This window comes from Thermus altitudinis (assembly GCF_022760835.1).
Classification (GTDB): Bacteria; Deinococcota; Deinococci; order Deinococcales; family Thermaceae; genus Thermus; species Thermus altitudinis.
Genome location: NZ_JAKTNQ010000012.1, coordinates 1 through 54066, shown reverse-complemented (window position 1 = coordinate 54066; position 54066 = coordinate 1). Strand labels below are relative to the sequence as shown.

The window sequence follows — 54066 nt, the reverse complement described above, 5'->3', positions numbered from 1 at the left end:
TCCAGCCCCTTCCCAAGCCGCCCCTTCCGTCCTACACTTGGGGGCGGAGGTTGACCAGGATGGGTCAGCCCCGGAGGGCTAGCTTGAAGACCGCCAGGCGCTTTTCCCCCAAAGAAGCGGAGGAGATCTACCTGGTGCCCTACTGGGGAGCGGGGTTTTTCCGGGTAGGGCGGGACGGAGAGTTGGAGGTAACCCCCTTGGGCCCGGAAGGCCCTTCCGCCTCCCTTTTGGAAATCGTGGAAGCCCTTAGGGACGAGGGACGGCCTTTACCTTTGGTGCTTCGGTTTCCCCAGATCCTCGAGGCCCGGGTAAAGGAGCTGAACGAGGCCTTCCGGAAGGCCATGGAAAAGTACGGCTACCGAGGAGCGTACCGCGGGGTCTATCCCGTGAAGGTGAACCAGCGCCGCTTGGTGCTGGAAACCGTGGCCAAGGCGGGGAAGCCCTATCACTATGGCCTCGAGGCGGGGAGCAAGGCCGAGCTGGCCTTAATCCTGGCCCAGGACCTCTCCCCGGAAGCCCTCATCACCACCAATGGCTTCAAGGACGACGACTTCATCCGCCTGGCCCTGACCGGGAGGAAGCTTTCCCGGAACGTGGTCATCACCCTGGAGAAGTTCGCCGAGCTTCCCCGGGTGATCCGGATCTCCAAGGAACTTGGCGTACGCCCCCAGCTGGGCATCCGTTACAAACTAAAGGCCAAGGGAGCCGGGCAGTGGGAGGCCAGCGGGGGGGAAAACGCCAAGTTCGGCCTCACCACCCCGGAGATCGTCCGGGCGGTGGAGATCCTGAAGGAGGAAGGCCTCCTGGAGGCCCTGGTCATGGTCCATGCCCACATTGGCAGCCAGGTGACGGATATCCGCAAGATCAAGGCGGCGGTGCGGGAGGCGGCCCAGACCTATGTGCAGCTCAGGAAGCTGGGGGCCCCTCTCCAGTACCTCAACCTGGGCGGGGGCCTGGCCGTGGACTACGACGGCTCCAAGACCAACTTCTACGCTTCCGCCAACTACACCCTTCCCGAGTACGCCGAGGACCTGGTCTACGTGACCAAGGAGGTGGTGGAGGCCCAGGGGGAGCCCCACCCCATCCTGGTCACGGAGTCGGGCCGGGCGGTCACCGCGTACCATGAGGTCCTGGTCCTCGAGGTCATTGACGTGATCACCCCCCCAGGGGAGACCCGGCCCAATCCTCCCCCGGAGGAGGCCCACCCCTTGGTCAAGGAGCTGTGGGAAAGCCTAGAAACCCTTTCCCCCAAAAACTTCCGCGAGGTCTACCACGACGCCTTCGCCGACAAGGAAACCCTGCAGACCCTTTACGACCTGGGGCTGGTATCCCTAAGGGACCGCGCCCTGGCGGAGGAGATCTTTTACCACATCGCCCGGCGGGTGTACGCCATCGTGCGGGATCTGCCCTACGCTCCCGATGAGTTTGAGGACCTGGAAAAGCTCCTGGCCGACAAGCTGGTTTGTAACTTTTCCATCTTTCAAAGCCTTCCCGATGCCTGGGCCATCCACCAGCTCTTCCCCATCGTCCCCCTAAGCCGCCTCCACGAGCCCCCCACCCGCCAGGCCACCCTGGTGGATATCTCCTGCGACTCCGACGGCAAGATCGACCGCTTCATTGACCTGCACGATGTGCGCCAGAGCCTGCCCGTCCACCCCATCCGCCCGGGGGAGGACTATTACCTGGGGGTCTTCCTGGTGGGAGCCTACCAGGACGTGTTGGGCAGCAACCACAACCTCTTCGGCCAGGTGGGGGAGGCCCACGTGGTGGTGGACGAGGAAGGGTTTGCCATTGAGCGCTTCGTTCCCGGGGAGACCGCGGAGAAGGTGATCGAGAAGATGGGCTTCACCGCCCGGGAGCTCTTCCTGGGCGTGGAGCGGCTGGTACGGCAAAGCCGCCTCTCCCCCGTGGAAAAAGGGGCCTTCCTGGAACGGTATATGCGGGAGCTCCAGGGCTACACCTACCTGGAGGACTGAGGGGTCGTTAAGGGTTCGTTAAGGGGGACTAGGCCATCCTGGGGTCATGGCCCGGGTACATGTCCCCTATACTGGGGTTAGCTTGCACCCCACCCTCGAGCTCCTGGACCCCTTGCACCCTTTAAGGCGCAGAACGGCCCTATGGCTCTTGCCCATGGGGGCCCTTCTGGCCTTGGTAGCCTTTCTGGCCTCGAGGGCCGTGGGGTTGGACCCCGTGGACCGGGTCCTCCTCCCCTTTTTGGCCCTGGGGTTTTCCCTTTTGGCCCTCATCCTCTGGCGTTGGCCGCGCACCTCCCCCTGGGTCCTGGCCACAGCCCATGCCCTGGTGGCCTCCTACCTCCTGACCACCCTGGCCTACCAACTCCTTATCAGGCCCAACCCCATGGGCCTATCCCCCGCCGCTTACTGGGTGCCCTTTGTGTACTTCAGCAGCTTTCTCTTTTTTCAGACGCCGCAGGCGGTGCGCTTGGCCCTCCTCTACCTGCTCACCCTCTTTCTGCTTTCCCTCTTGGGAAGCGTTCGCGGCCATTTCCATGCGGAACACCTCAACGCCCTGGCCCAGTTCTTCGGGGCCAACCTGGCCTATGTGGGCCTTCTCTACATGCTGGTGCGGGTTAAGGAAGGGTACCTGGAGGCCCAGCTGGAAGCCTATACCGACCCCCTAACTGGGCTTAGGAACCGGCGTTATCTGGATCTGGTGCTTGAGCGGGAGCTCTTCCGCGTCCAGCGGTATAACCGACCCCTTTCCCTTATGATTTTGGACCTGGACGACTTCAAGAAGGTGAACGATACCTACGGCCACCCCGTGGGGGACCGGGTGCTCAAAACCCTAGCCCGCTGCCTGGAAGAGCACCTTCGGCAGAGTGACCGGCCCGTGCGCCTGGGCGGGGAGGAGTTCGCCATCCTCCTCGCGGAAACCCCCCTGGCCCAGGCGGTGCGCCTGGCCGGACGCCTGCGCCAGGCGGTGGCCGCCCTGAAGGTTCCGCCTGTGGCAGGGATGACCATCAGCATCGGGGTAGCCGAGGCCCGCCCTGATGACTCCCCCCTTTCCCTCCTGAAACGGGCCGACGAAGCCCTTTACCAAGCCAAACGCCGGGGGAAAAACCGGGTGGAGGTGGGCTAGCCCTTTTGCGGGGCCCCCAGGCATGGGCCAGGGTGGCCTTAGAGGCCCGCTTCCCGTCTTAGGGCCTCCACCCGGTCCGTCTCCTCCCAGGGGAAGCCCGCGCGGCCAAAGTGGCCGTAGGCGCTGGTGGGGGTGTAGATGGGCCTCAGGAGGTCCAGCTCCTCGATGATGGCCAAGGGCCGGGGATCAAAAACCCGCTTGGCGACCTCCGTGAGCTTCTCGTCCGGTAAGACCCCGGTGCCGAAGGTCTCCACCCGCAGGGAAACAGGCCGGGCTTTGCCGATGGCGTAGGCCAGCTCCACCATGGCCCGCCGGGCCAGGCCTGCCGCCACCAGGTTCTTGGCCATGTAGCGGGCGTAGTAGCTGGCGGAGCGGTCCACCTTGGTGGGGTCCTTGCCGCTGAAGGCCCCGCCCCCATGGGGCACCGCCCCCCCGTAGGTGTCCACGATAATCTTGCGCCCGGTAAGCCCGGTATCCGCATGGGGCCCCCCCAGGATGAAGCGGCCCGAGGGGTTGATGAGGTACTCCGTTTCCCCCTCCTTTAGGTACTCCGGGGGGATGGCCTGGCGCACCACCTCGCGGATCAGGTCCTCCCGGAGCTGGTCCTGCTCCACCTCGGGAGAGTGCTGGGCGGAAACCACCACCGTCTTCACGTAGAGGGGCCTATCCCCCTCGTAGACCACGGTGACCTGGGCCTTGCCGTCGGGGCGCAGGTAGGGAAGAAGACCCGTCTTGCGCACCTCCGCCAGGCGCATGGTGAGGCGGTGGGCTAAGGTGATGGGAAGGGGCATGAGCTCGGGGGTCTCATCGGTGGCGTAGCCGAACATCAGGCCCTGGTCCCCGGCGCCCACCCGGTCCAGGGGGTCGGTGGACTTGAGCACCCGCCATTCGTAGGAGAGGTTCACCCCGCCGGCGATATCCGGGGACTGCTCGTCAATGGCGGTGAGAACCGCGCAGGTGTCGGCGTCAAAGCCGTACTTGGCCCGGGTGTAGCCCACCTCCCTCACCGTCTTGCGCACCAGACCAGGAATATCCACATACCCCTCGGTGGTGATCTCCCCCGCCACGAACACCAGCCCCGTGGTAACCAGGGTTTCCGCCGCCACCCGGGCCTTCTTATCCTGGGCGATCAAAGCATCCAGGATGGCGTCGGAGATCCGGTCTGCCAGCTTATCCGGGTGCCCTTCCGTGACCGACTCGGACGTGACCAGCCTCAACTTGCGCACCTCCCTCGCCCCCCACCGGGGCAACCCTGATAGTATAGCACCCCCCTTTTCCCGTCCAGGGTATGATGGCGGCTTATGAAGGACCCTAGGCGGCCCATCGGCGTCTTTGACTCGGGGGTGGGAGGGCTTACGGTGCTTTCCGCTTTGCGCCGGGCCTTGCCCCAGGAGGATTTCCTCTACTTTGGGGACACCGCCCGGGTGCCCTACGGGAGCAAACCCCTCTCCATGGTGCGGCGCTTCGCCTGGGAGATCTCCGGGTTTTTGCTCCGCCAAGGGGTGAAGGCCATCGTGGTGGCCTGCAACACGGCGAGCTCCGCTGCCCTGCCGGACTTGGCCGAGGACCTTTCCGTACCCGTCTTTGGGGTTCTGGAACCCGTGGCCCAAGCCGCCCAAGGCTACGGCAAGGTGGGCCTCATCGGCACCCAGGCCACGGTGGAAAGCCGGGCCTACGAGCGCTACGTGGAGGTTTCCTGGGCCAAGGCCTGCCCCCTCTTCGTGCCCCTGGTGGAGGAAGGGCTTTGGGACGACCCCGTGGCCCTTTTGATAGCCCAGCACTACCTGGAGGAGGCCCCCCAGGACCTCCAGGCCCTGATCCTGGGCTGCACCCACTATCCCTTCCTCAAGGGAACCCTCTCCCAGGTGCTTCCCGGGGTGAAGCTCATAGACTCCGCCGAGGCCACGGCGGAAGAGGTGGCCAAGGCCTTAAGAGGGCAAGGGCTTTTGAACCCCATGGGCCAAGGCCGGGTGGTGCACTTCGTTACCGGGGACCCAGAAAGCTACCGCAACCTGGCGGAGCGCCTGGGGGTGAGGGTGGAGGAGCTTAAGCGGGTCAGCCTGGAGGAGCTCTGATGGCCAAGAAGCCCCTGATAGACCAGCTTCACCACGAGGACGCCTGGCGCCTTTTCCGCATCCTGGCGGAGTTCGTGGAAGGGTTTGAGACCCTTTCGGAGATAGAGGTGCCCTTGGTTTCCGTCTTCGGCTCCGCCCGCTTCGGGGAAGGCCACCCCGCCTACGCCCTGGGGTACCAGCTGGGGAGGGTCCTGGCCGAGGCGGGCTTCGGGGTGGTGACGGGCGGTGGGGGTGGGGTTATGGAAGCCGTCAACCGCGGAGCCTTTGAGGCGGGCGGGGTGAGCGTGGGCCTGAACATAGAGCTACCCCACGAGCAAAAGCCCAACCCCTACCAGACCCACGCCCTTTCCCTGCGCTATTTCTTCGTGCGCAAGGTGCTCTTTGTGCGCTACGCCCACGCCTTTGTCTTCCTGCCCGGGGGCTTCGGCACCCTGGACGAGCTTTCCGAGGTCCTGGTCCTCATCCAGACGGAAAAGGTCCACCCCTTCCCCGTCTTCGTCCTGGACCGGGGGTACTGGCACGGGCTTCTCGGCTGGCTCCGGTTCCTCCAGGAACAAGGAGCCCTAGACCCCAAGGACCTGGCCCTCATTACCCCCCTGGACTCCCCACAAGACGTGGTGCGGGCCCTGAAAGGTGTATCCTAGAAGGGATGCGGGTAGTCCTGGCCACGGGCAATCCCGGAAAGGTGCGGGAGCTTAAGGAGGGCCTAGCCCCTTTGGGCTGGACCCTTCTCTCCCTGGCCGATTTTCCCCTGCGCATGCCCAAGGAGGAGGGCACCACCTTCCTGGAAAATGCCCTCCTCAAGGCCGCTTACGTGGCCAAGACCACGGGGCTTCCCGCCCTGGCGGACGATTCGGGCCTCGAGGTGCCCGCCTTGGGGGGGGAACCCGGGGTCTACTCCGCCCGCTACGGGGGAAGGGAGACCGACCGGGAGCGGAACGTCTACCTCCTGGAAAGGATGCGCCACCTCAGGGGGGAGGAGCGCAAAGCCCGCTTCGTGGCGGTCCTGGTCCTGGCCTACCCCGACGGGCACCTGGAGGCCTACGAGGGCCAGGTGGAGGGGTATATCCTCGAGGCTCCCCGGGGGGAGGGAGGGTTTGGGTACGACCCCCTCTTCTACGTGCCGGAGGCGGGCAAGACCTTCGCGGAGATGTCCTTGGAGGAAAAGGCCCGGTACTCCCACCGGGGAAAGGCCCTAAAGGCCCTCCTTAAGGCCTATGAGCACGGACCCCCACCCCGGGAGATCTCCAAGCTGGAATGAGGCCGGATGAACCTCCTTTCGCCCCACATCGCCCTGTACCGCCTTTACGACCTAGCGGATGAGATCGACCTCTCCCGCCTGTCCACCCCTCGGCTACGCCTCTCCCGGCCTAGGCTGGGGGCGGTGCGCTTTGAAAACCCCCCGGCCCAGATAGAGCTGGGGGTGAGGAGCGTGGAGGGCATCTCGGGCCTGCTCACCGCCCGGCTTTACGAGTTCGGGGTGGCCTCTCTTTCCTTTCGCGTGCACCTGGGGGAAAAGGTGTCCTGGGAGGCTTTTCTGGCTAAGGCCCTGGCCTTGCCGGAGCTTCCTTTTTGGGAAGGATTTTTTCTGGCGGAGCTGGCGGCCCTCGAGCCCTACCTGCAAGGCGCCCTCCTGCGCCCCGAGGAAAAGCGCCTCAGCGAGGAGTTCACCGTCTACCACGCCTTGGGGATAGAGGGGGAAAAGGCCCATGCCCCCCCTGTGGACCTCACCCCCCTTTGGATGGGGGCCAAGGAGGAGTTCGCCCCCGAGGTCCGGCGGGAGATGGAGCGCTACCGCTACAGCTACTCCACCGAGGACCTGGCCCTTTTGGGCTTTGACCGGGTCCTCATCCTGGACTCGGAGGGCATCTGGGACGTGGCCGACCTGGTGGAGTTCGTGCACGCCCAGCTTCTAGAGCTTTCCTACTACGATGGGGTCCTCACCCAGGAGCTGGAAGCGGTGCCCCAGGTGCTCAGGCACCGGGGGCTTTGGGGCTATGGCAAACTCCAACGCCTAAGGCGGCACCTCATGGCCCGCCATGCGGAGATCGCCGACGTGCGGGCCAGGATGGAAGGGGCCTTGCGCATCACCGAGGACCTCTTTTACGCCAAGATCTACCGGGCGGCCCTCGAGCTTTACGGGGCCCACGAGCTGGAACGGAGCCTGGAGGAGAAGCTTAGGGTGTTAGAAGCCACCTACGAGATGGTCACCGAGGAGGTGGTCCACCTAAGAACCCAGGCGGTGGAGGTGGGCATCCTGGCCCTCATCGCCTTTGAGGTGGTGCGGGCCTTTTGGCATTAGGGGACTTGTGTCCTGGGGCCGTAGGGGTATACTGCAGCCTGCAGGGCGCGGGAAAAAACCAAGCGGAAACGCTACCAAGCGCCCGGAGGTGGGATATGAAACGAGCACTGGCAGCACTGGCCCTCGGCCTCTCCCTGGCCCTTGCCCAGGGGAAGATCACCGTCTGGACCCACTTTGGCGGTCCCGAGTTGGAGTGGCTCAAGGCCCAGGCCCAGGCCTACGAGAAGACCTCCGGCACCAAGGTGGAGGTGGTGGAGGTCCCCTTCGGGGACATCAAGCAGAAGTTCATCCTGGGAGCTCCCCAGGGGCAGGCCGCGGACCTGGTGGTCTCCATCCCCCACGACTGGCTGGGGGAGATGGCCCAGGCGGGGGTACTGGAGCCCATGGGGAAGTACGTGACGCAAAGCTACCTCTCCGACCTGCAAAGCGTGGCGGTGGAGGCCTTCACCTTCGGGGGTAAGCTCATGGGCCTTCCCGCCTTTGCGGAGAGCGTGGCCCTCATCTACAACAAAAAGTACGTGAAGGAACCCCCCAAGACCTGGGAGGAGTTCCTGGCCCTGGCCCAGAAACTCACCACCGGCTCCACCTTTGGCTTCCTCTACAACATCGGCGACCCCTACTTCAACTTCGGCTTCTTCCGGGCCTTTGGGGCGGAGAACGTCTTCGCCAAGGACGCCAAGGGCAACCTAGACCCCTCCAAACTCCTCCTGGGCGGCGAGGTAGGGGAAAAGGCCCTTTCCTTCATCAAGGATCTCCGCTTCCGCTACAACCTGGTGCCCGAGGGGGTGGATTACGGGGTAGCGGACGGGGCCTTTAAGGACGGGGCCTTGGCCATGATCATCAACGGCCCCTGGGCCCTAGGGGACTACAAGAAGGCCAAGATTGACTTCGGCATCGCCCCCTTCCCCACCCCGCCTGGAGCCAAGAACCCCTGGGGTCCCTTCCTGGGCGTGCAGGGGGTGGTGGTGAACGCCTACTCCAAGAACAAGACCGCCGCCGTCAACTTCGCCAAGACCCTGGTCACCGGCAAGAACCTGGTTTCCTTCAACCAGGCGGGTGGCCGCATCCCCGTGTCCAAGAGCGCCGCCAAGACCCTGGAAAAGGATCCGGTGGTGGCGGGCTTCTCCCGGGTGTTCGCCCTGGGCACCCCCATGCCCAACATCCCCGAGATGGGCAAGGTCTGGGGCCCCTGGGCCAACGCCATTAGCCTGGCCATCCAGCGGCCCGACTCCAACGTGAAGAAGATCGTGGAGGACATGGTGGCCGAGATCAAAAAGGCCATCGGCAGGTAATACCACCCCACCCGGGCAAAGCCCGGGTGGGGACCCCGGACCACACCCCGCAAGGAAAACATGCGCACACGTTCGGCCCCCTGCGGGAACCCCTTCCCCCGTGGGGGGCGTATCGTTAAACCATGAAACATCCTCCTGGTCTTACGGGTTTCCTCCTGGCCCTATCCCTCCTTTTGGGCCTCCTAATCCTCTCCACCGGGGTGGGCGTCCTGGGCTACCTGGTCCTGGAAGCCTACTTCGCCCCTCCGGGTTGGTCCATCCTGGTCTTGGCCCTTCTGGTGCTGGTGCCGGGAGCCATCCTGGTGGGGCGCCTTTTCCCTTGGCTCACCGACTGGTACTACTTCCTTCCTGCCCTCTCCTTCCTCCTGGTCTTCACCCTCTACCCCATCGCCCTCACCGTCTACTTGGCCTTCACCGACTACTCGGGGCGGAAAAACGGCTTCCCTGACCGCTCCACGGAAACCCGGGTGCTGAAACAGGAGGGCCCCAGGCTTACCCTGGAAGAACCCGTGCGGGAAGCCCTCCGCTGCGACCCTTGCACAGGAGAGCCCGTGGAGGTCTACAGCGAGGGGCACCGGGCCCGGGCCCGGATCCTAGAGGCCGAAGGCCCTACCCTTCTCCTGGACCGCACCCCTCCTTTCCCGGTGGAGTACGTGGCCAAGGTGAACGCCTTCCAGTTCGTGGGCTTGAAAAACTTCGGCTTTATCCTTTCCCAAGCCAGTAAGGCCCTTCTCCCCGTCTTCGCCTGGAACGTGGCCTTCGCCCTTAGCACCGTGCTTCTGAACGCCTTTTTGGGCTTGGTGCTGGGCCTCATCCTCAACAACAAAGCCTTGAAGTTACGGAACTTTTACCGCACCGTCCTCATTGTTTCCTGGGCGTTGCCGGGGGTGATCACCGTGCAGGTCTTTGTGGCCCTTCTCAACTATAACTTCGGGGCCATCAACCGCCTCCTGGGGGTCCTGGGCGTCTACCCCATCCCCTGGCTCAACGACCCCGACTGGGCCAAGGTGGCCATCCTATTGGTGAACCTGTGGCTCGGCTTCCCCTACATGATGACCGCCACCTTGGGCGCCCTTTCCACCATCCCCGATGAGCTCTATGAGGCCGCCAAGGTGGACGGGGCCACCCCCTGGCAGGCCCTTTGGGGCATCACCCTTCCCCTTTTGGAAAAGCCCATGGTCCCCATCCTGCTTTCCTCCTTCGCCTTTAACTTCAATAACTTCTACATCATCTACCTGCTCACCGGCGGGGGGCCCGCCCAGGAAGGCCGCCTGGCCACGGCCCAGGCCACGGACATCCTCATCTCCTGGGCCTACAAGACCGCCTTCAGCGCCGAGGGGCAGTCCGCCTATGGCCTGGGGGCGGCCATCAGCCTCCTCATCTTCGCCATCACCGTGGCCATCAGCCTGGTGAACTTCCGCGTCACCGGTGCCCTACGGGAGGTGAGGTAGATGCGGCGGCTTTTCGCCTTCCTCCTTTTCGGGTTCGGCCTCTATGGGGTCTACTGGTTCGCCCTAAACCGCCTCTTTGACGAGGGTTCCTACCGCAAGCAGGTGGCCTTCGGCAGCGTCTTCGTGCCCTATGGCTGGGCGTACGCCCTGGCCATCCTTCTGGGCTTGGTCCTCCTGGTCCTCCTCTACAGCCTGGTCTACACCCTGCTGGCAAACCGCCTCCAGGGGCGCAAGCGAAGCCCCTGGCCCCTTTTCTGGCAAGGGGTGACCCACCTCTTCCTCTGGGTGCTGATCCTCCTCGTCTACTACCCCGTGGTCCAGGTGGTGGCCGCCAGCTTTGATCCCACCAACAACCTCTTCAGCTTCCGCAGGCCGGACACGGGGTTTCTCCTCCTGGACGCCAAGGTAATCCCTTACGTCCCCGAGCCCTCCCTGGAAAACTACGCCAAGCTGGTGGAGGGGGTGGTCCTTTACCCCTACCAGGTGGGCCTCCTCCTGCTTTCGGGGCTAGGGCTATGGGGCGTGGCCCTGGTCGGCCTCCTAAGGCGGCTAAGGCCTGGGGAGGACTGGATGGACCTCTGGCAAGGAAGGGCTTTGCTCCTCCTGGCCCTGAGCGTATTCGCCCTGGCCCTTACCCTTTCCCCCAAGCAGTTCACCGGCCAGGGCACAGAGACCAAGTTTCTCCTCTGGGTGCGAAATACCTTTCTCATCTCGGGGCTTACGGGCCTTCTGGCCGTCTTGCTCACCGCCACCGCCGGCTACGCCTTCGCCCGCTTCCGCCACCTGCCAGGGCGGTATCCCCTCCTCCTTTTCTTCATCTTCGTGCAGATGTTCCCCGGGTTTCTGGCCCTGGTGGCCATCTACTACCTGCTTTCCCGGCTGGACCTCCTGAACACCTTCACCGGGCTTGTGCTGGCCTACTCGGGGGGCATCATCAGCTTTGGCACCTGGGTGTACAAGGGGTATTTGGAGAGCATCAGCCCGAGCCTCGAGGAGGCGGCCATGGTGGACGGGGCCACCAAGTGGCAGGTCTTCACGAGGATTCTCCTCCCCCTTTCCGCCCCCATGTTCGTCTTCATCTTCCTGCTGCAGTTCGTGGGCACCTACTCGGAGTTCGTCCTGGCCAACCTGGTCCTCACCGGGGTGGAGAGCTGGAATGTGGGCGTGGGGCTTAGGAGCTTCACCACCGGCCAGTTCCAGACCAAGTGGGGGATCTTTGCCGCCGCCAGCGTGCTGGGCTCCTTGCCCATCCTCTTCCTCTTCTATGGCTTCCAGCAGTACTTCGTCTCCGGTTATACGGCGGGGGCGGTCAAGGAGTAACGCCATGGCCCACCACCATGACCTGGAGCACCTCCATCCCCCCTTGCCGGAGCTGGGGGAGGAGGTAAGCTTTTTCCTGGAAACCGAGGCCAAAGAGGGGCTCTTCCTTTACGAGAAGGATGGGGAGATCCACAAAAAACCCATGCAACGGGCCAAAGGAGGCCTAAGGGCACGGGTTCCCGTGCACACCAGCCCTTTTCGCTACTGCTTCCTCCTGCCCCAGGGCTTCTGGGGAAGCCATGGGCTGGAAAAGAGCCTTCCCCGCTACGACCGCTTCTTCCACCTCCTGGCGGGGCCCCTTCCCCCCAGGTGGGCCCTGGGCACGGTCTACTACCAGATCTTCCCCGACCGCTTCCGCCAGGGGCGCCCAGAGCTTGCCCCCCAGGATGGGGAATGGCTCCTCATGGGCAAACCCATCCGCAAAAAGGCCTGGAACGAGCCCCCGGGTCCGGAAGGGGCCTGGGAGTTCTACGGGGGGGACCTTTGGGGTGTCCTCGAGGCCCTCCCCTACCTGGAGAACTTGGGGGTGGAAGTCCTCTACCTCACGCCCATCTTCCAAAGCAGAAGCAGCCACCGCTACGACACCGAAGACTACCTGCGGGTGGACCCCCACCTGGGAGGGGAGGAGGCCTTGGAAGCCCTTTATAGGGCCTTGGAGGAAAAGGGCATGCGTCTTTTGCTGGACGGGGTCTTCAACCACGTGGGGGCCACCCACCCCTGGTTCCAAAGGGCTTTGGAGGACCCCCAAAGCCCGGAACGGGGCATGTTCACCTTCTACCCCGATGGCTCCTACGCCGCCTTCTGGGGGTTAAAATCCATGCCCAAGCTGGACTACGCCTCCCCCCTCACCCAGGAGCGCTTGGTCTATGGCCGACGGGCCCCCATCCGCCACTGGATGCGTCTGGCCCACGGTTTCCGGCTGGACGTGGCCCACTCCCTGGGGGAAGGGGGGACCAACCGCAAAAACGCCCACTGGCTTCGCGCCCTGGCCCGGGTGGCCAAGGAGGAAAGGCCCGAGGCCCTGGTGATCGGCGAGCTTTTCTACGACGCCACCCCCACCCTGAGGGCCCATACCCTGGACGGGGCCATGCACTACGCGGGCTTCGCCCATCCGGTGATGGCGTGGCTTTCCGGTCGGGACGTGTACGGGCGGGAAGTAACCCTGAGCGCCCAGGAGGCCTGGGCGGTCCTCTGGGACCACTACCAGGCCCTGCCCCTCCAGGTTAGGCACGCAATGTACACCCTCCTCTCCTCCCACGACATCCCCCGGGCCCTTTGGCGGCTTAAAGGGGATGTGGAACGCTTTAAGCTGGCCTATGCCCTTCTCTTCGCCTTCCCGGGAAGCCCCGCCATCTACTACGGGGACGAGGTGGGCCTTTCCCAGGCTAACCCCTACAGGAGGTGGCAGGGGGACCCCTACTGCCGGGCCCCCTTCCCCTGGGAGGAGGAAAAGTGGAACCGGGAGCTCTTGGCCTTCATGCGCAGGCTGGTCCAGCTTAAGCGCACCCACCCGGTCCTGCGTTTGGGGGGGCTTTTGCCCTTGGGGGCGGGGCAGGGGGTCCTGGCCTTCAAAAGGCGCTACCAGGGCCAGGAGGTCTGGGCCTTCTTCGCCCCCGAAGGGGCCAGGCTCACCCTCCCCCGGGGGCTGGACCTGTTGACGGAAAGGGAGGTGGAAGGGGAAGTGGAGGCCTCTTACCTCCTCTTCCAACCCTTATAATGGGAAGCCATGCGGCTTAAAAGGTTCGGCCCAAAGGCGCGGCGGATGGGCAAGCCCCAGGTCCCACCCAAAGAGACTTCCCCAACTGGGAAAGACCTCCTAGTGCGGATGGAAACCCTAAAGGAGGAAGACCCCAACACTCCAGGCTTCCGTAGGCGGCTTGCCGCCTTGCTTCAGGAGGCCAAGGTCCGCTGGGAGAGCCTCACCCCAGAGGAGCGCAAGCGGCTCCTCTCCCTCCTCGCTGGGCTTCTTTCCCTCCTACCCCTTGGGCGGCTGGGCCGGGCAGGCTTCCTCCTGGAAAGGGCCCTGGGCCCGGGTGGCCAGGTGGCCCTCTCCCTCCTCCTGCGCCTCCTAAGGCGCCAGGTCTAACCGGTATACTGGGCTTTTGTGCGGGATGTCCTCGAGGTCCTGGAGTTCCCCAAAGTCCGCGGCCTCCTAGCGGAAAGGGCCAAGACCCCCTTGGGGGAGGAGCTGGCCTTAGCCCTGGCCCCCCTGCCCAAGGAGGAGGCGGAAAGGAGGCTTGCCCTCACCCAGGAGGCCTTGGCCTACCCCTACACCCTCCCCGAGGCCGGGGCCCTGAGGGAGGCTTACCGCAAGGCTCAAGAAGGGGCCAGGCTCTCCGGCCTCGAGCTTCTCCAGGCCGCCCAGGCCCTCCAGGAAGCCCTGGCCCTCAAGGGGGAACTCCTCGCCTTGCAAAACCACCTGGGCCAGGTGGCGGCGGGCATTGGGGAGCACGGGGCCTTTCTCCTTCGGGTGAAAAAGACCCTGGACGAGGAAGGGGCGGTGCGGGACGAGGCCAGCCCCAAACTCCTCGCCATCCGCCGGGAGCTTAAGCCCTTGCGCCAGCAAATCCTAGACAGGCTTTATGCCCTCTTAGACCGCCATCCCGAGGCCGTCCAGGACCGGTTCGTCACCGTGCGCCGCGAGCGCTACTGCATCCCCGTGCGGGCAGGGATGGCCCAGAAAATACCCGGTATCCTCCTGGACGAATCCGAGTCCGGGGCCACCCTCTTCATAGAACCCCTCCCGGTGGTGAAGCTGAATAACCGCCTCCAATCCCTCCGCTTCCAGGAGGAGGAGGAGGTCAACCGCATCCTAAGGGAGCTTTCGGAAGCCCTGGCCCAGGATGAAGCCCTTCCCGGCACCCTAAGGGCCCTGGCCCTGTTGGACCTCATCCAGGCCCAGGCGGCCTTGGCCCGGGACCTGGGGCTTAAAAAGCCCCAGTTTGGCGAAGGGTATGAGCTTTGGGAAGCCTTCCACCCCCTGATCCCGAACCCCGTCCCCAACTCCTTTAGCCTGGACGAGGAGAAACGCCTCATCCTCATCTCCGGCCCCAACATGGGGGGGAAGACCGCCCTCCTAAAAACCCTCGGCCTGGCGGTGCTCATGGCCCAGTCGGGGCTTTTCGTGGCCGCCAAGAGGGCCATCTTGGCCTGGCCCGATAGGGTCTTCGCCGACATCGGCGATGAGCAATCCCTTCAGGAAAACCTCTCCACCTTCGCTGGGCACCTGCAAAGGCTTAAGGAAATGCTGGAAGGGGCCACGGCCCGGAGCCTGGTCCTCATAGACGAGCTGGGAAGCGGCACCGACCCCGAGGAGGGGGCGGCCCTCTCCCAGGCCATCCTCGAGGCCCTCCTGGAAAAAGGGGTTAAGGGCCTGGTCACCACCCACCTCTCCCCCCTGAAGGCCTTCGCCCAGGGGCGAAGGGGCATCCAAAATGCCTCCATGCGCTTTGACCTGGAGGGTTTACGCCCCACCTACGAGCTGGTCCTGGGGGTGCCGGGGCGCAGCTACGCCCTGGCTATCGCCAGGAGGCTTGCCCTGCCCGAGGCGGTGCTGAAGCGGGCGGAAAGCCTCCTGCCCCAAGGAGGCAGGCTGGAGGCCCTCCTGGAGGAGCTGGAGGCGGAAAGGTTGCGCCTCGAGGAGGAGCGAAGCCGGCTCCTTTCCCATTTGGCCCAGGTGGAGGCCCTAAGGCAACGGCTGGAGGAGCGGGAAGCCCGTTTTGAGGAGGAGCGGGCGCAAAGGCTCAAGGCCCTAGAGGAGGAGGTCCGTCAGAAACTCCTCAAGGTGGAGGGGGAACTCAAGGCCCTCAAGGAAAAGGCCAGAACCCAGGGGAAAAAGGATGCCCTGCGGGAACTTCTGGCCCTGAGGGAACGGTACGCCAGGAGCACCCCCATGGGTGCCTTGGAGGTGCCTAGGGGCCTCGAGGCGGGGCAGATGGTGGAGATCCCCTCCCTGAAGCGCCAGGGAAGGCTTCTGGAGCTGAGGGGAGAGGAGGCGTTGGTCCAGGTGGGCCCGGTGAAGATGACGCTGAAGGCCAAGGAGCTCACCCCCTTAAAGGCCCAGGAAACCCCCAAGGCCATCGGCCTAAAGCCGCGAAGGGAGGTAAAGGAAGTGGACCTCCGGGGGCTTACCGTGGAGGAAGCCCTCCTGGAGGTGGACCAGGCCCTGGAGGAGGCCCGCTCCTTAGGCCTTCCCACCTTGCGCCTCCTCCACGGCAAGGGCACCGGGGCCCTTAGGCAGGCCATCCGCGAGGCCCTAAGGCGGGACAAGCGGGTGGAGACCTTCGCCGACGCCCCTCCCCACGAGGGCGGGCACGGGGTCACGGTGGTGGTGCTAAAAGGAGCGGCCCTCTAAGGCCTCTATGCGCTGGCGGATGGCCGAGGGCAAGGGAGCCGGCCTTCCCCCTTCCAGCCACACCTGGACGGTTTTGCCCCGGGCGGCTTCCTCCCCCTTGGCCAAGAGGAGGTACTCCATGTCAAAGCTGCTCCGCCCCAGGCGCACCACCCGCACCCCCACCTCCACCGGATCCTCCAGGAGGATGGGCCGCAGGAAATCCACCTCCGCCCGGGCCAGGATGAAGTGCCCCTTTTCCACCCAGTCCCTTTCCAGTCTCCCAAAATAGGCGGCGCGGGCCACCTCAAAGTAGGTGAGGAAGACGGCGTTGTTCACGTGGCCTAAGGCATCCAGGTCGCGGAAGCGCACCTGTATGGGCACGGATACGGGAAACCCCTCCATAGACCAAGAGCCTAACACAACTGACCCACGGGTCAGGTATAGTGGGGCCATGGAAACCACCTGGGACCTAACCCCCCTTTTCCCCGGTCTGGAAAGCCCCGAGTTCCAGGCGGCCTGGGATGGGGTGGGGAAGCGGATCCATCAGCTTAAGGAGCTGGTGGAAGGGGAAGCCTCCCTAGGGGAGGTCCTCGCCACCCTGGATGCCCTAACGGACGAAGCCACCCCCCTTTGGGCCTACCTCTACGCCCGCTTCAGCGCCGACACGGGCGACGAGGCCGCCTTGGCCAAGCTCTCGGAGCTGGAGGTGCTCTTCCTGGATTTTGCCCGTATAAGGCCCCGCCTCACCCGCTACCTGGCCCTACAGGACCCGGAGGAGGCCGGCCCTTACCGCATCCTGGTGGAGGAGGCCAAGGAGGAGGCCCTGCACATGATGCCCGAGGGGGAGGAGGTCCTGGCCGCGGAGCTTTCCCTTTCCGGGCGCCAGGCCTGGGCCAAACTCCACGAGAACCTCACCAGCCAGATCACCGCGGTGGTGGACGGGGAGGAGTTGCCCCTCACCAAGGTGCGCAACCTCTATTTCCGCCCCGAGGAGGAGGTGCGAAGGAAGGCCTACCAAGCGGAGCTTAAGGCCTGGGAAGCCCACCAGGTGCCCCTGGCCTACGCCCTAAACGGGGTCAAGGGGGAGGCCTCGGTGGTGAACCGCAGGCGGGGGTACCGGGAGGACCTCGAGCCCAGCCTGCACAAAAACCGCATCACCAAGAAGGCCCTTTCGGCCCTTCTCGAGGCGGTCAGGGAAAGCCTCCCCCTATTCCGCCGCTACTACCTCCTAAAGGCCAAGGCCCTGGGCAAGGAGAGGCTGGACTGGTGGGACCTCTTTGCCCCCATCGGCAAGGGCCGGCGCTGGACCCTAGAGGAGGCCCGGGACTTCATCCGGGAAAAGCTCGCTACCCTGGTCCCCCAGGCCGCCGAAGTGGCGGAGGCCGCCTTTAGGGAGCGCTGGATGGACCTCCTGCCCCGGAAGGGCAAGGTGGGCGGGGCCTACTGCATGCCAAGGGGTGGGGGAAAAAGCCTCATCCTGGCCAACTACGAGGAGAGCTTTGAATCCGTCTCCACCCTGGCCCACGAGCTGGGCCACGCCTACCACAACCTCGCCCTGGCCCAGGTGCCCGCCTCCTTAAGGGAGGTGCCCATGACCCTGGCGGAAACCGCCAGCATCATGAACGAGACCCTGGTGGTGGAGGCGGCCCTCAAGGAGGCCTCTCCCGAGGAGGGGCTTTTGATCCTGGACGCCTACCTGCAAGGGGCGGCCCAGGTGGTGGTGGACATCTATAGCCGCTTCCTCTTTGAGTCCTGGGTGTTTACCCGGCGAAAGGCCCGGGAGCTTTCCCCCAGGGAGTTCAAGGAGCTCATGCTGAAGGCCCAGCAGGAGGCCTACGGGGAGGCCCTGGCCAGCCATCATCCCTACATGTGGGCGGTGAAGGGGCACTATTACGGCGCCGACTTCTACAACTACCCCTACACCTTTGGCCTTCTCTTCGGCTTGGCCGTGTACCAGGAGGCCAAGGAGGACCCGGGCTTCGCCGAGCAGTACGGGGAGCTCCTGGCCTCCTCGGGCATGTACCGGGCCAAGGAGCTGGCAGCCCGCCATGGCTTTGACCTGGAAAGCCCCGCCTTCTGGCAGAAGGGCCTAAAGGTCCTGGCGGATAGGGTGGAGGAGTACGAGAGGAGGCTCTAACCTCACCCGGTCCCGGGCCCTCGCCTGGGCGAGTCCCTTCCGGAGCCTTGGCCTGGGGCTGGCCAAGGGCAGGGCTAGGGCCACCTGACCATTTTCTGACCGGGCAGGGTAGGCTATGGGGGATGCGCCTTCTCGTCCTATGCACCCACAACTCCGCCCGTAGCCAGATGGCGGAGGGTTGGCTCCGGCACCTGGCCCAGGAGATGGGAGTGGACCTCGAGGTCCACTCCGCCGGCACCGACAAGACCTTCGTCAAGGAGGAGGCCAAAAGGGTGATGGCCGAGGTGGGGGTTGACCTGGGGGGGCACTTTTCCAAAACCCTCCTGGAGGTGCCCAACCCCTGGGAGTTTGACCTGGTCCTCACCGTGTGCGACGCCGCACGGGAAGCCTGCCCCGCCTACCCCGCCAAGACGGAAAAGCGCCACGTCTCCTTCCCCGACCCTTCGGGAAAACCCCTGGAGGAGTGGCGCCGGGTGCGGGACGCCCTGGGGCGCATGGCCCGGTACCTGGTGGAGAACCTAAGGGCAGGGCGCATCCCCACGGATGAGGAGCTGAGGGAGGCCGCAAGGTAGCCCCACTGGGCTCACTAGGCCTCCAAGTCCCCCACGTGGATGGCCGCCACCCCCAAGGTGAGGAGCTCGTAGCGCACCCGAAAGCCCGCCTCCTCCATCATGGCCTTTAGGGCCTCTGGGGGGGGAAAGGCCTCCACGCTTTCCGGGAGGTAGCGGTAGGCCCCAAAGCTTCCCGAAACCAGCCCCCCCAGGAAGGGCAAGACCCTTTGGAAGTAGACCCGGTAGACCAGGCCAAAGGCCCCCCTTGGGGGCGGGGGAAACTCCAGGATGACCAGCCGCCCCCCAGGGGCCAGGACCCGGCGTAGCTCGAGGAGGGCCTTGCGGTAGTCGGCAAAGTTGCGGAAACCAAAGGCGATGGTGATGGCATCAAAGCTCCCTCCAGGGAAAGGAAGGGCCAGGGCATCCGCCTCCAGGAACTCCACCCCCAGGCCCTGCGCCTGGGCTTTCCTGCGGGCAAGCTCCAGCATGGGCGGGGCGAAGTCCGCCCCCACCACCTCCGCAAGGGGGGCCCTCCTCTTGAGCATCAGGGCCAGGTCCCCGGTACCCGTGGCCAGGTCCAGGATGCGCCTGGGACCCTTCTCTAGGGCCAAGGCCACCGCCCGCCTGCGCCAGCGAAGATCGGCCCCGAAGGAAAGAAGCCGGTTCAAGAAGTCGTAGCGGGGGGCGATCTCGGAAAACATGCGCCGCACCCGCTTGGCCTTTTCCTCCGGGGAAACCGCCACGGAAGGAGTCTAACACCTTCCAGGACTTTAGACCCCCGGGGCTAGGGTACAATCTTGGGCGTGTTGACGGACGAGAGGCGCCTAGGCGTCCTGGTGGCCTTGGGAGGAGGGGCTCTTTTCCTCCTCTGGTACCTGGCCCCCTGGGCGGTACCCCATCGCCTTTTTGGCGGCGAGGGCGTGCTCCTAAGCCCCTTCGGCCACCACCTGCCCCAAGGAAGCCTGCCCCCCGGCTACCAGGATGGCTGGCTCCTTGGGGTCTTCTACCCCTCCCTGGCCTGGCTGGCCCTTACCCTTGTCCTGGCCTGGACCCCCAAGCCCGCCCGGAAGCTCTACCTCCTGGGGATCCTGGGCCTAGGCCTCTTCCTCCTCACCTACCTCCTCTTCCAAGCCAGCGTGGCCCAGGTAAACGCCGGAGCCGAAAGGCCCATCCTCAGGCGGTACAGCCTGGGGCTTGGGAGCTACGCCACCTTGGCCTTTAGCCTGTACCTCCTCCTTTTGGCCCGGCTTTTTTCCCCGGGGGGCCTGGCCTTCTTGGTGCGCCTCCGGGGGGTAGTGGTGCCCCTCTTCTCCCTCCTCCTGGCCTCCTTGCTGGGCGGGGTCATCGTGGCGGTGATGAAGAAGGCCCCAGGGGAGGCCCAAAGCCTGAGGGAAGCCCTGATGCTGAAGCTGGACCTCATCACCTACACCTACCAGCTCCTCTATAGCCCCCTGGTCAACCCCTCGGGCTTCCTGCAAAGCCTCCTTCTGGCCACCCCCTTGATCTTCACCGGGCTGGCCGTGGCCTTGGGCTTCCGCGGGGGGCTTTTCAACATCGGGGCCCCGGGGCAGCTCATCCTGGGGGCCATCGCCGCCATGCTGGTGGGGGTGTACCTGCCCGGTCCCAGGTGGCTGGTCTTGCCCCTGGCCATCCTGGCCGCCGCCCTGGCCGGGGGGCTTTGGGGCGCCCTTCCGGGATGGCTTAAGGCCCGCTTTGGGGCCCACGAGGTGATCAACACCATCATGCTGAACTACATCGCCGCAAGCCTTTTCCTCTTCCTTATCTCCGCCAACGAGTACAAGTTCTTTGGGCGCACCCTGTATTTGCCCTTCAAGTACCCGGGCTACGAGGCCCGGAGCCACGAGATCCGCCCTGAGGCCCGCATCCCCCACTGGACCGAGCTGGTGGCCCCGGGCGGGGAGCTTTCCTTCGCCCTACCCTTGGCCCTCCTCTTGGGCCTCCTGGGCTACTTCCTTACCCGGAAGAGCCTAGGCCATCGGGTGCTCCTGGGCCTCCTTGGGGGTGCGGTGGGCTACGTGATGGGGGGCCTTTTGCCTGGACCCGCGGTGAGCTTTGGCCCCGACCTCACCTCGGTGCGGCTTAACGGGGCCTTCCTCCTCGCCCTTTTGGCCCTTTTCTTCTTCCACTTCTACGTCTTCCGCACCGTGGGGGGGTATGAGCTCAGGGCCATGGGCCTAGCCCCCAAGGCCGCGGAGTACGGGGGGGTGCTGGCCGGGCGGAAGCTGGTGCTCATCATGTTCCTGGCCGGGGCTTTGGCGGGCCTGGCCGCCACCCACTACGTGCTGGGGGGAGGGATTGACGAGTACCGCCTGAAGCAAGCCCTTCCCTACTCTGTGGGTTTTGACGGCATCGCCGTGGCCCTCATGGGCCAGAACACCCCCTTGGGGGTAGGCCTGGCCGCTTGGCTCTTCGGCATCCTCCTCACCGGGGGCTTGCAGGTGAACCTACAGCTGGGCATCAGCCGGGAACTGGTGGCGGTGCTTCAGGCCTTGATCGTGCTCTTCATCGCCGCCGGGGGTTTCCTGCCCCGCTACTTCACCGATCCCCTGAGGGCAGCGGAGGTGGAGGTTAGGGAAGAGGCCCGCAAACGGGAGGAAAGGGGGGAGGCCCGATGAACCTGGACACGGCCTTTTGGATCGCCCTCTTCTTCTCCACCCTGCGCCAGACCACCCCCCTTTTGCTCACCGCCTTGGGAGGGATGTTCTCCGAAAGGAGCGGGGTGGTGAACATCGCCCTCGAGGGCATCATCCTCTTCGGGGCCCTCACCGCAGCGGTGGTGGTGGAAAGGCTGGAGTACGCCCTAGGCCCCGGACCCCATCCTTGGCTTCCCTGGGTGGGGGTCTTGAGCGCCATGGCCGTGGGTGGGCTGGTGGCCTGGGTGCACGCCGTGGTTTCCCTCAAGTACCGGGCAGACCAGATCATCAGCGCCACCGCCATCAACCTCCTGGCCCTGGGAGCCCCCAGCCTGGTGCTTACCTACTTCTACGGCAACGCCACCAACTCCAAGGAGGTGGTGAACCGCCTCCCCCTCATAGGCCCCGAAGGCTTTGCCCTTTCCCCCCTGGTCTACCTGGCCTTTCTCCTGGTGCCCCTATCCTGGTGGGTCCTCTTCAAGACCCCCTTTGGCCTTAGGCTTCGGGCCGTAGGCGAGCACCCCGAGGCCGCCGACACCTTGGGGGTGAACGTGTACCGCATGCGCTACATCGGGGTGGTTCTCTCCGGGATCCTGGCGGGCCTCGCTGGGGCCTACCTGGCCATCGGCTTCCTCAACCAGTTTGTGCGGGGCATGTCGGCGGGCATGGGCTTCATCTCCCTGGCGGCCATGATCTTCGGCAAATGGCACCCCTTGGGCATCCTCTTCTCCACCCTGCTATTCGGCTTCGCCAGCGCCTTGGCCATTCAGCTTCAGGGTACGGAGATCCTGCCCGCGGTCTTGGTGCAGGCCTTCCCCTACGTGGTCACCGTCTTGGTCTTGGCAGGCTTCATGGGCAAAAGCCGCCCTCCGGCAGCAGTGGGCAAGCCCTACGAGAAGTAGGGTTACGGGGTCCAGGTTTTGGCCAGCCGCCCAAAGCGGCGGCCTAGGGTGAGGGTACTACCGTCTTGGAAGCGAAGGACCACCTGCCCCCTGCCCAGGGTGAAGTCCACCACCTCCTCCCCGGCCAGGCCCTGGACAAAGTGGGCGAAGCCATCCGAGCGCAGGTAAAGAAAACCCTCCCCCAAAGGGGTTCGCAGAAAGACCTGGGCCTCGGTGCCCTGGCGGTTCAAGGCCATCCGGCTCACCCAAAGGGCAAAAACCTGGGCTCGGCTCATCCCCGTTAGGCCAGCTCCTCTTTGGTTACCTCCAGCGTCTTCCCCTCTTCCAGCAAAACCTCCACCGTCCCCTTCAAGGGATTCACCTTCTGCACCTTCCCGCAGACCCCGGCCTTGGTGCAGACCCGGGCGTTTTTGCGGGGAAGTTCCGCCAGAAGCTCCTGGTATACCGGGTGCTCATAGGCCAGGCAGCAAAGGAGCCGGCCGCAGGGGCCAGAGATCTTCTCCGGGCTTAGGGGAAGCCCCTGGTCGCGGGCCAGCTTGATGGACACCTGGGCAAAGCCCTGGAGCCAGGTGGAGCAGCAACTCTCCATCCCACAAGCCCCCAAGGTTCCCAAATAGGCGGCCTCCTCCCGGGGGCCCTCCGCCAGGAACTCCACCCGGGCCCCAAAGCGTTCGGCAAGCTCCCGGGTAAAGCGCCGGAGGTTGACCCGCTCCTCCGCAGCGTAGTGCACGGAAAGGTGGCGGCCATCCAGGGTGAAGTCGCACCCCAGCACCTTAGCCCTCACCCCCTCTTCCTGAAGACGGGCCCGCAGGTAAAAGGCCGCCTCCTCCGCCTTGGCCCGGAGCCTTGAGGCCAGGTCCAGATCCTCCTTGGTGGCCAGGCGCACCACCTCCCCCGCCTCCTTTTCCTTGCGGGGCGGGGTGCGCACCTTTCCCACCTCCAAGCCCCGGCTGGTGCGCACCACCACATACGCCTCCAGGGGAGGGGGCTCCCCCTGGAAGCGAAAGTAGCGCAGGACAGGGGTGCGGGCTTTGCGCAGATCGGCGTGCAAGCGAACGCCCACGGTCATGTTTCCAAGTCTAAGGCCAAGCGGGCCAGGACCAGGTCCGGGCTCACATAGCGCTCCAAGGCTTCCCGAGCAGCCTCCAGGGCCAAAAGCGCCCCGGGCGAGTGGCGAAAAGCGGCGTAGAGGGCGAAGAATCCCTCCTCTTCCTCTAAGAGTTCCTTGAGAAGGGCTACCCTCGCCAATGGCGGCCTGCGCCCCACCTCCTTGGCCCTTTCCATCCGGGCCCGGAAGGCCGGGAGGTCCGCCAGAGCCCGCAAAAGCCGGCCCGGGGCCCCGGCGGCGTAGGCCAGAAGCTCGGGATCCTGGGTCAAGGGGTAAAGCTTCTCCTCGGGAACAGGAGGGAAGGCCACCTCCAGAACCCGGCTGGCCAGAGTGGGAAGGAGGGTGGCGCGGCCTGGGGCGATGAGGACAATGCGCCCGTAGGAAGGAGGTTCTTCCAAAAGCTTCAACAGGGCGTTGGCCGCAGCCTCGGTGAGGAGGTGGGCGGAGTCCAGGATGGCCACCTTGACCCGCTCCCGGGGATGAGTGGCGAACCAGGCAAAAAGGGGTTCCACCTCCTCGAGGCGGATCTCCCCCTGCCCCTTCAGGCCCCGCTCCTTGGGGCCGATCTCCAGGAGGTCGGGGTGCTCCCCCAGGGCAGGGGGGGGAAACCCCCGGTTGAGCCCCCAGGCATACCAACGGGCCACCCGCCGCCTCCCCACCCCTTCCGGACCCGAGAAGAGCAAGGTGGAGGCCCCAAGCCGGGGCAAAAGCTCCAAAACGGCCTCGTGGCCGATTATTCCCCAAGGGTCAGCCGGGTGTAGAGCCATGGGGGAAAGCCTTCCTCCGCTAGGCGGTGGGCCACCGCCTCCAGGTCGTAATCCACCCGGAAAAAGGAGATCCGGTCCCCTTCCCAAAGGGCAAAGGCCGCCCCCGGCACATGGTCGCGGGGCTGGCCCACCGAACCCGGGTTGGCCAGGGCCCGCACCGTGGGGGGCAGGAGGAGCTCGCCCCCCTCGGTAAAGCGCTGGTAGCGCACCCAGGGGCGGGGCCCGGAAAGCTCCAAGAAAGCTCCCGCCAGATGAGTGTGCCCGTGAAAGGTGAGGCGGTGCTCCGTGCAGGCGAAGGCCTGGCGGGCCAGTTCCAGCTCATCCAGGTACTCCAGGGGGTCACAGGGGCTGCCGTGCACCAAAAACGCCCCATCCACCTCCTTCTGCCAGGGCCAGGAGGCGAGGAAATCCAGGTGCCTTTGGGAAAGCCTCTTCCGTTGCCAGGCCAGGATCTCCAGGACCACCCCCTCCTTTGGCAGACGGTCCAGGGCCAAAAGCCAAGCGTCGTGGTTGCCCAGAACGCACTGGGCCTCCACCTCCATGAGCCAGTCCAACACCCGGTCCCCATCCGGGTAGTAGCCCACGGCATCCCCCAGGAAAAGCACCCGGTCAAAAGGGGGTGCGGCCTCCAGCACCGCTTCCAGGGCGGGCCAGTTGCCGTGGATGTCGGAGAGGACCAGGTAACGCACGGCCTTTAGAATACCATGAGGGTTATGGTTTCCTCACTGCTGGAACAGCTTTCCGCGGACCTCGAGGTCCTCTCGGAACACGTGAGGGCTGGACTGGACGAGTTCGGCACCCTGTACGGCTACCTGGAGGGAGGACGGGGAGGAAGGACCTACCTCCTCCACGCCCCCTACGAGGAGGCCCTGGCCGTGCTCCGGGCCCTAAACGGCCTGGCCTTCCGGGGGCGCATACTTCTGGCCCTGGATCCTTCCCCCCTTTCCCCCACCCTGGAAGGCCTTCCCCTCACCGGCCCCACCCGGGCTCCCCTGGCCCACCTTCTGCAAAGAACCCGCCCCGACCGCCTCCTCCTGGCCTTTCCCGGAGAGGGCCTAGGCCAGAGCTTCCCGGGAGCCAAGGAAACCGCCGAGGGCTGGCTACCCCTGGACGCCGAAGGGGAGCCCCTGGCCTTCCACGTGGAAGCCCCCACCGGCCTCCTCTACCGTGAGGTACGGGCCTACGGCCCCTGGGAAAGCCCTCCCCTCAGCCTGGACCTACCCATAAGCCCCGGGCCCTACTGGGGAAGCGTGGGTTTAGCCTTGGGGATTCCCACCTACGGGGTGGGTCTGGTAAACTTACGGGCAAGCCTGGAGGCGCTCTTCAGCCTCTGGTAACGGGAGGGAGAACATGGTGTACATCGTACTGTTTGCCATGGGAGCGGCCTTGGTTACCCTGCTCTTCTATCTCATCCTGAACCCCCGCATCCTCACCACCGAGGGGGAGACCTTTGACCTCCGCTTTATCCTTTTCATGTTGATGCTCATCATCCTGGCCGCCAGCACCGTGGCGGTGATGCTGGTCCTGGGCAAGATGCACCACCTGCTCTAGCCTGGCCAGGGGCTTAGGCCCCTCCCACCCCCTGGCCCCGTCCGGGGGGAGGCTATTCCGTCGGTACAGAGGACCACTAGACCCCGGCCCATCGGGGCTCCATGCCTAGCGGGTAGAAGTCCCGAGGAGGCCAGGGCTAGGAAGCGGGCAGGGGCCCATCCGGGGACAGGCCCTTAAGGTACTGCAGGTCCTTCTCCAGGACCCTCCGGGTGGCCTCGAGGATAGGGGCAAACTCGGGGGGAAACTCCTGGGCCAAATGGCCTAGGCACAGCAAAAGCCCCTCCACCATAGCCTTCTCCTGCTCCCGCCGGCGCTTGCCCCCGCGCAGGGCACTGTAGGCCAGGTGCTCTAACCGCCGCACCACACACGCCCGCGGCTCTCCCCCAACCCCCGCGCAGGGCAGCTCCTTGGCCCCTCGGCAAGCGGCATAAGCCTTGGAGTAAAGGGGAGCCAGCTCAGGGTGCCCTAAAAGGGCCGGCCCCAAGGGACCCGCATGGGCCGCCGCCAAGCGGAGATAGGCCGCGTGGCGAGCCCGGCGAATCTCCACCTCCATGCTCGCATTTTAGGCAACGGCTCCCGGGACAAATGCCCCAACTCTTGGGAGCCTGGTGGACTGTCCCAAAGCCCCACTTTAGCCCTAGGCTGGCCAAGCCTCCTTTTCCTTCCTGGGACCCTCAGGAAGGAAGGCGAAACGGGGCTCTCAACCCCGCCAAGGCCATGGCCCTCGCCTCCTCAGGGGCCCAGGAGAGGGCCAATACCCCCCGGTAGGCCCTCAAGGCCCGTTCCCTTTCCCCCGCCAGGTCCAAGAGTTGGCCAAAACGCGCCAGCACGTAGCCCGGAAGGTACCCGGGGTACTGGAAGTCCATGCGGAAGACCTCCTCCATGAGGGCCAAGGCCTCCCGCCACTCCCCCGCTGCCAGGTAAACCTGGGCCGCCAGGTAAAGGGCCTCAGGACTTCCAATCTGGAAAAGCCCCTCCAAAAGCCCTACCCAGTCGTCCCCTTCCTTAAGCTGCCAGGCCCGATCCAAAAGCGCCCTTTGCCGCTCCGCCTCCGTGGGTTCATGGGCCTTGGGCAGGGCCTGGGGAAACGTCTCGGCCAGAAGGGAATAGTCCAGAAGCTCCGCCACCACCGCCCCTTCCCGGCCCTTAAGCCCCTCCGCCACCCTCGCCATGCGCCGGGCCCTAAAACCCGTGGCTGGCCCTTCCCCAAAAGCCTGCACGAAACCCCCATACACCTGGCGTAAGCGGGAGAGGAAACCCTCGGAGCCTAGGTCCTCTGGGGTAAGGGGAAGCCTGAGTAGCTGCCAAAGCTCCTGGTCAAAACCCCGCATCCTCTCCAGATGGGGCTGGCCCAAGGGATGCTGGGCCAGGGCCTGGCGGAAAGCCTCGGCCTCCCCTTTGAGGTGCGCCTCCTCGTCCAGGGCCACCACCGGGATTCCCCTTTCCTCCGCCCAAGGCAGGAGATGGAAAAGAAGCGGGTCCTCCTCCCGCCAAAGGCCCCCTTCCAGTTCCACCTCTGAGTGGGAGGCCAGGTACACAACCTTGGGGCGGGCCTCCTCCAAAAGGGCCAAAACGGTGGCGGCGTTGTAGCGTGGATGCAGGATGTGGAAGGGCCCAAGGGAAGGAAGCAGCAGCATCCTCACCATCTTAGACCTTCGGGAACGCAACTACCGCCTGGCGGTGTTGAACGGCTGGCTGGTTTGGCTTGGGGATACCCTTTTAAACCCCAACATCGTGCTCACCAGCTTCGCCGCCAAGCTGGGGGCCCCGGGAGCCTTGATCGGCCTCCTGCCCGCCTTGCTCCAGGCGGGGGGCATGATCCCCCAGGCCTTTTTGGCCTCCTACGTGGCCCGGTTTCCCCGGAAAATCCTCCTGTACCGGCGGGTTGCCGCCTTAAGGCTTTCCGGAGTACTTCTCATGGCCTTGTCCGCCTTCTTCCTGGGGAGCTGGCCTGGCCTGCTCCTAACGGGCTTCCTCCTCGGGCTTCTGCTGAACGCCCTTTTCACCGGGGTTTCCAGCCTTCCCTTCTGGGAGGTGGTGGCCAAGACCACCCCCACGGAGCGGCGGGCCCACCTCTTTTCCGCCCGGAACCTGGTGGGGGGGCTCCTGGCCTTCCTGGCAGGGTTTGGGGTGCGGGAAATCCTGGCCCTCCCCCTCCCCTTTCCCCTGCCCTATGCCCTCCTCTTCGCCCTAGGAGCCCTGGCCTTCGGCCTGGGGTGGTACCTCTTTGGCCTCACGGAGGAACCCGAGGAACCCCCCAGGACCCATAGGCTTGACCTTTGGCTCCCCCTGCAAAAACCCGGCTTCCGCCGCTACCTACGGGTGCGCATTCTCCTAGGCCTAGCCGGCATGGCCGAGCCCTTCTATGCGGTGTACGCCGTGCGGGCTTTGGGCCAGGGAAAGGAGCTTGGCCTTTACCTCTCCCTTTACGCCCTCTCCTTCACCCTTTCCAACCTGCTTTGGGCCAAGCTGGGGGAGCGGAGCTCCAAAGGGGTGCTTCAGGCTGGGTCGTTCCTAGCCCTTTTCGCTCCCCTTTTGGCCCTTCTCCTGCCTCCCCCCTTTTTCGGCCTAGTCTTCCTGCTGCAAGGAGCCTACTTGGCCGCCTTGGGGCTTGCCACCACCACCTACCTTCTAAACCTGGCCCCCCCGGAGGAACGCAGCGCCCACATCGGCCTCGCCAACACCGTAGCCGGGCTCTTTGCCTTCTCTACCGTGCTGGGAGGATGGCTAGCGGACCGGTTGGGCTTTCCCAGCCTCTTCCTCCTGGCGGCCTTCTTCTACGCCTGGGCCCTTTATGCCGGCAGGAAGTTGCCGCAAGAGGGATAAGGCCTCACCCCCAGCTGGATGACCGCCTTCCAGGCCCCCTAGGGACCAGGGGCTTCCCCTGGCGCGAGGGAAAGGTTTTCGCCGGCCTACCCCAGGGCCTCAAAGGGGGTTTGGGCCTAAGCTGGGCCGGTCCCAACCGGCCACCGGGCTGTGTATAGTAGGGTCCATGGTGGTCTACCTACCGGATGGAAAGGCCCTCGAGGTGGAGGAGGGCGCCACCGCCTGGGACGTGGCCCGGGCCATAGGCCCGGGGCTGGCCAAGGCCGCCGTGGGCGCCTTGGTGAACGGGGAGCTTTACGACCTTCTCAAGCCCCTCCCCCCGGGGGCCCAGGTCAAGATCCTCACCGAGAAGGACCCCGAGTACCAGCTCCTCTTCCGCCACACCCTGGCCCACGTGCTGGCCCAGGCGGTAAAGGAGTTCTTTGCCGAAAAGGGCTACGATCCGGAAAGCGTGAAGCTTGGGGTGGGGCCGGTGATAGAAAAGGGCTTCTACTACGACATAGACGCCCCCGAGCCCATCTCCGACGAAGACCTCCCCGCCATAGAGGAAAGGATGCGGGCCATCATCGCCAAAGACCTCCCCTTGCGCCGCTACGTGTTGCCCCGGGAGGTGGCCCTTTCCCGCTACCAGGGCAAGGACCCCTACAAGACCGAGCTCATCCTGGACCTGCCCGAGGAGGAGGAGATCAGCTTCTACCAGCAGGGGGACGAGACTTACGGCTTCACCGACCTCTGCCGCGGGCCCCATGTGCCCTCCACGGGCCGCATCCCACCCCATTTCAAGCTCACCCACGTGGCCGGGGCCTACTGGCGGGGGGACGAAACCAGGCCCATGCTGCAACGGGTCTACGGGGTGGCCTTCCGCACCGCGGAGGAGCTCAAAGAGTACCTCTGGCAACTGGAGGAGGCCAAGAAGCGGGACCATCGCCGCTTGGGACGGGAACTGGAGCTATTCCTCATAGATCCCATGGTGGGGAAGGGGCTGGTGCTTTGGCTTCCCAAGGGCAACGTGATCCGCGAGGAACTGGTGGCCTTCATGCGGGAGGAGCAGATCCGGCGGGGCTACCAGCTGGTCACCACCCCCCATATCGGGAGCCTCGAGCTCTACCGGACCAGCGGCCACTACCCCTACTATGCGGAAAGCCAGTTCCCCCCCATCCGTTTCCAGGAGCGGGGCGAGGAGGAGGAGTACCTCCTGAAGCCCATGAACTGCCCCCACCATATCCGCATCTATGCCTTTAAGAAGCGCTCCTATCGGGAGCTTCCCCTAAGGCTTGCCGAGTTCGGCACCGTCTACCGCTACGAGAAGGCGGGGGAGCTTTTGGGCCTCACGCGGGTACGGGGTTTCACCCAGGACGACGCCCATCTCTTCTGTACCCCCGAGCAGGTGAAGGAGGAGTTCTTAGGGGTCTTGGATCTGGTGCTGAAGGTGCTTTCCACCCTGGGCCTAAAGGACTATCGAGCCCGTATCGGCACCCGGGACCCCAAAAGCAAAAAGTACGTGGGCGATGAGGCCAAATGGTCCTTGGCGGAAAGGCAGATTGAGGAGGCGGCCTTGGAAGCCGGCCTTCACTACACGGTGGAGGAAGGGGATGCCGCCTTCTATGGCCCCAAGCTGGACTTCGTGGTCAAAGACGCCTTGGGCAGGGAGTGGCAGCTGGGTACCATCCAGGTGGACTACAACCTGCCCGAGCGCTTCGGCCTCACCTATGTGGGGCCGGATGGGGCCGAGCACCGCCCCGTCATGATCCACCGCGCCCCCTTCGGCTCCTTGGAGCGCTTCATCGGCATCCTGATAGAGCACTTTGCCGGGAACTTCCCCCTGTGGCTTTCCCCGGTGCAAATGGTGGTGGTCCCGGTTTCGGAAAAGCAGGAGGACTACGCCAAGGAGGTGGTCTCTAAGCTCAAAGAGGCGGGCCTCAGGGCCGAAGCCGACCTGCGCCCTGAGCGCATGCAGGCCCGCATCCGCGACGCCGAGGTGGGGAAGGTGCCCTACATCCTGGTGGTGGGGGACAAGGAAAAGGCCGAGGGCACGGTGAGCGTCCGCAGGCGGCTTCGGGGGAACCTGGGGACCATGCCCTTGGCGGCTTTCCTCGAGGGCGCCCTCAAGGAGTACAGGGAACGCCTTTTGGAGCCAGCCTTCTGATGCGGGCGAGATCCACCCTTTTCACCATATTTTTGGAATATGTCTACCCGGAAAGGCGTGCCCCGGTGCGGGACCTTATCGCCATGATGGAGGTCTTGGGCTTCTCCGAAGCTGCGGTGCGGGCGGCCCTTTCCCGGAGCGCCAAAAGGGGCTGGGTGGAGCCCCGGCGGCTGGGAAGGCTGGCCTACTACGCCCTTTCCGACCGGGTCTACTGGCAGGTGCGCCAGGTGCGGAAACGCCTCTACGACCCCCCCAGCCCCTGGGACGGGCGTTTCCTCCTGGTCCTGCCGGAAGGTCCCAAGGAACGGGGGGAGAGGGAGCGCTTTCGGCGGGAGATGGCCCTTTTGGGCTACGGTAGCCTGCAAAGCGGGGTCTACCTGGGGGCAGGGGTGGACCCTGCCGCCACCCGGGAGCTTCTCGCCTTTTACGGGCTTTCCGCCACCCTTTTCCGGGCGGAGCACCTGGGGGCCAAGGAAGAGGTCTTGCGGGCCTTCCTCTTGGAGGAAGCTTCCGCCCACTACCAGGCCCTCTTTCCCCAAGGGGTGCCGGAAGACCCCCTGGGGGCCTTCCAGGCCCTCACCCGGTTGGTACACGAGATGCGCAAGCTCCTTTTCCTAGACCCCCTGCTGCCCCCAGAGCTTCTTCCCCCCAACTTCCCCGGCTTGGCGGCAAGGGAACGCTTCCTGGCCCTCCGGGAGGTCCTTTACCGTAGGGCCGAGCCCTTTCTTAAGGAGCTTTCCCTTCCCTTCTCAGCCCTCTCACCCCAGGCCCGGTAACCTTTAGGGCATGAGGCGGCTTCTCTCCCTGCCCCTGGTCCTTTTTTCCCTCGCTCAGGCCCAGGTGGTCATCCCCTTTTGGCACACGGCAGGCCCCCCGGGGGATAACGTGGTGGAAGAGGCTATAAAGAGCTTCAACGAGTCCCAGCGCACCTACCGCTTGGAAGCCCGGTACGTGGGGGACTACCGGGAAGCGGGGGTAAAGCTCCTGGCCGCTTTGCGCTCGGGAGGAGCCCCGGTCCTTTTCCACGGGGAGCTTTCCTTCCTGCCCCGCTTGGCCCAGGAAGGGGTAGCCTTGGCCCTGAACCCCTACCTGCAAAACCTGCCCAAGGACCTCCACCCGGAGATGATGCGAACCACCCAGGTCCGGGGCCAGACGTATGGCCTTCCCCTGGGGCTTTCCGTTCCCGTCCTTTACTACAACAAGGATGCCTTCCGCGCCCGGGGCCTTAGGCCCCCCAGGACCTGGGCCGAGGTGGAGGAGGCCGCCGGTAGGCTCACCAGCCGCACCAGCAAGGGGATGGTGATCTCCACCGACATCTGGAGCTTTAACGCCATCGTCATGAGCCTGGGGGGGAGCCTGGTCAAGGATGGGCTTCCCGCCTTCACCTCCAAGGAGGTGGTGGAGGCTTTGGAGATGCTCCACCGCATGGTGCAGAAGGGGCATGCCCAGGCCAGGAACCTGGCGGAGGCCCAGTTTGCCGTGGCCGATTTCCTGCGTACCAAGGCCTTCATGGGCATCGGGCCCACCACGGCCCTGCCCGTGGTCCTCTCCCAAACCTCCTTACCCTTCGCTGTGGGCCTAGCCCCCCTGCCGAGGCGGGAAGGGGGTGCGGTGCCCCTTTCCGGGGCGGCCTTGGCGGTGCTCAGAGGGGCAAGCCCCGAACAGGCCCGAGGGGCGGTGGCCTTCTGGCTCCACTTCCTGGAACCCAAACGCCAAGCGGGGTGGGTGCGCACCACCTGGTACCTACCCCTCAGGAAAGAGGCGGAAAAAGAGCTGGCCGATTTCCTGAAAGATCCCGAAAGGCAAGCGGTCTTCGCCCAGGCGGAGGTAGGGCGTCCCTGGAGCCAGGACCCGGAGCTGGTGGTCTGGTATAGCTACCTGGAGGAGGCCTTGGAAAGGAGCCTCAAACAGGGGGTGAGGCCCTTGGCGGCCCTCGAGGAGGCCCAGAAAAAAGCCCTGGCGGTGGAAAGGCGGTAGGGCACCTTCTTTATCTGGGCACCTACGGCGGCCGGTGGGGGGAGAAAAGGCCTGATACCCCTCTGACAAGGAGGGTGGTAAAATCCCCTCCATGAAAAAGCTGGTTGCCCTGGTCCTCTTCCTGCTTCCCGGCCTAGCCCAGGTGGAGGTCTCCTTCTGGCACTCCATGGATGGCCCCGCGGGCCGGCTTCTCTCCAGCTTCGCCCAGGAGTTCAACACCCGGCAAGGGCTTTACCGGGTCAGCCCCCAGTACGCGGGGGACTACCGGGATGCGGAAACCAAACTGGTGGCGGCCCTGCGCACGGGAAGCCAACCCGTGCTTTTCCAGGCGGAGATCAGCTTCTTCCCCCGGCTCGTGGGGGAAGGCCGGGCCGTGGCCCTGGACGCCTACCTGAACCTAGACCGGGCCTTCCTGGAAGACCTCTTTGAACCCGCCTGGAACTACGGGGTCATGGACGGCAAGCGTTACGGCCTTCCCCTGAATACCTCCACCCCCGTTCTCTTCTACAACCTGGATGTCTTCCGGGCCAAAGGGCTTAAGGCCCCAAGGAACTGGAAGGAGTTTGAGGAGGTGGCCAAGGCCCTTACCTCCCGCCAGGCCAAGGGCTTCATCTTCGTCACCGACCCCCAGGCCTGGCTTTTTGAGGCCATGGTGACCAGCCGGGGCGGGAACCTGGTGCGGGAAGGTAAACCCAACTTTACCTCCAAAGAGGCCCTGGAAGCCCTGGAGATGCTATGGCGCCTGAACAAGGCGGGGGCCCTTTCCGCAAGGAACATGGCCGAGGCCACCTTCGCCCAGCTGGACTTCGTGCGCACCAAGGGCATGATGGTCATGGCCTCCATCGCCAATTGGCCCGCCGCCGAGAACTTCTCCTTCGCCTTTACCCTGGGGGTGGCCCCCGTTCCCCGGGAGCCCGGGGGAAGGGTGCCCATGGGTGGAGCCCAGCTGGTGGTCCTGCGGGGGGCCACGGAAGCCCAGGTGCGGGGAGCCCTGGAGTTTTGGAAGTACCTCATGGAACCCGGGAACGTGGCCCGCTGGGTGGAGGCCAGCTACTACGTCCCGGTGCGTAAGTCGGCCATCCCCCTCCTGGAGGGCTTCTATCGGGAAAACCCCTTCCGCAAGGTGGCCTTTGAGCAGATCGCCTATGCCCAGGAGCGCCCCCGCATCCCCCAGTTCTCCGCCTGGGCCAGCGTCCTGGCCGAGGCCCTTGAGAAGGCCCTAAAGGGCGGCGTACCTCCCCAGCGAGCCCTGGAGGAGGCCCAGAAAAAAGCGGAGGCCATCCGGTAACGCCCCCGGCAAACCCCCTAAAATGGCAGGGATGCGCCTAGGCTTTAGTCCCTTTAATGCGGAGATGGGTTACGAGGAGGCCTTCCGCCTGGCCGCGGAGCTGGGGCTGGACCTCGAGGTTCCCTACGACCTGCACGAGGTCCTTCCCCTGCCGGATGCCAGGGCCTTGCGGGCCACCGGGGAAGCCTTAGGGGTAGGGTTCACCCTGCACCTCCCCTTCGTGGAGATGAACCCGGCCAGCCTTATCCCCAGCGTCCGCGCCTTGGCGGAGGAGCGCCTGAAGCGGGCCCTGGAGTTCGGCGAGGCCCTGGGGGCCAAGGTGGGCGTGCTCCACACCGGCCAGGTGCCCGTGCGCCACCCCATGGCCTTAAGCCTGGCCCGGGAGGCCTTGGAAAAGACCCTCTCCTCCCTCCTTCCCCTCCCCTTTCCCGTGGCCCTGGAGAACCTGGCCCTCTCCGAGGAGGACCTCCTCCGGGGCCCCGAGGAACTCAAGGCCCTTTTGGACCGTTTTCCCCAGTACGGGTTCTGCCTGGACGTGGGCCATGCCCTAGTAGAACTGGGCCCCCTGGGTCCCTTCCTCTACTGGGAGGCCTTGGGAGGCCGGATCCTCCACCTCCACCTCCACGACAACCACGCCCGCAGGGATGACCACCTGCCCGTGGGTTCCGGAGCCCTGCCCTGGGAAAGGCTGGCCCCCCGGCTGAGGGGATTTCCCGGCACCGCAGCCCTGGAGGTGGGTGGGGGCACCCAAGGGGTCCGGCAAAGCCTCCTTCGCCTCCAGGCCCTCCTCGCCCTCTAAGCCTCCCCTTCCATAAGTGGGGACATCTGTCCTTGTCAGGGTACGCTTATAGTAGTGGCGTGGGGGTTTGTACCCCCCTTCACAAAGGGAGGCAGAATGGTCGTAGACCGGATTGAGGTGTACCTGGATGGGGCCAGCGAACCCCTGGCGGTTCTCAAGGAACCCCCTTACCGGCTGAACCTGGACACCCGAAAGATCCCGGATGGGGAGCACGTCCTACGGGTGGTGACCCATTTCCGTGGGGGAGGCGAGGAGATAAGGGAGATTCCCTTCACCGTAAACAACTATCCCGACGTGATGGTCCTGGGCCTGGACGAGGGGGGCGAGGTGGCGGGGACCCTCGAGCTCCGCCTGGCGGTGGGGGAACCCGAGCTCCCCCTGGAGCCAGTGCGCTTCAACCCCATCTGGTACGTGGTGGCCTCGGTGATCGTGTTGGGCAGCATCTGGGCCTACTTCGCCCTAAGCCCAGCCGCGGAAACCGTGGTGGCCCAGGTAGCCCCGCCGGCCCAGGAGGCCCAGGCTCCCAAGGAAGGAGCGGTCCCGGCCGCCAACGTGGACCCGGCCCTCATGGAGAAGGGCAAGTCCCTTTACGAGGCCAGCTGCGCCGCCTGCCATGGGGCCAACGGCCAAGGAATGCCCCCGGTTATGCCCGCCCTGGCGGGGAACCCCAACCTCAAGGACGCCCAGCTGATCCTAAACACCGTGAAGAACGGGCGCGGAGCCATGCCGGCGGTGGGTGCCGCCTTCTCGGACGAGGACCTCAAGGCCGTGGCCACCTACATCCGCAACAGCTTCGGCAACAGCTTCGGCCCGGTGGAGTAAGGAGGGAGCATGTACCGCAACGACCCCATCCTTCCCACCTTCGCCCTCATCTTGGCCGCAGGCCTCTTCTATATGGCCTACCTAGATGGGCTCCACATCGCCCGCCTCCTGGGCCATACCCCAGAGGAGCTCTCCGTGGGCCAGATCGGCCTGATGGCCTTTGGCGCCGTCTTCCTCCTCTATGGCCTTATCGGCCTGGTTTCCTACTGGCTGGAGGGCATAGAACTTCGCCCTGGGCGCCATTTCCCCACCCCCTCCACCGCCCCCATGGTGGCCGGGGTGATCCTGGTCCTCCTCCTTACGGCCCTTTCCGGCTTCTTCGTGCGCCTCCTGATCTACTCCGCCCAGACCGGGCACAACCCCACCTGGCTCCAGGGCTTGGTCTTCGGGGCCATCAGCCTGGTGGTGGCGGTCCTTTTGGGCATTTACAAGAAGTTCTATGGCCGGGATGAGGTGGTCACCGAGGAGGAGAAGAGCCACTTCCCCTGGTGAGAGGTGAGGTATGGACGAACGCGAGATCCGCTTGCAACGATCCCGTAGGCGGCTTTTCCTGAAGACCGCCATCGGCACCGGAATCGGCCTCTCCCTGGTCTCCGCCTTCTACGTGGGGGCCAGCCTGCGCCCCAAGGCCGAGGTCACCCCAGAGAAGGAGCCCTTGAAGCCGGGGGACATTCTGGTCTACGCCCAAGGGGGAGGGGAGCCCAAGCCCATCCGCCTCGAGGAGCTGAAGCCTGGAGACCCCTTCCTTCTGGCCTATCCCATGGACCCCAAAACGAAGGTGGTGAAAAGCGGTGAGGCCAAGAACACCGTTTTGGTGGTGCGCTATCGCCCCGAGGAGCTCTCTCCCGAGGTGGCCCAGCATAGCGTGGAAGGCGTGGTGGCCTTTTCCGCCGTCTGCACCCACCTGGGATGCATCGTGAGCCAGTGGGTGGCGGACAAGAAGGCGGGCCTTTGCCCCTGCCACGGTGGAACGTTTGACTTCACCCATGGGGCCAGGGTCGTGGCAGGCCCCCCACCCAGGCCCGTGCCCCAGCTTCCCCTCAAGGTGGAGGGGGGCGTTTTGGTGGCCGCGGGGGAGTTTTTGGGCGAGGTAGGGGTGAAGGCGGAAGCCGGCTTCTGCCGTCACGTCTAGGAGGGAAGCATGTACAAGTGGCTAGACGAACGCCTGGACCTTACCGGCCTTTACCAAAAGGTCTTGCGCAAGGCCTTTCCCGTACACCACTCCTTCTTCCTGGGGGAGATCACCCTCTTTGCCTTCATCGTCCTGGTGCTCACCGGCATCTTCCTCACCTTGAACTTTGAGCCCTCCATCCGGGAGGTTAGGCTTCCCGACGGCCGCACCGTGCCCGCGGCCTACGCCAGCGTGCTCTACATTGATAGCCTCCCCTTCGGAGCGGTGATCCGTAGCCTCCACCACTGGTCGGCCCACGTGATGATCGCCGCCGCCTTCTTGCACATGCTCCGCATCCTGCTTTCGGGAGCCTACAAGAAGCCTAGGGAGCTTAACTATCTGGTGGGCCTCGCCCTCTTGGGCCTGGCGGTGGTCACCGCCTTCACGGGCTATGCCCTGCCTTACGACAACTACGCCGTCACCGCCACCCGCATCGGCTACGGCATCGCCGCCTCCATCCCCTGGGTGGGGTCCACCTTGGCCCAGGTGATGTTCGGGGGGGAGTTTCCCGGTTCCGAGAAGGCCATTCCCCGGCTCTATAGCCTTCATGTCCTCTGGCTTCCCCTGCTTCTCATGGCCCTCATCGGCATGCACATGGCCATTATGATGAAGCAGAAGCACACCCAGCCCCGCTATGCGGAAAGGGTGGCCCCGGGAAGAATCCTTGGCGTGCCCATGTACCCCCAGCAGCTGGTGATGATGGGCATCCTCTTCGCCCTTTACGTGGGCATCATGACCCTGATCGCCGGGGCTTTCCTTGCCCATCCCATTGAGGCCTTTGGCCCGCCCACCCCCAACACCCCCGCGGTCAAGCCCGACTGGTACTTCCTCTGGATCTACGGCATCCTGCAGATCATCCCTTCCACCTGGGAGTTCCACCTCTTTGGGGCCACCGTTGGGCCGGAGTTCATCGGGGGGGTGGTGATCCCGGGAATCCTGGGCCTGGTGGGCCTCCTTTTGCCCTTCCTGGACACCCGCAAGGACAAGATGCGCTACATGGAACTCCCCTCGCAGCACCCGGTGCGCACCAGCGTGATCCTGGCCCTTCTGGTCTTCTTCCTCATGACGACGCTGGCTGGGTACAAGATTGACTTCCAGCAGCAGGGCTCCATCCTGGGGAACAACGCCGTGCTTTGGACCCTGGTCCTGGGTGGGCCCTTGCTCACCTACATCGTCTCCTACACCCTGCTCCGCATCTTCTACGGGAGGCGGGAGGAAGAGGCTCTCCAGTAGTTGGATGGCCGCAGACAGAAGGCCCCGCCAGGAGGCGGGGCCTCAAGCGTTTTGCAAGCCCTAGGAGGACTTTTCCTCCTCGAGGCCCAGGCTGGCCAAAAGGTCGCCGTAAAGGTCCCCGAGTTTTACGCTGGCGCTGGCCGTGGGCACTGCGGAGGCATCGTACAGGTTGTACTCGGCCACGGCCCCGTACTCGTACTCCCGGCGCTCCTCCCGGCGGGGTCCGGGCTTCCTCTTGCCCCGGGCCTCCTTGCCCTTGGCCCGACGGGGCCGCTCCTCCTCGGCCTTGGGAGGGGGCGGGGGCAGAAGGCGCTTGCGGGAGAGGGAGATGCGCTGCTCCACGGGGTCTATGTTGAGGACCACCACCTCCATCTCCTCCCCCTTCTTGAAGAGGGCGGCGGGGTTTTCAATGCGGGCGTGGTCCAGCTCGGAAATATGAACCAGGCCCTCCATGCCCGGCTCCAGCTCCACGAAGACCCCGAAGTCGGTGATCCCGGTAACCTTGCCCTTGACCACCGTGCCCGGAGGGTACTTCTCCGTGAGGAGCTGCCAGGGATCGGGCTGGGTCTGCTTAAGGCCCAAGGAGAGGCGGCGCTCGGCAGGGTCCAGCCTCAAGACCACCGCCTCCACCTCCTCTCCTTCCTTCACTACCTCGGAGGGGTGCTTGGGCCTTTTGGTCCAGGAAAGCTCGGAGATGTGGATGAGCCCCTCGAGGCCCGGCTCCACCTCCACAAAGGCCCCGAACTGGGTGAGGCCCACCACCTTGCCCCGGACCCGGCTTCCCACCGGGTACTTCTCGGCCACCGTGACCCAGGGATCGGGGATGAGGGCCTTGATGGAAAGGTTCACCCGCTCCTTCTCCGGGTCCACGGAAACCACCTGGGCCCGCACCTTCTGGCCCTTGTGGATCACCTCTTTGGGGTGGTTAAACCGCCCCCAGGTGATCTCGGAACGGTGCACCAGGCCGTCCACCGGACCCAGGTTCACAAAGGCCCCGAAGTCGGTGACGTCCACCACCGTCCCCTCCACCACCTGTCCGGGCTGGAGGCTCTGGAAAAAGGCCTCCTTGGCCCGTTTTTGCTCCTCTTCCAGAACCACCCGGCGGGATAGCAGAACCCGTCCCTTTTTGCGGTTAAACTCGATGATCTTCACCAGGATCTGCTGGCCCACGTAGGCATCCAGGTTGGGGATGCGCTTGAGGTCCAGCTGCGAAGCAGGGATGAAGGCGGATACACCATCCAGGTCGGCAATCACGCCTCCCTTGACCTTCTCCTTGACGGTGACGGTCACCGGCTCGCCCTTCTCATAAAGCTCCCGGATGCGGTCCCAGTGCTCCGTGGCCTCCACCTTTTTACGGGAAAGGAAGACCTGGCCGGTTTCCGGATCCACCTTGGTGACCTGGACCCGCACCATATCCCCAGGCTTCAGAAGGGCCTTTAACTCCTCTTCAGGAAGGGACTTCTCCGTAAGTTCGTTAAAGGGGATGATGCCTTCCGTCTTCGCGCCGATATCTACCGCCACACCCTCTGAGCCCACCAAGACCACCTTGCCCGTCAGGACCTGCCCGGGGCGCACGCGTTTTTCCAAGCGCGCCTCGGTCTCCTGCAGGGCCTCTTCCATGCTGAAGGCCTTGTCTGGGGTCAAGTTGGCTTCGCTGACCTGGGTCGCCTTTTCTTCCATGCCGCCTCTTTCCTCCTTACGCGCCTTCTAGGGAAGGCGGGCGCATCTTGCGCACGTCCACACGAAAAGGAGGGGGAGAAGCCTCACTCCCCGCTTCCGTGGGAACCGGCCCCGAAGGGCATACCCTTCCTTTATACCACGGGGAGGCCCCCTTGCCAAGAGGCACCAGGCCCCAAGGGGTTGCGCCATAATGGGCCCATGGAAACCCTAGCCTGGATGCAGGCGAAGCTACCCGAGCTTTTAAAGGACCTCGAGGCCTTCGTGCGCCGGGAATCCCCCTCCAAGGACCCGAAGGGCCTTCAGGAAGCTGCCGCCTTCTTGGAAGAAGCCTTCGGGCCTCTCCAGGGGCGGCTTTCCCGTAAAGATACCCCCCTAGGCCCCATCCTCCTTTTGAAGCGGGAAGGGGAAGGAAACCCGATCCTCATCCTCTGCCACTACGACACCGTCCACCCTAAGGGAAGCTTCCCCGAGCCCTTCCGCCTAGAAAGGGACCGGGCGGTAGGCCCTGGGGTCTACGACATGAAGGGGGGTATTATCGCCCTGCTCTATGCCCTCCGCCACGCGGAGGCCAGCGGCAGGAGGCTTCCGGCCTTGGAAATCCTCTTCACCCCCGACGAGGAAATCGGCTCCAAGGAAAGCCGGCCCCTGATTGAGGCGGCAGCGAAGAAGGCCCGGGCTGCCTTGGTCCTGGAGCCTCCCACGGCGGAAGGGGATCCCAAGGTGGCCCGAAAGGGGGTGGGGCTCTACCGCCTTAAGGCCCTGGGCAAGGCCGCCCACCAGGGGGTGGAGCCGGAAAAGGGGGTGAACGCCATCCTGGAGCTTGCCCATCAGATCGTGAAAGTGGCGGCCCTCGAGGACCGGGAGAAGGGCACCACCCTGGGCCTCAACGTGGTGGCAGGAGGCACCGTAAGCAACGTGGTGGCCGAGGAGGCCTGGGTGGAAATAGACCTCAGGGCCTGGACCCTGGAGGAGGTGAAGCGGGTGGAGGAAAGCCTAAAACATCTGACCCCTGTCCTCCCTGGGGCCAGGCTGGAGCTTTCTGGGGGACTAAACCGCCCCCCCATGGAGCCCACCGCGGAAAGCCTGGCCCTCTTTGAGAAGGCCCGGGCCATTGGGGAAGCCCTGGGGCTTTCCCTGCGCCCAGGGCGGGTGGGCGGGGGCTCGGATGGCAACTTCACCGCTGCCCTGGGGGTGCCCACCCTGGATGGCCTCGGCCTCCTTGGGGGCGATGCCCACCAGAAGACCGAGTATGTGGTGGTCTCGGAGATCCCCCGGCGCGTGACCCTCCTGGCCGAACTCCTCTACGCCCTATGAGCCTTCCCCCTTCCGCAAAAAGGGTACAGCATGCCCTGGAGGAAAAGGGGTACGCCCACCTGCGGGTGGTGGCGCTACCCGCTTCCACCCGCACCGCCCAAGAAGCCGCTGAGGCCGTGGGAGCCCACGTGGGGCAGATCGTAAAAAGCCTGATCTTTATGGGAACCAGGCCTTATCTCTTCCTAGTGAGCGGCCGAAACCGTTTGGACCTCCCCAAGGCCCAAAGGGCAGCGGGCGAGACCCTCCGGCGGGCTACCCCCGAGGAGGTACGCCTCCTTACCGGTTACGCCATCGGTGGGGTACCCCCCGCGGGGCACCCCACCCCTCTCCCCACCTTTTGCGACGAGGACCTCCTGGCCTACCCCAGGGTTTGGGCCGCAGGGGGTACGCCAAACGCCCTCTTCTCCCTGACCCCGGGGGAGCTCCTGGCCCTCACAGGGGCCCGGGTGGCGGATTTAAAGGAGGCCTAGCGTGTGGTTCTTCCGCAAAGATCCCCACGTGAAGCCCGAAGGCCCCTTGGCCTTCCGGGTTAGGGTGCGCACCCAAAGCGGCGAGGTGGTGGAGCTCAGGCTCTCCAAATCCACGGAGATAAGCCCCGTGGAGGGAGGCTATTACGTGCGCAAGGAAATCGTGGCCCCCAAAAGCCTGGACCGGGCGGTGCTGGAGATCTGGTTTGATACCCGTTATCGTCCCACGCGGAAAAGTGTTGAGGGAGGAGAGCTTATACCTATCCGGGAATGGATGGGCTAGAATGGGGCCATGGAAAAAGTGCTGCTCCTTTTAGGCCTTGTGGTGATGGCCTATAACGTCCTTTACGGGTTCCGGCTAAAGCGGGTCATCCCTGGAGGGGTCATGGGGGAACGGGGTGGGCAGATGCTGGGGCTCATCGTCTTCTTCGCCGTGGCCTACGTGGTGGTCCTGATCCTCACCTGGAACGAGCCCAGTAGCCTTCTCCTCATTCTCCTTTCCCTGATCCTTCTCCTGGGGGCAGTCTTCGTCTACCTGGTCCTGCGCCTGGTGGACGCCATCGTGGCCTCCTTGTAGCCATGGTCTTCCGCCGTAACCCTAACCCTCCGGAAACCGACTGGAAACCCACCCCCGAGGAGTGGCGGGTCTACACCCTCTGCGACGGCCGGCGCACCGAAGAGGAGGTGGTGGGGGAAAGCGGCCTGGGAGACGAAGCCTACGTCATCCTGGCTGCCCTTCTCAAGCGGGGCCTGATCCTGCCCGTGGAGGGTCCCAAGGAGCTTTGCCAAAAGCTGGTGGGCCTCCTCAAGACCCGGCTCGGCCCCAAAGCGGAACCTTTTGTAACCCGGCTGGAGGGATGCCAAAGCCGGGAGAGCCTCGAGGAGGAGGCCCTCCGGGTGGCCCTAAAGGTTAAGCTCACCCTGGACCGCAAGACCGGGGAAGAGTTGGAAAGGGCCATACGGCAGCTCTTCCACTGATGCCCAGGTGGGGTGGAGGACGCCGCCAAGTTAGAGAAAAGGGGGGTGTGGGGGGCTATAATCCCCCGGTTTGCAAACCGGGGATACATGGACCCCCCACGTCCGCCGGCGGTTCATTTGGGATATAGGGGCCCCAAAGCGGCTGGTAGGCGGGTCCTGGGGGTAGACCCCAAACACACGAGCCAAGATTGCCCCATATGTGGGCACCGGGAGAAGAGGCCTTTGTGGATCAGGGAGTTTACCTGTTCTTCTTGTGGAACACCTCTTCACCGGGATGTGGCGGCAGCCATCAACATCTTGGCCAGGGCTCGGACGGAGCCTTCGGGGATGGGTACGGCGTGGGCCGTCCCGTGAGAACCGCGGTCACGGGCGAAGCCCGTATCTTGCAGCCCCGCTCTTCAGAGCGGGGAGTCGTCACCGAGGGGGTATCCAAGGCTCCCCGCGGAAGAAGCCGTAGACCAAGCGGCCCACCACCGGCCCCAACAGGATGAGGCCCAGGATGTTGGGAATGGCCATAAGGCCGTTTAGGGTGTCGGAGATGGCCAAGAAGGCCTCGAGGCCCCCCAAGGGCCCCACGAAGGCCAAAACGGCAAAGGTAAGGCGGTAGGGCCACCGGATCCCCTCGCCGAAGAGAAAGGCCGCCGCCTCTTCCCCGTAAAACCCCCAGGAAACCATGGTTCCTAGGGCGAAGACCGCCACGGTCACGGCCAGGATAGGCCCGCCCAGGGGATGGGCTTGGAAGAGGGCGCTGGCGGCCTCGGCCGCACTCCCTCCCTCTCGCCAAAGCCCGGAGGCCAGGAAGGTGAGGGCGGTAAGGCTCGTGACCAGGAAGCTTACGAACATCTCCGTGACCCCCCAGAAGCCCTGGCGCACCGGGTGGTCCACCTGGGCCTGGGCGTGGGCGATGGGCGCAGAACCCAAGCCCGCCTCGTTGGCGAAGATGCCCCGGCCCAGCCCAGCGTTGAGGGCGGCGAAGAGGCTATAGCCCGCCGCTCCCCCCAAGGCCGCCTCCGGGCTGAAGGCCGCCCGGAAGACCAGGGCCAAGGCCTCGGGGATCTGGGCCCCGTAAAGGACCAATAGGGGCACCACCGCCACCAGGAAAAGGAGAAGCTTTAAGGGTACCACCACCTGGGCAAAACGGGCCACCCGAACGATGCCCCCACCCAGCACCACCCCCACCAGGAGGGCTAGGAAAAGGCCCACCAAGGCCGGTGGCGCCCCTAAGGGGGCCAGAGCCCCCCCCACTGCCCCGGCCTGGGAGAGGTTGCCGATACCAAAAGCGGCCACCGCGGCGAAGAAGGCGAAGAAATAGGCCAGAAAGCGGAGCCTGGGAAGACCCCGGTACAGGTAGTACATGGGTCCGCCAGAAACCGACCCATCGGCAAAGCGGCGGCGGAAGTGCACCGCCAAGGTGGCCTCGGCAAACTTTGTGCCCGTACCAAAGAAGTAGCCCAGCCACATCCAAAAGACCGCCCCCGGCCCCCCTAGAAGCACCGCCGCCAGCATGCCCAAAAGGTGCCCCGTGCCCACCGTGGCGGAGAGGGCCACCATGGCGGCCTGAAAGGGAGTAATCTGGCCGCCAAAGCCATAGGTACGCTCGCGGATGGCCCCCAGGGTTTCGCTGAAGGAAACCCGAAGCATCCTCAGAGGGGCACTAAACCAGCGGATCTGGAAGATGACCAGGTAAGCTCCCACCAGCAAAAAGAAAAGCTTCATGGGGAAGCCGTATACGATCCGGTTGAGATACTCGTTTAGGGTCAGGATATCCATAGGCTATACCTCCGGCACCACCTCCACCTTATCCCCCCGCCTGAGGCGGAGGCGCTTGAGATCCTCCTCCAGCAGGCCCAGCCGACCGGGGATATTGGGCCTGGGCCGCACTTCCATCAACGCCTCGAGGCGCTTTAGGCGAAGGCGGAAGGCATGGCGGATGGCCCGGGCCCACTCGGCGTAAAGGGCCTCGTCCACATAGGCTACCCCCGACCCAGGGCCGTAGATGGGAAGGACCAAAAGGGAAGCGGGCGGCACCTCCACCAAGGGCACCGCCTCCAGGGCTCCCATCCCCAATAGGGTGTGCAGGATGCGGGCCAAGCGCAACACCCCGGGGGCCAGGAGCACCTCGGTGATGCGCTTCCCCTCCACCTGGGCCAGAACCCGCAAGGCCTCGGGGCCAAGCTCCACCTGGCCTCCCTTGGTGGGCAGGCGCAGAACATACCCCCAGTCGGAGGGTAGGGAAAGCCCCTGCCACAGGGCCTGGGCCTCGCTTAGGCGTGCGGGTACCGCAAGCCCTCCCAACAAGGTGGTGTGGGGTGGCAAAACCTCGGGCTCAAAGCGATAGGGCGCTCGCTTGAGACCGGAAAGCAGGTCCAAGGCCTCCTCTCCCTCCAGGCCCTTTTCCCCTGACCAGACCCGGGCATGGACCACCTGGCCACCCCGCAAAAAAACCTCTCCCTCCAGGTAAGGGGTGCGGACCAGAAGCCTTCCCGTGCGCCCGGTGCTCATCAAAGCCCCCACCAGGGCCACGAAGGGAAACTCTGCAAGGTTACCTTCAAGATAGCCTTGCGGCTGGCCGAGATAATCTGAGGGCTCACCCAGCATTCCTTCCCGTTTTACCATGCCCCCTCCCCAGCGTCCAGGCGGGGTATCCTTAGATATGCATCTCCTCTTGCTCCACGGCTTTACCTCCCACCCCGTCCTCACCCTGGGCCCCTTGCCCAGGGTGTTGCGGGAGGCCGGTTTTACCGTGGTTCAACCGGCCCTACCAGGCCACGGCACCCGGCCAGAGGACCTTCTTCGGGTGCGCTGGCCGGACTGGCTGGCGGTGGCCCAGGAGGTCTACCAGAAGCTACCCGAGCCTCGAGGGGTGGTGGGGCTTTCCATGGGTGCCCTCCTAGCCGCCCACCTGGCCGCGGAAAGCCCCACCCAGGCCCTGGTAGCCCTGGCCCCAGCCCTGGCCCTCAAGCACCCCCTTGCCCCCCTGGCTCCCCTCTTGGCCTGGTTCATCCCCCGTTTTCCTGGCCCCGACTCCATCCAGGACCCCGAGCTTAGGAAGCAAAACCCCAACTACCCCTACTTTCCCACCCGGGCCCTGCTCCAGCTTTTGGCCCTTATGCGCCGCACCCCCGAGGTCCTACCCCAGGTAAAGGCCCCTGCCTTGGTGGTGGAGGCCGGCCGGGACAAGGTGGTGGACCCTGCCGGGGTCCGGGGCTACCACGCCCTTTTGGGAAGCCCTAAGAAGGATTACCTGGTCTTCCCGGAAAGCGGGCATGACCTCCTCTTGGACCGGGACCGGGAAGCCGTGGCCCAGGCGGTCCGGGATTGGCTTATTGCTAACAATAATCACTTGCAGTAATATGGGGGCCATGGAACCCCTATCCATCTCCCCTGGGACCGTCTTCCTGTACGCCCTCCTCACCGCCATCGCCACCGGCCTAGGGGCCATTCCCTTCCTCTTCACCCGAAAGATCCTCGCCCACCACCTGGGCCTGGCCAACGCCGCCGCCGCCGGGCTTATGCTGGCCGCCAGCTTCGGCCTCATCTACGAGGGGGTGCACTACCACCTGGGCCGGACCCTTTTAGGGGTGGTGTTGGGGCTCTTTTTTATCCAGCTCTCCCACCGGTTTCTCCACAGCCGGGAGGTAAGCTTTGGCACCCTAAACGGCCTGGATGCCCGCAAAGCCCTCATGATGGTGGGCATCATGACCCTGCACTCCTTCGCCGAGGGGATTGGCGTAGGGGTGGCCTTCGGGGGCGGGGAGGCCTTGGGGGTTTTCATCACCCTAGCCATCGCTGTGCACAACATCCCCGAGGGACTGGCCATCAGCCTGGTGCTGATCCCTCGGGGTGTAAGCGTCTTGGGCGCGGCCCTTTGGAGCGTTTTCTCCAGCCTACCCCAGCCCCTCATGGCCGTGCCCGCCTTTCTCTTCGTGGAACTCTTTAAGCCCGCCTTGCCGGTGGGCCTAGGCTTCGCTGCCGGAGCCATGATCTGGATGGTAGCGGCGGAAATCCTTCCCGAAGCCCTAAGGGAGGCCAAGGCGGAAGGCGTGGCCACGGTGCTCACCCTAGCCGTGGCCCTGATGGTGGCCTTCCAGATTCTCCTTGGGGGGTAGCCAAACCCAGGGAAGCTCCCCTTCCAGATGGAGGGCTTCCAAGGCAGGGCGCACGCGAAAGGCCAGAAGCCTCACCCCCGCCTCCTCCGCTTCCCGGGCTGCTCGGTATAGGAACCCATCCTCCGGGTCCAGGGCAAAGGCCTGAGCCAGGGGATGTTGCACCATCCAGACCGCATGGGCTAGCCCCCCATTCCGGGCAAAGGCCGAAAGAAGCCTAAGGTGCCTGGCCCCTCGAGGGGTAGGGGCATCGGGGAAAAGGGCCAGGCCCTCCTCCACCCGGTTGCAGTTTTTGGCTTCCCAAAGAGCTTCCTTATCCCCAATCCAGGCGGAGAAGTCCAGCCTCTCCCCCCCAAAGGGCACCTCTTTTCTTAGATCCGAAAGGGAGCCGAAAAACCCCTCCTTCAAAAGCAACTCCAGGAGGCAGTTGGCCAAGGAGGCGTCCACCCCCACCAAAACCCCCTGGCTTTCCACCAGGACCATCCGGCCCACCGTCTTGAGGGTGGGCCTGGGATGGTAAAAGCAAGGGGTTCCGGGCAGAAGGAGTTCCGTCATCCGCCCCGAGTTAGGCAGGTGCAAGGGGCCCACGTCCGCCTCCACCAGGAAGCGGTTTTTCCTTTCCCGGAAACGGCAGGGTTTTAGGGGAGGCAAAGGCAAGGCCCACATGAGCAAAACTTTAGCCCGGTCCTAGACCGGGCTTTTTGGCGGAGAGGGCGGGATTCGAACCCGCGGTACCGGTTTTCCCGGTACAACACCTTAGCAGGGTGCCGCCTTCGACCACTCGGCCACCTCTCCAAGCCTTCTGGCGGAGGGTGAGGGATTCGAACCCCCGGTGGGCCCAAGGCCCACAGCGGTTTTCAAGACCGCCGCCTTCAACCGCTCGGCCAACCCTCCAAGGTCTGGCCGCAAGGTTTACTATGCGGCAACCTCCTCAGCTTGTCAATCGGGATGGGCTAGAGTGCCCTTTTGGAGCGAAGCCGGACCCCATCCTTCAGGCCTGAAGGGACTTAGAACCCACCCGGTTCACCCCGATATCCCGCTGCCCTCCCCGAAGGAGCCCCCTTCGGGCGGTACCCGCACCCGGAGGCCGAAAGGCTTTTGCCCTATGCCCAGGAAATCCAGGCCTTCGGCCAGGGTCTTCCACGAGGGAATCCTAAGGCGCCTGAAGGAGGGGCCTGGGGTGCGAAGGGGAGACGTTCCTGCGGCATCGGCTCCTGGGCCACAGGCCGGGCCCTACCGGGAAGCGGCCCGGACCCCTCCTCATCCACGGAGGCCTTTCCTGCCAAGGCCTTCACCCCCTGGCGCGAAGGGCTTTTAAGGGCCTTCCGGCGGGGCTTCACGCCTACACGGTGGGGGAAGCGAAGGCCTTAGGAACCCCTTCTTAGGCGGATGCTGGCCCAGGCTATACCCCTTTTGGCCCCCTAACGGAGCCAGGCTAGGACAAACCGCTCCACCAGGGCCTCCATGGCGGGAATCACCGCATGGTGGAGATCGGGGAAGAGGACCAGGTGGTCCTCCCCCAAGGGGCCAAACCCCGTGGGCCTGAGGCAGGCCCGGCCCTTGGTGAGGGGCAGGGTCCAGGAATGGCCTTCCCGGGTGAGGGCCACCTGGTACACCTTGCGGCCGGCTTCCTCCCGCACATCCCTCAGGCGGCAGGCCTGCGTGGGGGGAATAAGGGGGTCGTTGCCCGCCTGCAGGATGAGAAGGGGAGCCCCAAGGCGGGCCGCATGGGGCAAGGGGCTCTGCCGGGCGTAGCAGGCCGGGCACTCCTCCGGAAGCCCACCGAAGACCTCCCGCCAACGTTCCAAGGCGTCGGGGCGGGTTTTCCTCAGGATCTCCACCTGTTCGGCAAAGTCCACCGGGCCGATGACAAAGGCCACACCCCTGGCCCTTCCCTCCAGGGCCGCCGCCTTTAGGGCCACGCAGGCTCCCAGGGAGTAGCCGGCGTAGGCGTGGCGCCTTATCCCCATCTGGGGAAGGAGGCGGGCCATAAGGGCCACGTCCTCGGCTTCCTCCAGGCAACCGGTCACCTTTCCCTCACTTTTCCCCCGGCCTCTGAGGTGGGGCACCAAGGCCACCACCCCCTTCTCCGCATAGAGGCGGCACCGCTTTTCCATGTCCAAGGTGGGAGGGCCGAAGCCACCCGGCACCAGGATCACCGCCCGGTCCGCAGCCCCTTGCGGCGAGCAGACTTGGGCAAACAGGGAAACCCCTTCCCGCCCGTAAACCACACCTTCTTCCACCCTCTTCAGCCCCGGGCTTGCCGACCGCAGACCCCAGAACAGGCCAAGGGCCAGGGCCAGGAGCCAGACCGCGAAGGCCCTCATCGGCCGAAGATGGCGGGGGATACCCTGGCCCTCGCCAGGAGGTAGGCCAGGAAAAGAGGTAGGAGGAGGGCCAAGACCAAGTAGACCGCCAAAGCCGGCTTAAGACCCAAGGGTTCAGGGAAGGCCGGGTACTTCTCCAAAAGGCGCACCACCATGGGGTGGACCAGGTAGATCTGCAAGGAGTAGCGGCCCAAAAAGGCCAGGGGCGTCCGCAAGGGGGTGCGGGCCAAGGCGTAGGCCAGGGCCAGGAGGAGAAAGGCCATACCCGTGGTGTACAGCCAGTGGAAGGCCTGGTAGTGGAAGGTGTTCACAGGAAGGCGCTTAAGCACCTCCAAGGCCAGGGGCAGATACCCCCAAAGCCCCACTCCGGCCACCAAAAGGGCTATCGGCCAGAAGCGGAGAAGGCGGGGTAGAACCTCGAGGCGGCTTGCCAGGTAAAGCCCCAAGGCGATGGCCGGGGTGTACCAAAGGACGAAGCTTCCCGGGTAGGGCAAAAAGCGGTAGTGACGGTTCAGAAAGTAAACCCCCAAGGTGAGCCCTACCCCTAGAAGGAGGAACACCAGGCCGTGGGGCCTCCGCCTGAGGAGAGGGAGGAAAAGGGGGAGGAGGAGGGTGAGCTGCAGGGCCACCGCTAGGAAGTAGAGGTGAAAGTAGGCCTTTCCCCAAAGGAGCTGGTGGGGAAGGCGTTCCGGCTGAAAAACCCCGTAATCCCAGTAGCGGAAGGCCAGGTAGATCCCGCTCCAAAGGAGGTAGGGCCAAAGAAGGCGAAGGGCCCGATTCCTTAGGTAACGGCCCAGGCGGAACTCCCTGAGGAAACCGGCCCCCAGGACCAGGGTGGTCATGAAGAGGAAGGCGGGCACGGCAAAGTGCAGGGTGCGGTTCGCCGCCGCCAGGAGGTGCCATTCTAGGCTTCCCGGGGAAAGCTCCCGCAGGAAACGACCCGTCACGTGGTGGAGGACCACCTCCAAGATGGCCAGCCCCCGGAAGACCTCCACCCAGGGAAAGCGTTCCACAGGACTATTTTTCCACAGGCCCGTGAGACTTTTCCGAGAGCAAAAGGGCCAGCTCCTCCCTCAGGGCAGGCCGCTTGGGGTAGGCCAAGACCAAGGCCGAGGCCGCCTCCTGGGCCGCCTTGGGGTCCAGGCGGGCCATGCGCCCTAAGAGCCGAGCCGCCTCCTGGTAGGCCTTGCGGCTACCCCTTTCCACCAGGGATCTCGCCCTTTCCCAGTAGAGCCTTTTGGCCTCCTCAGGAAGCCTTTCCTCCAGGGCCTCCGCCAGGCGGGGGTAGGCCTCGAGGGGGGCGTCTTTCAAGAGGCGGTCCAGGGCCTTCCAATCCTCCTCCAAGAGGTGGATGCGGGCCAGGAGGACCGGGTCTTGCACCCGGCGCAGAAGGGCCCTCCGCTCCGCAAAAAACCCCCGGCCCAGCTTGGCCTTTAGGGCCAGGTAGTCCTCGAGGTTCGGCCGGACCGCAAACCGGGCCCTGTGATCCTCAGGAAGCCCCCGGTGGGCCACCAAAAGGTCCAAAAGGGGCCAGAGCCTGGGGTCCTTGCCAAACCAGTCCCGGGCCTCCTCCGCATACCTTAGGGCCTCCGCCATCCGGCCCAAGGAGAGGAGCCGGTTCACCAGCTGGAGGTAGTCCTCCACCCCCTCAAGCCCTTCCCGCAAGGCGGCAAGCCCCTCCTCCACCCGCCCCAAGCGGAAGAGAAGCTCGGCCTTAAGCCCCCGCTTCAGCCCCCAAGCCTCCTGCCCCCCCAGGAGGCGGAGGGCTTCCTCCGCCTCCCCCTCCCCCGCCCGTAAGAAGGCCTCCCGCAGAGCCTCGGAAGGGTGTTTCAGGTAAAGGCCAAGGAGGAAGGAAAGCCTAGGGGAAAGGGCCAGATAGCGCTCTAAGGCCGCCTTCAGGTAGGGCTCCGGGTCAAAGGGGGCCTGCAGAAGGGCCTCGAGGTAGGCCTCCACCTCCTCCCTTCCCACCCGGTCCAGGCGCAGGAGGAGGGCCTTGGCCTCCGCCTCCCCTCCCCCCATCCGGAAGGTCCGGCGCAGGTGCTTTACCCCCTCCATAAAGGCCTTCCCTGGGGCTAAGGCCTCCGCCAGATAGGAGGCAACCCCAGGAATCAGGGCGAGCCTTTGCAAAAGGTCCTTGGCTTCATCGGGAGTTAGGGCCTCTATAAGGGGCGCAAGGTCGGGTACCCTTCCCTCCACGTAGGCATAAAGAAGCGCCGCCGCATGCTTGCAAGGAAAATCGGGATAGGGGCAGGTGCACCGGCCCACAAGCCCAGGCCCCACCTCCACCTGGTAGGGAGCCTCCGCCGAACCCTGCACCAAACCCACAATCCTCTCCCCCACCCGAAAGACCCTCTGCACCCGGCCCTCCTGGTAGTAGGCCAGCCCCCGGCGGAGCACCTCGGGGGGAAAAAACGGAGCAAAGTCCGCTTCCTCCCTAGGGGGAAAAGGCGGCACGGATTCAGTCTAAAGCCCGGGCGTGGTATCATGGGATGAGAAGCCTATGAAATGACCCTGACGGCTACCCTCAGGGAAGCGGACCTGAAACGCCCCCTACCCAAGGGGTACGTGCAGTGCCGGGCCTGCGCCCACTACTGCGCCATCGCCCCAGGACAGGCAGGCAAATGCGGGGTTAGGCGCAACTTCGGGGGCAGGCTGTACCTGGTGACCTACGGCAAGGCGGCCGCCCTTCACCTGGACCCGGTGGAGAAGAAGCCCCTTTACCACTTCCACCCCGGGGAGGGAATCCTTTCCCTGGGCACCGTGGGGTGCAATCTCTTCTGCGCGTTTTGCCAGAACTGGCAGATCTCCCAGTTCCGGGAGTTCCAGGTCACCCCGGAAGGCCATTTGGACCGGCCCATCGGGGAGGACTGGCCCCCGGAGGCCATCGTGCAGGAGGCCGAGGCCTTGGGGGTGCGGCTTCTCGCCTACACCTACAACGAGCCCGCCGTCTGGATGGAATACGCCCACGACACCGCACGGCTCGCCAAGGAACGGGGCATGAAAAACGTCTTCGTCACCAGCGGCTTGGAAACCAAGGAAGCCTGGGACTACATCCGGCCCTATCTGGATGCCGCCAACGTGGACCTGAAGGGCTTCACGGAGGAGTTCTACCGGAAGATCTGTGGGGCCCGGCTCAAGCCGGTTTTGGAGAGCCTCGAGCACCTCCACGCCCAAGGGGTCTGGGTGGAGGTGACCACCCTCCTCCTGGAGGGCTATAACGACGCCCCCGAGGAGGTGCGGGCCATGGCCCGATTCCTCAAGGGGCTCTCCCCCGAAATCCCCTGGCACCTCACCGCCGCCCATCCCGACTACCGCATGCTGGACCTGAGACCCACCCGGCACAGCACCCTGGTGCGGGCCTACGAGATCGCCAAGGAGGAAGGACTAAGGTTCGTGTACGTGGGCAACGTCCTGGACGAGGAGAGGAGTTCCACCCGTTGCCCGGACTGCGGCAGGCTCCTCATCCGCCGCCGGGGCTACCGGGTGGAGCCCCTTTGGGAGGTCCCTGGGGTCTGCCCGGGGTGCGGGAGGAGGATTCCCGGGGTATGGACCTGGTGAGGCCGCCGGCGGTGGCCGGCTACTTCTACCCCCAGGAGGCGGAACGCCTAAGGCAGGATGTGGAAGGCCTTCTACAAAGAGCCCGGTCCTCCCCTGACCCTGGGATAAGGGGCCTTCTCTCCCCCCATGCCGGCTATGTTTACTCGGGAAAGGTGGCGGCGGAAGGCTTTGGGGCCCTTTCCGCCTGGCAGGGAAGGGCGAGGAGGGCCTTCCTTTTGGGGCCCAGCCATTTCGTGCCCTTTCTTGGCGTGGCCTTCTACCCTTACCGCGCCTGGGCCACCCCCTTGGGGGAGGTGGCGGTGGACCTGGAAGGGGGAAGCAGGCTTATGGAGAAGGGCCCGCCCTTTGTAACCTACGAGGAGCCCTTCTGGGAAGAGCATAGCCTCGAGGTCCTCCTCCCCTTCCTCCAAGTGGCCTTGCCGGGCACGCCCATCCTGCCCCTCCTCTTCGGGGAGGTGGACCCCATGGAGGTGGCCGAGGCCCTCTTGCCGGAGCTAGGGGAAGGGGACCTGGTGCTGGCCTCCAGCGACCTCTCCCACTACCACCCCGACCCTGTGGCCCGAAAGCGGGACCAAAAGACCTTGGAAAGGGCCCTGGCCCTGGATGTGGAAGGGGTGGCCCAAGGGGAAGCCTGCGGCCGCCTTCCCTGGGCCACCCTCACCGCCTTGGCCAAGGGCCTGGGGTGGCGCCCTAGGCTTCTGGCCTACGCCACCAGCGCCGAGGCCTCCCATGACCCAAGCCGGGTGGTAGGGTACGCCGCCGTGGCCTATCTAGGGGAAGGCCCATAACCTTGGCAGAGGGGTTTAACGGGGAGGAGTTCCCCAGAATGGGCCAGGCGGGGGAGCTTTGGGAAGGAAAGGGGCGGGAGATGCGCCCCAGGGGTAGCCGCCTTGGGGCGCCTTGCCCCCCTTGGAGCTCGAGGGAGCCCGCCCTATCGCCGTACCGGACCCAGGGGGCCTTGCCCCCTACGGCAAACCCCAGCCGGACCCGGCTCCCCTAAGGCCACGGGGTTCTGGACCTGGAGAGCAAGCCGCCTTTGGCCCCCAAGGTCTACGGGGAAGGGCAAACCCTCGCCCCAGGAGCCTCCTTAGCCCCTTTGGCCTTCCCCACCTTTCTCTGGGCTTCTGGGCTAAAGCCTGAGGAAGGGCCGGAACCAGGGGATGGAGAGGAGAACCAGGGCCAGGGCCAGGGCGAAGAGGAGCCGGGCCCTAGGCCTCCCCTTTCGCGCTTGGGCCAGCCCGGCGTGGGCCAGGCCTAGGGCGATAAGCCCCCCCACCCAGTGCTCGGCCACGAAGTAACGGGCCTCGCCCGGGGTTTGCATGGTTGCCTCCAGGTTGGCCAAGGCCCCTTGGAAGAGGGGGCTTGCGAAGGCCAGGATGAGCCCCAGCACCACCTGCAGGGTGAGGGTGTGGGCGAAGAAGGCGCCTTCTTTAGCCCCGGGGCGCCAAAGGGCCCACAGGCCGAAGGCCAGGACGAACCAGCGCACCAGGTTATGGAGGAAAAGCAGGGCCTCGTGCATGGCCCCAAGCCTACCCTAGAGGAGGCCAGGCCCCTGGAAGAAGGTCACAAAAGGACCAAGGCCTCCCTCAGGTCCCGGACCTCCAGGTGGGCGGGATACCGGGGGTCCTTGGGGCGGTGCCCCCGGTCCACAAAGACCGCCTTGATGCCCGAAAGCCAAGCCCCCTGGATGTCCCGCCCGGGGTTATCCCCCACCATCACCGCCTCTTCCGGGCCCACCCCAAAGGCGCAAAGGGCCATGCGGAAGAGCCTGGGGTCAGGCCAGACTTGACCGTTATACCGCATAGAGCCCCAGGAACCTGAGGGCGGAGAGG

At 65.0% G+C, this 54066-nt stretch carries 57 protein-coding genes and 2 tRNA genes (1 of these 59 only partly in view); 39 read left to right on the top strand and 20 right to left on the bottom strand.

The window, feature by feature from the left end:
- The 3 genes in view from L0D16_RS06075 to L0D16_RS06065 are tightly spaced (at most 46 nt apart) and all read left to right on the top strand, a layout consistent with a single transcriptional unit that may run on beyond the window.
- On the top strand, positions 1–82 hold the 3' end of the coding sequence (locus L0D16_RS06075) for a DUF72 domain-containing protein (protein WP_243030603.1). It extends 530 nt beyond the left edge of the window; only the last 82 of its 612 coding nucleotides appear in the window; its start codon lies off the left edge, out of view; it ends in the stop codon at positions 80–82.
- Position 83: 1 nt separating this feature from the next.
- Positions 84–1976: a biosynthetic arginine decarboxylase gene (gene speA / locus L0D16_RS06070; RefSeq protein WP_243030601.1), complete on the top strand. Its 1893-nt coding sequence runs from the start codon at positions 84–86 to the stop codon at positions 1974–1976.
- Positions 1977–2022: 46 nt separating this feature from the next.
- Complete coding sequence (locus L0D16_RS06065) at positions 2023–3099, top strand: GGDEF domain-containing protein (RefSeq protein WP_243030599.1); 1077 nt, start codon at positions 2023–2025, stop codon at positions 3097–3099.
- Between the two features lie 38 nt (positions 3100–3137).
- Here the strand turns inward: L0D16_RS06065 and metK are convergent, their stop codons facing one another.
- Positions 3138–4316, bottom strand: coding sequence for a methionine adenosyltransferase (gene metK / locus L0D16_RS06060; RefSeq protein WP_243030622.1), 1179 nt, complete (start codon positions 4314–4316; stop codon positions 3138–3140).
- Positions 4317–4400: 84 nt separating this feature from the next.
- On the opposite strand from metK, the gene murI reads away from it, so the two are divergent.
- From murI to L0D16_RS06010, 10 genes are all read left to right on the top strand, one after another.
- Positions 4401–5174 carry a glutamate racemase gene (murI, locus tag L0D16_RS06055; protein WP_243030597.1) on the top strand — a complete coding sequence of 258 codons (774 nt, stop codon included), beginning with the start codon at positions 4401–4403 and terminating at the stop codon, positions 5172–5174.
- Positions 5174–5818 carry an LOG family protein gene (locus L0D16_RS06050; protein ID WP_243030595.1) on the top strand — a complete coding sequence of 215 codons (645 nt, stop codon included), beginning with the start codon at positions 5174–5176 and terminating at the stop codon, positions 5816–5818. Before murI ends, L0D16_RS06050 begins: the two co-directional genes overlap by 1 nt.
- 5 nt (positions 5819–5823) lie before the next feature.
- Entirely contained in the window at positions 5824–6435 is a 612-nt protein-coding gene (gene rdgB / locus L0D16_RS06045) for an RdgB/HAM1 family non-canonical purine NTP pyrophosphatase (protein WP_243030593.1), read from the top strand.
- Between the two features lie 6 nt (positions 6436–6441).
- On the top strand, positions 6442–7476 hold the full coding sequence (locus tag L0D16_RS06040) for an RMD1 family protein (RefSeq protein WP_243030592.1): 1035 nt from the start codon (positions 6442–6444) through the stop codon (positions 7474–7476).
- 95 nt (positions 7477–7571) lie between these two features.
- Positions 7572–8768, top strand: coding sequence for a sugar ABC transporter substrate-binding protein (locus L0D16_RS06035; protein ID WP_243030591.1), 1197 nt, complete (start codon positions 7572–7574; stop codon positions 8766–8768).
- Between the two features lie 122 nt (positions 8769–8890).
- Positions 8891–10219: an ABC transporter permease subunit gene (locus L0D16_RS06030; protein WP_243030590.1), complete on the top strand. Its 1329-nt coding sequence runs from the start codon at positions 8891–8893 to the stop codon at positions 10217–10219.
- The gene (locus tag L0D16_RS06025) at positions 10220–11539 is read left to right on the top strand and encodes a sugar ABC transporter permease (RefSeq protein ID WP_243030589.1); all 1320 of its coding nucleotides are present in this window, start codon (positions 10220–10222) and stop codon (positions 11537–11539) included.
- A gap of 4 nt (positions 11540–11543) precedes the next feature.
- Complete coding sequence (locus tag L0D16_RS06020) at positions 11544–13256, top strand: glycoside hydrolase family 13 protein (RefSeq protein ID WP_243030588.1); 1713 nt, start codon at positions 11544–11546, stop codon at positions 13254–13256.
- Positions 13257–13265: 9 nt separating this feature from the next.
- Positions 13266–13625 (top strand): hypothetical protein, encoded by a 360-nt coding sequence (locus L0D16_RS06015; protein ID WP_243030587.1) that lies wholly within the window; start codon positions 13266–13268, stop codon positions 13623–13625.
- 18 nt (positions 13626–13643) lie between these two features.
- The gene (locus L0D16_RS06010) at positions 13644–15893 is read left to right on the top strand and encodes an endonuclease MutS2 (RefSeq protein WP_243030586.1); all 2250 of its coding nucleotides are present in this window, start codon (positions 13644–13646) and stop codon (positions 15891–15893) included.
- On the opposite strand, the gene L0D16_RS06005 is transcribed toward L0D16_RS06010, so the two are convergent.
- Entirely contained in the window at positions 15873–16274 is a 402-nt protein-coding gene (locus L0D16_RS06005; RefSeq protein ID WP_243030584.1) for an acyl-CoA thioesterase, read from the bottom strand. The genes L0D16_RS06010 and L0D16_RS06005 overlap by 21 nt on opposite strands.
- A gap of 49 nt (positions 16275–16323) precedes the next feature.
- Between L0D16_RS06005 and L0D16_RS06000 the strand changes: the two genes are divergently transcribed.
- Entirely contained in the window at positions 16324–18009 is a 1686-nt protein-coding gene (locus tag L0D16_RS06000) for a M3 family oligoendopeptidase (protein ID WP_243030582.1), read from the top strand.
- Between the two features lie 122 nt (positions 18010–18131).
- Positions 18132–18581, top strand: a complete 450-nt coding sequence (locus tag L0D16_RS05995) for an arsenate reductase ArsC (RefSeq protein WP_243030580.1) — start codon at positions 18132–18134, stop codon at positions 18579–18581.
- Positions 18582–18595: 14 nt separating this feature from the next.
- Here the strand turns inward: L0D16_RS05995 and ubiE are convergent, their stop codons facing one another.
- Positions 18596–19303: a bifunctional demethylmenaquinone methyltransferase/2-methoxy-6-polyprenyl-1,4-benzoquinol methylase UbiE gene (ubiE, locus tag L0D16_RS05990; RefSeq protein WP_341474614.1), complete on the bottom strand. Its 708-nt coding sequence runs from the start codon at positions 19301–19303 to the stop codon at positions 18596–18598.
- 60 nt (positions 19304–19363) lie between these two features.
- On the opposite strand from ubiE, the gene L0D16_RS05985 reads away from it, so the two are divergent.
- Positions 19364–21196: an ABC transporter permease gene (locus tag L0D16_RS05985; protein ID WP_243030578.1), complete on the top strand. Its 1833-nt coding sequence runs from the start codon at positions 19364–19366 to the stop codon at positions 21194–21196.
- A complete protein-coding gene (locus tag L0D16_RS05980) occupies positions 21193–22116 on the top strand; it encodes an ABC transporter permease (protein WP_243030576.1) in 924 nt (307 codons plus the stop codon). The genes L0D16_RS05985 and L0D16_RS05980 overlap by 4 nt, the downstream gene beginning before the upstream one ends.
- A gap of 2 nt (positions 22117–22118) precedes the next feature.
- On the opposite strand, the gene L0D16_RS05975 is transcribed toward L0D16_RS05980, so the two are convergent.
- From L0D16_RS05975 to L0D16_RS05960, 4 genes are read right to left on the bottom strand one after another with little or no spacing between them, the layout of a single operon-like run.
- Complete coding sequence (locus L0D16_RS05975; RefSeq protein WP_243030575.1) at positions 22119–22391, bottom strand: hypothetical protein; 273 nt, start codon at positions 22389–22391, stop codon at positions 22119–22121.
- Positions 22392–22396: 5 nt separating this feature from the next.
- The gene (locus L0D16_RS05970; protein WP_243030574.1) at positions 22397–23185 is read right to left on the bottom strand and encodes a PSP1 domain-containing protein; all 789 of its coding nucleotides are present in this window, start codon (positions 23183–23185) and stop codon (positions 22397–22399) included.
- Positions 23182–23991: a DNA polymerase III subunit delta' gene (locus L0D16_RS05965; protein ID WP_243030572.1), complete on the bottom strand. Its 810-nt coding sequence runs from the start codon at positions 23989–23991 to the stop codon at positions 23182–23184. Before L0D16_RS05965 ends, L0D16_RS05970 begins: the two co-directional genes overlap by 4 nt.
- Positions 23958–24680, bottom strand: a complete 723-nt coding sequence (locus tag L0D16_RS05960) for a metallophosphoesterase family protein (RefSeq protein ID WP_243030571.1) — start codon at positions 24678–24680, stop codon at positions 23958–23960. Before L0D16_RS05960 ends, L0D16_RS05965 begins: the two co-directional genes overlap by 34 nt.
- Before the next feature lie 24 nt (positions 24681–24704).
- Here L0D16_RS05960 and L0D16_RS05955 point away from each other — a divergent pair, with 24 nt between their 5' ends.
- Together L0D16_RS05955 and L0D16_RS05950 are read left to right on the top strand one after the other, a co-directional pair.
- Complete coding sequence (locus L0D16_RS05955) at positions 24705–25328, top strand: hypothetical protein (RefSeq protein WP_243030569.1); 624 nt, start codon at positions 24705–24707, stop codon at positions 25326–25328.
- A gap of 13 nt (positions 25329–25341) precedes the next feature.
- On the top strand, positions 25342–25542 hold the full coding sequence (locus L0D16_RS05950; RefSeq protein ID WP_243028457.1) for a hypothetical protein: 201 nt from the start codon (positions 25342–25344) through the stop codon (positions 25540–25542).
- A gap of 136 nt (positions 25543–25678) precedes the next feature.
- On the opposite strand, the gene L0D16_RS05945 is transcribed toward L0D16_RS05950, so the two are convergent.
- Both L0D16_RS05945 and L0D16_RS05940 read right to left on the bottom strand, forming a co-directional pair.
- Positions 25679–26095 carry a hypothetical protein gene (locus L0D16_RS05945; RefSeq protein WP_243030567.1) on the bottom strand — a complete coding sequence of 139 codons (417 nt, stop codon included), beginning with the start codon at positions 26093–26095 and terminating at the stop codon, positions 25679–25681.
- A 121-nt stretch (positions 26096–26216) separates the two neighbouring features.
- Positions 26217–27188 carry a tetratricopeptide repeat protein gene (locus tag L0D16_RS05940; RefSeq protein ID WP_243030566.1) on the bottom strand — a complete coding sequence of 324 codons (972 nt, stop codon included), beginning with the start codon at positions 27186–27188 and terminating at the stop codon, positions 26217–26219.
- Here L0D16_RS05940 and L0D16_RS05935 point away from each other — a divergent pair.
- The 10 genes from L0D16_RS05935 to L0D16_RS05890 all read left to right on the top strand — a co-directional run bounded on the left by L0D16_RS05935 (position 27145) and on the right by L0D16_RS05890 (position 37804).
- Complete coding sequence (locus tag L0D16_RS05935; protein WP_243030565.1) at positions 27145–28368, top strand: MFS transporter; 1224 nt, start codon at positions 27145–27147, stop codon at positions 28366–28368. The genes L0D16_RS05940 and L0D16_RS05935 overlap by 44 nt on opposite strands.
- Positions 28369–28534: 166 nt before the next feature.
- Complete coding sequence (gene thrS, locus L0D16_RS05930) at positions 28535–30514, top strand: threonine--tRNA ligase (RefSeq protein ID WP_243030564.1); 1980 nt, start codon at positions 28535–28537, stop codon at positions 30512–30514.
- A complete protein-coding gene (locus tag L0D16_RS05925; protein WP_243030561.1) occupies positions 30514–31290 on the top strand; it encodes a PaaX family transcriptional regulator C-terminal domain-containing protein in 777 nt (258 codons plus the stop codon). Before thrS ends, L0D16_RS05925 begins: the two co-directional genes overlap by 1 nt.
- 10 nt (positions 31291–31300) lie before the next feature.
- Entirely contained in the window at positions 31301–32491 is a 1191-nt protein-coding gene (locus L0D16_RS05920) for an ABC transporter substrate-binding protein (RefSeq protein WP_243030560.1), read from the top strand.
- Positions 32492–32582: 91 nt separating this feature from the next.
- Positions 32583–33779: an ABC transporter substrate-binding protein gene (locus tag L0D16_RS05915; RefSeq protein WP_243030559.1), complete on the top strand. Its 1197-nt coding sequence runs from the start codon at positions 32583–32585 to the stop codon at positions 33777–33779.
- Positions 33780–33810: 31 nt separating this feature from the next.
- Positions 33811–34578 (top strand): sugar phosphate isomerase/epimerase family protein, encoded by a 768-nt coding sequence (locus tag L0D16_RS05910; protein WP_243030558.1) that lies wholly within the window; start codon positions 33811–33813, stop codon positions 34576–34578.
- Between the two features lie 96 nt (positions 34579–34674).
- A complete protein-coding gene (locus tag L0D16_RS05905) occupies positions 34675–35400 on the top strand; it encodes a c-type cytochrome (protein WP_243030557.1) in 726 nt (241 codons plus the stop codon).
- 9 nt (positions 35401–35409) lie between these two features.
- Positions 35410–35892 carry a cytochrome C gene (locus L0D16_RS05900; RefSeq protein ID WP_243030556.1) on the top strand — a complete coding sequence of 161 codons (483 nt, stop codon included), beginning with the start codon at positions 35410–35412 and terminating at the stop codon, positions 35890–35892.
- Between the two features lie 10 nt (positions 35893–35902).
- Positions 35903–36532 carry a QcrA and Rieske domain-containing protein gene (locus L0D16_RS05895; protein WP_243030555.1) on the top strand — a complete coding sequence of 210 codons (630 nt, stop codon included), beginning with the start codon at positions 35903–35905 and terminating at the stop codon, positions 36530–36532.
- A 9-nt stretch (positions 36533–36541) separates the two neighbouring features.
- Positions 36542–37804, top strand: coding sequence for a cytochrome b (locus L0D16_RS05890; protein ID WP_243030553.1), 1263 nt, complete (start codon positions 36542–36544; stop codon positions 37802–37804).
- A gap of 60 nt (positions 37805–37864) precedes the next feature.
- Here L0D16_RS05890 and L0D16_RS05885 read toward each other — a convergent pair whose 3' ends face one another.
- Positions 37865–39484 (bottom strand): 30S ribosomal protein S1, encoded by a 1620-nt coding sequence (locus tag L0D16_RS05885; RefSeq protein WP_243030552.1) that lies wholly within the window; start codon positions 39482–39484, stop codon positions 37865–37867.
- A 198-nt stretch (positions 39485–39682) separates the two neighbouring features.
- Between L0D16_RS05885 and L0D16_RS05880 the strand changes: the two genes are divergently transcribed.
- The 6 genes from L0D16_RS05880 (at position 39683) to L0D16_RS05855 (ending at position 42597) form a co-directional block, all read left to right on the top strand.
- On the top strand, positions 39683–40798 hold the full coding sequence (locus tag L0D16_RS05880) for a M20 family metallopeptidase (RefSeq protein ID WP_243030550.1): 1116 nt from the start codon (positions 39683–39685) through the stop codon (positions 40796–40798).
- The gene (locus L0D16_RS05875) at positions 40795–41268 is read left to right on the top strand and encodes a YbaK/EbsC family protein (RefSeq protein ID WP_243030548.1); all 474 of its coding nucleotides are present in this window, start codon (positions 40795–40797) and stop codon (positions 41266–41268) included. Before L0D16_RS05880 ends, L0D16_RS05875 begins: the two co-directional genes overlap by 4 nt.
- A 1-nt stretch (position 41269) precedes the next feature.
- Positions 41270–41548 carry a hypothetical protein gene (locus L0D16_RS05870; protein WP_243030546.1) on the top strand — a complete coding sequence of 93 codons (279 nt, stop codon included), beginning with the start codon at positions 41270–41272 and terminating at the stop codon, positions 41546–41548.
- A 9-nt stretch (positions 41549–41557) separates the two neighbouring features.
- A complete protein-coding gene (locus L0D16_RS05865; RefSeq protein ID WP_243030544.1) occupies positions 41558–41842 on the top strand; it encodes a hypothetical protein in 285 nt (94 codons plus the stop codon).
- A 2-nt stretch (positions 41843–41844) separates the two neighbouring features.
- The gene (locus tag L0D16_RS05860; RefSeq protein WP_243030543.1) at positions 41845–42243 is read left to right on the top strand and encodes a hypothetical protein; all 399 of its coding nucleotides are present in this window, start codon (positions 41845–41847) and stop codon (positions 42241–42243) included.
- A gap of 87 nt (positions 42244–42330) precedes the next feature.
- Positions 42331–42597 carry a zinc ribbon domain-containing protein gene (locus L0D16_RS05855; protein WP_423247861.1) on the top strand — a complete coding sequence of 89 codons (267 nt, stop codon included), beginning with the start codon at positions 42331–42333 and terminating at the stop codon, positions 42595–42597.
- Between the two features lie 60 nt (positions 42598–42657).
- Here L0D16_RS05855 and L0D16_RS05850 read toward each other — a convergent pair whose 3' ends face one another.
- Together L0D16_RS05850 and L0D16_RS05845 are read right to left on the bottom strand one after the other, a co-directional pair.
- Positions 42658–44013, bottom strand: coding sequence for an alanine/glycine:cation symporter family protein (locus L0D16_RS05850; RefSeq protein WP_243030542.1), 1356 nt, complete (start codon positions 44011–44013; stop codon positions 42658–42660).
- Between the two features lie 3 nt (positions 44014–44016).
- A complete protein-coding gene (locus L0D16_RS05845; protein ID WP_341474615.1) occupies positions 44017–44841 on the bottom strand; it encodes a DUF4388 domain-containing protein in 825 nt (274 codons plus the stop codon).
- Between the two features lie 55 nt (positions 44842–44896).
- Here L0D16_RS05845 and L0D16_RS05840 point away from each other — a divergent pair, with 55 nt between their 5' ends.
- Together L0D16_RS05840 and L0D16_RS05835 are read left to right on the top strand one after the other, a co-directional pair.
- Complete coding sequence (locus L0D16_RS05840; protein WP_243030540.1) at positions 44897–45595, top strand: alpha/beta hydrolase; 699 nt, start codon at positions 44897–44899, stop codon at positions 45593–45595.
- Positions 45596–45605: 10 nt separating this feature from the next.
- Positions 45606–46352, top strand: a complete 747-nt coding sequence (locus tag L0D16_RS05835; RefSeq protein WP_243030538.1) for a ZIP family metal transporter — start codon at positions 45606–45608, stop codon at positions 46350–46352.
- On the opposite strand, the gene L0D16_RS05830 is transcribed toward L0D16_RS05835, so the two are convergent.
- The 6 genes from L0D16_RS05830 to L0D16_RS05805 all read right to left on the bottom strand — a co-directional run bounded on the left by L0D16_RS05830 (position 46305) and on the right by L0D16_RS05805 (position 51130).
- Entirely contained in the window at positions 46305–47015 is a 711-nt protein-coding gene (locus L0D16_RS05830; protein WP_243030537.1) for a DNA/RNA nuclease SfsA, read from the bottom strand. The genes L0D16_RS05835 and L0D16_RS05830 overlap by 48 nt on opposite strands.
- 36 nt (positions 47016–47051) lie before the next feature.
- Positions 47052–47144 (bottom strand) — tRNA-Ser (locus L0D16_RS05825).
- Positions 47145–47152: 8 nt separating this feature from the next.
- A tRNA-Ser gene (locus L0D16_RS05820) sits at positions 47153–47243 on the bottom strand.
- 527 nt (positions 47244–47770) lie between these two features.
- Positions 47771–48676: an alpha/beta hydrolase family protein gene (locus L0D16_RS05815; RefSeq protein ID WP_243030535.1), complete on the bottom strand. Its 906-nt coding sequence runs from the start codon at positions 48674–48676 to the stop codon at positions 47771–47773.
- Positions 48673–49689: an acyltransferase family protein gene (locus L0D16_RS05810; RefSeq protein ID WP_243030534.1), complete on the bottom strand. Its 1017-nt coding sequence runs from the start codon at positions 49687–49689 to the stop codon at positions 48673–48675. Before L0D16_RS05810 ends, L0D16_RS05815 begins: the two co-directional genes overlap by 4 nt.
- A 4-nt stretch (positions 49690–49693) precedes the next feature.
- Positions 49694–51130 carry an SWIM zinc finger family protein gene (locus L0D16_RS05805; protein ID WP_243030532.1) on the bottom strand — a complete coding sequence of 479 codons (1437 nt, stop codon included), beginning with the start codon at positions 51128–51130 and terminating at the stop codon, positions 49694–49696.
- A gap of 51 nt (positions 51131–51181) precedes the next feature.
- On the opposite strand from L0D16_RS05805, the gene amrS reads away from it, so the two are divergent.
- The gene (gene amrS / locus L0D16_RS05800; RefSeq protein WP_243030530.1) at positions 51182–52234 is read left to right on the top strand and encodes an AmmeMemoRadiSam system radical SAM enzyme; all 1053 of its coding nucleotides are present in this window, start codon (positions 51182–51184) and stop codon (positions 52232–52234) included.
- Positions 52222–53022: an AmmeMemoRadiSam system protein B gene (gene amrB, locus L0D16_RS05795; protein WP_243030528.1), complete on the top strand. Its 801-nt coding sequence runs from the start codon at positions 52222–52224 to the stop codon at positions 53020–53022. Before amrS ends, amrB begins: the two co-directional genes overlap by 13 nt.
- A 341-nt stretch (positions 53023–53363) precedes the next feature.
- On the opposite strand, the gene L0D16_RS05790 is transcribed toward amrB, so the two are convergent.
- Both L0D16_RS05790 and L0D16_RS05785 read right to left on the bottom strand, forming a co-directional pair.
- Positions 53364–53753 carry a hypothetical protein gene (locus L0D16_RS05790; protein ID WP_243030527.1) on the bottom strand — a complete coding sequence of 130 codons (390 nt, stop codon included), beginning with the start codon at positions 53751–53753 and terminating at the stop codon, positions 53364–53366.
- Positions 53754–53797: 44 nt separating this feature from the next.
- Positions 53798–54066 (bottom strand): HAD family hydrolase (locus tag L0D16_RS05785; protein WP_243030525.1); only part of this gene is annotated, 269 nt, incomplete at its 5' end.

Bases quoted from the DNA above. Each gene is read 5' to 3' on its own strand.
- L0D16_RS05965 (WP_243030572.1), bottom strand. From the start codon at position 23,991: ATGGCTCTACACCCGGCTGACCCTTGGGGAATAATCGGCCACGAGGCC.
- L0D16_RS05915 (WP_243030559.1), top strand. From the start codon at position 32,583: ATGAAAAAGCTGGTTGCCCTGGTCCTCTTCCTGCTTCCCGGCCTAGCC.
- L0D16_RS05885 (WP_243030552.1), bottom strand. From the start codon at position 39,484: ATGGAAGAAAAGGCGACCCAGGTCAGCGAAGCCAACTTGACCCCAGAC.
- rdgB (WP_243030593.1), top strand. From the start codon at position 5,824: ATGCGGGTAGTCCTGGCCACGGGCAATCCCGGAAAGGTGCGGGAGCTT.
- L0D16_RS05840 (WP_243030540.1), top strand. From the start codon at position 44,897: ATGCATCTCCTCTTGCTCCACGGCTTTACCTCCCACCCCGTCCTCACC.
- L0D16_RS05910 (WP_243030558.1), top strand. From the start codon at position 33,811: ATGCGCCTAGGCTTTAGTCCCTTTAATGCGGAGATGGGTTACGAGGAG.
- L0D16_RS05945 (WP_243030567.1), bottom strand. From the start codon at position 26,095: ATGGAGGTGGAGATTCGCCGGGCTCGCCACGCGGCCTATCTCCGCTTG.
- L0D16_RS05950 (WP_243028457.1), top strand. From the start codon at position 25,342: ATGGTGTACATCGTACTGTTTGCCATGGGAGCGGCCTTGGTTACCCTG.
- amrB (WP_243030528.1), top strand. From the start codon at position 52,222: ATGGACCTGGTGAGGCCGCCGGCGGTGGCCGGCTACTTCTACCCCCAG.
- L0D16_RS06040 (WP_243030592.1), top strand. From the start codon at position 6,442: ATGAACCTCCTTTCGCCCCACATCGCCCTGTACCGCCTTTACGACCTA.
- L0D16_RS06000 (WP_243030582.1), top strand. From the start codon at position 16,324: ATGGAAACCACCTGGGACCTAACCCCCCTTTTCCCCGGTCTGGAAAGC.
- L0D16_RS06015 (WP_243030587.1), top strand. From the start codon at position 13,266: ATGCGGCTTAAAAGGTTCGGCCCAAAGGCGCGGCGGATGGGCAAGCCC.
- L0D16_RS05940 (WP_243030566.1), bottom strand. From the start codon at position 27,188: ATGGTGAGGATGCTGCTGCTTCCTTCCCTTGGGCCCTTCCACATCCTG.
- L0D16_RS05895 (WP_243030555.1), top strand. From the start codon at position 35,903: ATGGACGAACGCGAGATCCGCTTGCAACGATCCCGTAGGCGGCTTTTC.
- L0D16_RS05835 (WP_243030538.1), top strand. From the start codon at position 45,606: ATGGAACCCCTATCCATCTCCCCTGGGACCGTCTTCCTGTACGCCCTC.
- L0D16_RS05970 (WP_243030574.1), bottom strand. From the start codon at position 23,185: ATGACCGTGGGCGTTCGCTTGCACGCCGATCTGCGCAAAGCCCGCACC.
- murI (WP_243030597.1), top strand. From the start codon at position 4,401: ATGAAGGACCCTAGGCGGCCCATCGGCGTCTTTGACTCGGGGGTGGGA.
- L0D16_RS05975 (WP_243030575.1), bottom strand. From the start codon at position 22,391: ATGAGCCGAGCCCAGGTTTTTGCCCTTTGGGTGAGCCGGATGGCCTTG.
- L0D16_RS06005 (WP_243030584.1), bottom strand. From the start codon at position 16,274: ATGGAGGGGTTTCCCGTATCCGTGCCCATACAGGTGCGCTTCCGCGAC.
- L0D16_RS05980 (WP_243030576.1), top strand. From the start codon at position 21,193: ATGAACCTGGACACGGCCTTTTGGATCGCCCTCTTCTTCTCCACCCTG.
- L0D16_RS05790 (WP_243030527.1), bottom strand. From the start codon at position 53,753: ATGCACGAGGCCCTGCTTTTCCTCCATAACCTGGTGCGCTGGTTCGTC.
- thrS (WP_243030564.1), top strand. From the start codon at position 28,535: ATGGTGGTCTACCTACCGGATGGAAAGGCCCTCGAGGTGGAGGAGGGC.
- L0D16_RS05855 (WP_423247861.1), top strand. From the start codon at position 42,331: ATGGACCCCCCACGTCCGCCGGCGGTTCATTTGGGATATAGGGGCCCC.
- amrS (WP_243030530.1), top strand. From the start codon at position 51,182: ATGACCCTGACGGCTACCCTCAGGGAAGCGGACCTGAAACGCCCCCTA.
- L0D16_RS05815 (WP_243030535.1), bottom strand. From the start codon at position 48,676: ATGAGGGCCTTCGCGGTCTGGCTCCTGGCCCTGGCCCTTGGCCTGTTC.
- L0D16_RS05925 (WP_243030561.1), top strand. From the start codon at position 30,514: ATGCGGGCGAGATCCACCCTTTTCACCATATTTTTGGAATATGTCTAC.
- L0D16_RS05955 (WP_243030569.1), top strand. From the start codon at position 24,705: ATGGTTTCCTCACTGCTGGAACAGCTTTCCGCGGACCTCGAGGTCCTC.
- L0D16_RS05995 (WP_243030580.1), top strand. From the start codon at position 18,132: ATGCGCCTTCTCGTCCTATGCACCCACAACTCCGCCCGTAGCCAGATG.
- L0D16_RS06025 (WP_243030589.1), top strand. From the start codon at position 10,220: ATGCGGCGGCTTTTCGCCTTCCTCCTTTTCGGGTTCGGCCTCTATGGG.
- L0D16_RS05875 (WP_243030548.1), top strand. From the start codon at position 40,795: ATGAGCCTTCCCCCTTCCGCAAAAAGGGTACAGCATGCCCTGGAGGAA.
- L0D16_RS05865 (WP_243030544.1), top strand. From the start codon at position 41,558: ATGGAAAAAGTGCTGCTCCTTTTAGGCCTTGTGGTGATGGCCTATAAC.
- L0D16_RS05860 (WP_243030543.1), top strand. From the start codon at position 41,845: ATGGTCTTCCGCCGTAACCCTAACCCTCCGGAAACCGACTGGAAACCC.
- L0D16_RS05890 (WP_243030553.1), top strand. From the start codon at position 36,542: ATGTACAAGTGGCTAGACGAACGCCTGGACCTTACCGGCCTTTACCAA.
- L0D16_RS05905 (WP_243030557.1), top strand. From the start codon at position 34,675: ATGGTCGTAGACCGGATTGAGGTGTACCTGGATGGGGCCAGCGAACCC.
- L0D16_RS05880 (WP_243030550.1), top strand. From the start codon at position 39,683: ATGGAAACCCTAGCCTGGATGCAGGCGAAGCTACCCGAGCTTTTAAAG.
- L0D16_RS05900 (WP_243030556.1), top strand. From the start codon at position 35,410: ATGTACCGCAACGACCCCATCCTTCCCACCTTCGCCCTCATCTTGGCC.
- L0D16_RS06020 (WP_243030588.1), top strand. From the start codon at position 11,544: ATGGCCCACCACCATGACCTGGAGCACCTCCATCCCCCCTTGCCGGAG.
- L0D16_RS05830 (WP_243030537.1), bottom strand. From the start codon at position 47,015: ATGTGGGCCTTGCCTTTGCCTCCCCTAAAACCCTGCCGTTTCCGGGAA.
- L0D16_RS06035 (WP_243030591.1), top strand. From the start codon at position 7,572: ATGAAACGAGCACTGGCAGCACTGGCCCTCGGCCTCTCCCTGGCCCTT.
- L0D16_RS06065 (WP_243030599.1), top strand. From the start codon at position 2,023: ATGGCCCGGGTACATGTCCCCTATACTGGGGTTAGCTTGCACCCCACC.
- L0D16_RS05920 (WP_243030560.1), top strand. From the start codon at position 31,301: ATGAGGCGGCTTCTCTCCCTGCCCCTGGTCCTTTTTTCCCTCGCTCAG.
- L0D16_RS05850 (WP_243030542.1), bottom strand. From the start codon at position 44,013: ATGGATATCCTGACCCTAAACGAGTATCTCAACCGGATCGTATACGGC.
- L0D16_RS05845 (WP_341474615.1), bottom strand. From the start codon at position 44,841: ATGCTGGGTGAGCCCTCAGATTATCTCGGCCAGCCGCAAGGCTATCTT.
- L0D16_RS06030 (WP_243030590.1), top strand. From the start codon at position 8,891: ATGAAACATCCTCCTGGTCTTACGGGTTTCCTCCTGGCCCTATCCCTC.
- L0D16_RS05935 (WP_243030565.1), top strand. From the start codon at position 27,145: ATGTGGAAGGGCCCAAGGGAAGGAAGCAGCAGCATCCTCACCATCTTA.
- L0D16_RS06050 (WP_243030595.1), top strand. From the start codon at position 5,174: ATGGCCAAGAAGCCCCTGATAGACCAGCTTCACCACGAGGACGCCTGG.